This window comes from Thalassovita mediterranea (genome assembly GCF_001458435.1).
Lineage (GTDB): Bacteria > Pseudomonadota > Alphaproteobacteria > Rhodobacterales > Rhodobacteraceae > Thalassobius > Thalassobius mediterraneus.
Window position 1 is genome coordinate 113696 of sequence record NZ_CYSF01000009.1, and the last position, 57671, is coordinate 171366.

At 58.7% G+C, this 57671-nt stretch carries 43 protein-coding genes, 2 tRNA genes and 1 pseudogene (2 of these 46 running past the window's edge); 28 read left to right on the forward strand and 18 right to left on the reverse strand.

The genetic code is table 11. The annotated features are described in order from the left end of the window. Positions 1-3096, reverse strand: the 5' portion of a protein-coding gene (gene metH, locus TM5383_RS10465) for a methionine synthase (protein WP_058318987.1). Its footprint begins 663 nt before the window's first position; 3096 of the gene's 3759 nt are visible here — the first part of the coding sequence; the start codon lies at positions 3094-3096; its stop codon lies off the left edge, out of view. 226 nt (positions 3097-3322) lie between these two features. On the opposite strand from metH, the gene TM5383_RS10470 reads away from it, so the two are divergent. From TM5383_RS10470 to TM5383_RS10490, 5 genes are all read left to right on the forward strand, one after another. Further along, the gene (locus TM5383_RS10470) at positions 3323-4213 is read left to right on the forward strand and encodes a metal ABC transporter substrate-binding protein (protein ID WP_058318988.1); all 891 of its coding nucleotides are present in this window, start codon (positions 3323-3325) and stop codon (positions 4211-4213) included. 30 nt (positions 4214-4243) lie between these two features. After that, positions 4244-5158 (forward strand): manganese/iron ABC transporter ATP-binding protein, encoded by a 915-nt coding sequence (locus TM5383_RS10475; protein WP_269431435.1) that lies wholly within the window; start codon positions 4244-4246, stop codon positions 5156-5158. Beyond that, positions 5155-6024: a metal ABC transporter permease gene (locus TM5383_RS10480; protein WP_058318989.1), complete on the forward strand. Its 870-nt coding sequence runs from the start codon at positions 5155-5157 to the stop codon at positions 6022-6024. Before TM5383_RS10475 ends, TM5383_RS10480 begins: the two co-directional genes overlap by 4 nt. Further along, positions 6021-6854 (forward strand): metal ABC transporter permease, encoded by an 834-nt coding sequence (locus tag TM5383_RS10485; protein WP_058318990.1) that lies wholly within the window; start codon positions 6021-6023, stop codon positions 6852-6854. The genes TM5383_RS10480 and TM5383_RS10485 overlap by 4 nt, the downstream gene beginning before the upstream one ends. Before the next feature lie 254 nt (positions 6855-7108). Beyond that, positions 7109-9616, forward strand: coding sequence for an ATP-binding response regulator (locus TM5383_RS10490; RefSeq protein WP_156415727.1), 2508 nt, complete (start codon positions 7109-7111; stop codon positions 9614-9616). Between the two features lie 85 nt (positions 9617-9701). Here the strand turns inward: TM5383_RS10490 and TM5383_RS10495 are convergent, their stop codons facing one another. Continuing rightward, positions 9702-11939, reverse strand: coding sequence for an ATP-binding protein (locus TM5383_RS10495; protein WP_058318992.1), 2238 nt, complete (start codon positions 11937-11939; stop codon positions 9702-9704). A 13-nt stretch (positions 11940-11952) separates the two neighbouring features. Then, positions 11953-13278: a response regulator gene (locus TM5383_RS16885; protein WP_197407397.1), complete on the reverse strand. Its 1326-nt coding sequence runs from the start codon at positions 13276-13278 to the stop codon at positions 11953-11955. A gap of 328 nt (positions 13279-13606) precedes the next feature. Between TM5383_RS16885 and TM5383_RS10505 the strand changes: the two genes are divergently transcribed. The 10 genes from TM5383_RS10505 to TM5383_RS10550 all read left to right on the forward strand — a co-directional run bounded on the left by TM5383_RS10505 (position 13607) and on the right by TM5383_RS10550 (position 23147). Continuing rightward, a complete protein-coding gene (locus TM5383_RS10505) occupies positions 13607-15133 on the forward strand; it encodes a TadA family conjugal transfer-associated ATPase (RefSeq protein WP_058318993.1) in 1527 nt (508 codons plus the stop codon). Beyond that, complete coding sequence (locus TM5383_RS10510) at positions 15126-16121, forward strand: type II secretion system F family protein (RefSeq protein WP_058318994.1); 996 nt, start codon at positions 15126-15128, stop codon at positions 16119-16121. Before TM5383_RS10505 ends, TM5383_RS10510 begins: the two co-directional genes overlap by 8 nt. Positions 16122-16133: 12 nt before the next feature. Continuing rightward, positions 16134-17087 (forward strand): type II secretion system F family protein, encoded by a 954-nt coding sequence (locus TM5383_RS10515; RefSeq protein ID WP_058318995.1) that lies wholly within the window; start codon positions 16134-16136, stop codon positions 17085-17087. Between the two features lie 598 nt (positions 17088-17685). Beyond that, on the forward strand, positions 17686-17868 hold the full coding sequence (locus tag TM5383_RS10520; protein WP_058318996.1) for a Flp family type IVb pilin: 183 nt from the start codon (positions 17686-17688) through the stop codon (positions 17866-17868). A gap of 67 nt (positions 17869-17935) precedes the next feature. After that, positions 17936-18451 (forward strand): prepilin peptidase, encoded by a 516-nt coding sequence (locus TM5383_RS10525; RefSeq protein ID WP_058318997.1) that lies wholly within the window; start codon positions 17936-17938, stop codon positions 18449-18451. A gap of 46 nt (positions 18452-18497) precedes the next feature. Continuing rightward, positions 18498-19319, forward strand: coding sequence for a Flp pilus assembly protein CpaB (cpaB, locus tag TM5383_RS10530; RefSeq protein WP_058318998.1), 822 nt, complete (start codon positions 18498-18500; stop codon positions 19317-19319). Positions 19320-19402: 83 nt separating this feature from the next. Next, positions 19403-20671: a CpaE/TadZ family protein gene (locus TM5383_RS10535; protein ID WP_058318999.1), complete on the forward strand. Its 1269-nt coding sequence runs from the start codon at positions 19403-19405 to the stop codon at positions 20669-20671. Between the two features lie 184 nt (positions 20672-20855). After that, positions 20856-21524 carry a DUF938 domain-containing protein gene (locus TM5383_RS10540; protein WP_306345455.1) on the forward strand — a complete coding sequence of 223 codons (669 nt, stop codon included), beginning with the start codon at positions 20856-20858 and terminating at the stop codon, positions 21522-21524. 96 nt (positions 21525-21620) lie between these two features. Continuing rightward, on the forward strand, positions 21621-21959 hold the full coding sequence (locus TM5383_RS10545; RefSeq protein ID WP_058319000.1) for a carboxymuconolactone decarboxylase family protein: 339 nt from the start codon (positions 21621-21623) through the stop codon (positions 21957-21959). A 99-nt stretch (positions 21960-22058) separates the two neighbouring features. Then, positions 22059-23147 carry a M24 family metallopeptidase gene (locus TM5383_RS10550; protein ID WP_058319001.1) on the forward strand — a complete coding sequence of 363 codons (1089 nt, stop codon included), beginning with the start codon at positions 22059-22061 and terminating at the stop codon, positions 23145-23147. 83 nt (positions 23148-23230) lie between these two features. Here the strand turns inward: TM5383_RS10550 and TM5383_RS10555 are convergent, their stop codons facing one another. Beyond that, positions 23231-23479: a glutaredoxin family protein gene (locus tag TM5383_RS10555; RefSeq protein WP_058319002.1), complete on the reverse strand. Its 249-nt coding sequence runs from the start codon at positions 23477-23479 to the stop codon at positions 23231-23233. Between the two features lie 242 nt (positions 23480-23721). Here TM5383_RS10555 and TM5383_RS10560 point away from each other — a divergent pair, with 242 nt between their 5' ends. Continuing rightward, on the forward strand, positions 23722-24207 hold the full coding sequence (locus tag TM5383_RS10560) for a hypothetical protein (protein ID WP_058319003.1): 486 nt from the start codon (positions 23722-23724) through the stop codon (positions 24205-24207). Between the two features lie 99 nt (positions 24208-24306). Here TM5383_RS10560 and TM5383_RS10565 read toward each other — a convergent pair whose 3' ends face one another. After that, positions 24307-26817, reverse strand: coding sequence for a GcvT family protein (locus TM5383_RS10565; protein WP_058319004.1), 2511 nt, complete (start codon positions 26815-26817; stop codon positions 24307-24309). Positions 26818-27069: 252 nt separating this feature from the next. On the opposite strand from TM5383_RS10565, the gene panC reads away from it, so the two are divergent. From panC to TM5383_RS10585, 4 genes are all read left to right on the forward strand, one after another. Beyond that, entirely contained in the window at positions 27070-27915 is an 846-nt protein-coding gene (gene panC / locus TM5383_RS10570; protein WP_058319005.1) for a pantoate--beta-alanine ligase, read from the forward strand. Beyond that, positions 27912-28718, forward strand: a complete 807-nt coding sequence (gene panB, locus TM5383_RS10575; RefSeq protein ID WP_058319006.1) for a 3-methyl-2-oxobutanoate hydroxymethyltransferase — start codon at positions 27912-27914, stop codon at positions 28716-28718. Before panC ends, panB begins: the two co-directional genes overlap by 4 nt. A gap of 126 nt (positions 28719-28844) precedes the next feature. Next, complete coding sequence (locus tag TM5383_RS10580) at positions 28845-29762, forward strand: pirin family protein (RefSeq protein WP_058319007.1); 918 nt, start codon at positions 28845-28847, stop codon at positions 29760-29762. Between the two features lie 122 nt (positions 29763-29884). After that, positions 29885-30589, forward strand: a complete 705-nt coding sequence (locus tag TM5383_RS10585; RefSeq protein WP_058319008.1) for an NAD(P)H-dependent oxidoreductase — start codon at positions 29885-29887, stop codon at positions 30587-30589. Positions 30590-30639: 50 nt separating this feature from the next. On the opposite strand, the gene TM5383_RS10590 is transcribed toward TM5383_RS10585, so the two are convergent. Together TM5383_RS10590 and TM5383_RS10595 are read right to left on the reverse strand one after the other, a co-directional pair. Next, positions 30640-31563, reverse strand: a complete 924-nt coding sequence (locus TM5383_RS10590) for a LysR family transcriptional regulator (RefSeq protein ID WP_058319009.1) — start codon at positions 31561-31563, stop codon at positions 30640-30642. A gap of 139 nt (positions 31564-31702) precedes the next feature. Beyond that, the gene (locus TM5383_RS10595; protein WP_058319010.1) at positions 31703-32689 is read right to left on the reverse strand and encodes a 2-hydroxyacid dehydrogenase; all 987 of its coding nucleotides are present in this window, start codon (positions 32687-32689) and stop codon (positions 31703-31705) included. A 150-nt stretch (positions 32690-32839) separates the two neighbouring features. Here TM5383_RS10595 and TM5383_RS10600 point away from each other — a divergent pair, with 150 nt between their 5' ends. Together TM5383_RS10600 and TM5383_RS10605 are read left to right on the forward strand one after the other, a co-directional pair. Continuing rightward, a complete protein-coding gene (locus TM5383_RS10600; RefSeq protein ID WP_058319011.1) occupies positions 32840-33370 on the forward strand; it encodes an SH3 domain-containing protein in 531 nt (176 codons plus the stop codon). 396 nt (positions 33371-33766) lie between these two features. Further along, positions 33767-33841, forward strand: a tRNA-Gln gene (locus tag TM5383_RS10605). 301 nt (positions 33842-34142) lie between these two features. Here TM5383_RS10605 and TM5383_RS10610 read toward each other — a convergent pair. The 7 genes from TM5383_RS10610 to TM5383_RS10640 all read right to left on the reverse strand — a co-directional run bounded on the left by TM5383_RS10610 (position 34143) and on the right by TM5383_RS10640 (position 46076). Beyond that, positions 34143-36932 (reverse strand): bifunctional aconitate hydratase 2/2-methylisocitrate dehydratase, encoded by a 2790-nt coding sequence (locus TM5383_RS10610; protein WP_058319012.1) that lies wholly within the window; start codon positions 36930-36932, stop codon positions 34143-34145. Positions 36933-37236: 304 nt separating this feature from the next. Beyond that, positions 37237-37518, reverse strand: coding sequence for a helix-turn-helix domain-containing protein (locus tag TM5383_RS10615; RefSeq protein ID WP_058319013.1), 282 nt, complete (start codon positions 37516-37518; stop codon positions 37237-37239). Between the two features lie 85 nt (positions 37519-37603). Beyond that, positions 37604-38908 carry a Hint domain-containing protein gene (locus TM5383_RS10620; protein ID WP_058319014.1) on the reverse strand — a complete coding sequence of 435 codons (1305 nt, stop codon included), beginning with the start codon at positions 38906-38908 and terminating at the stop codon, positions 37604-37606. Between the two features lie 360 nt (positions 38909-39268). Beyond that, positions 39269-41485 (reverse strand): NADP-dependent isocitrate dehydrogenase, encoded by a 2217-nt coding sequence (locus TM5383_RS10625; protein ID WP_058319015.1) that lies wholly within the window; start codon positions 41483-41485, stop codon positions 39269-39271. 301 nt (positions 41486-41786) lie between these two features. Beyond that, positions 41787-43592: a methyl-accepting chemotaxis protein gene (locus tag TM5383_RS10630; RefSeq protein ID WP_082645457.1), complete on the reverse strand. Its 1806-nt coding sequence runs from the start codon at positions 43590-43592 to the stop codon at positions 41787-41789. A 159-nt stretch (positions 43593-43751) separates the two neighbouring features. Next, positions 43752-45545 (reverse strand): methyl-accepting chemotaxis protein, encoded by a 1794-nt coding sequence (locus TM5383_RS10635; RefSeq protein ID WP_058319017.1) that lies wholly within the window; start codon positions 45543-45545, stop codon positions 43752-43754. Positions 45546-46000: 455 nt separating this feature from the next. Beyond that, positions 46001-46076: transfer RNA gene (locus TM5383_RS10640), tRNA-Ile, on the reverse strand. Between the two features lie 309 nt (positions 46077-46385). On the opposite strand from TM5383_RS10640, the gene TM5383_RS10645 reads away from it, so the two are divergent. From TM5383_RS10645 to TM5383_RS16980, 3 genes and pseudogenes are all read left to right on the forward strand, one after another. Next, positions 46386-48008, forward strand: coding sequence for a long-chain-fatty-acid--CoA ligase (locus tag TM5383_RS10645; RefSeq protein WP_058319018.1), 1623 nt, complete (start codon positions 46386-46388; stop codon positions 48006-48008). A 252-nt stretch (positions 48009-48260) separates the two neighbouring features. After that, positions 48261-48389, forward strand: coding sequence for a hypothetical protein (locus TM5383_RS17090; protein WP_268807755.1), 129 nt, complete (start codon positions 48261-48263; stop codon positions 48387-48389). A 48-nt stretch (positions 48390-48437) separates the two neighbouring features. Then, positions 48438-48704 (forward strand): annotated as a pseudogene (locus TM5383_RS16980) (TfoX/Sxy family protein); the annotation flags it as partial. A gap of 87 nt (positions 48705-48791) precedes the next feature. Here TM5383_RS16980 and TM5383_RS16985 read toward each other — a convergent pair. From TM5383_RS16985 to TM5383_RS10665, 4 genes are all read right to left on the reverse strand, one after another. Next, positions 48792-49859, reverse strand: a complete 1068-nt coding sequence (locus TM5383_RS16985) for a winged helix-turn-helix domain-containing protein (RefSeq protein WP_306345457.1) — start codon at positions 49857-49859, stop codon at positions 48792-48794. Positions 49860-49960: 101 nt separating this feature from the next. Continuing rightward, positions 49961-50713, reverse strand: coding sequence for an SDR family NAD(P)-dependent oxidoreductase (locus tag TM5383_RS10655; RefSeq protein ID WP_058319020.1), 753 nt, complete (start codon positions 50711-50713; stop codon positions 49961-49963). Between the two features lie 229 nt (positions 50714-50942). Then, positions 50943-51365, reverse strand: a complete 423-nt coding sequence (ndk, locus tag TM5383_RS10660; RefSeq protein WP_058319021.1) for a nucleoside-diphosphate kinase — start codon at positions 51363-51365, stop codon at positions 50943-50945. A 157-nt stretch (positions 51366-51522) separates the two neighbouring features. Further along, entirely contained in the window at positions 51523-52704 is a 1182-nt protein-coding gene (locus TM5383_RS10665) for a multidrug effflux MFS transporter (protein WP_058319022.1), read from the reverse strand. A 281-nt stretch (positions 52705-52985) separates the two neighbouring features. On the opposite strand from TM5383_RS10665, the gene TM5383_RS10670 reads away from it, so the two are divergent. The 3 genes from TM5383_RS10670 to gyrA form a co-directional block, all read left to right on the forward strand. Then, positions 52986-54839, forward strand: a complete 1854-nt coding sequence (locus TM5383_RS10670) for an ABC-F family ATP-binding cassette domain-containing protein (RefSeq protein ID WP_058319023.1) — start codon at positions 52986-52988, stop codon at positions 54837-54839. A 96-nt stretch (positions 54840-54935) separates the two neighbouring features. Then, a complete protein-coding gene (locus TM5383_RS10675; RefSeq protein WP_058319024.1) occupies positions 54936-55565 on the forward strand; it encodes a MarC family protein in 630 nt (209 codons plus the stop codon). Between the two features lie 124 nt (positions 55566-55689). Further along, positions 55690-57671: the 5' portion of a DNA gyrase subunit A gene (gene gyrA, locus TM5383_RS10680; RefSeq protein ID WP_058319025.1), read on the forward strand. The gene runs 769 nt beyond the window's last position; the window shows 1982 of its 2751 coding nt (coding positions 1-1982); it begins with the start codon at positions 55690-55692; its stop codon lies beyond the right edge, outside the window.

Genomic DNA, 57671 nt, shown 5'->3' on the forward strand with positions numbered 1-57671 from the left:
GAACAGCTGAATATCATCGCCCAGCGCATTGGCGGGCCAGAAACCAACGACGGCCTTGGGCGTCAGCCACTTTTCATCCACCATACGGGTCAGCATGGTTTGCGCATCGGCAAAGAGTTGACGCGCGGCTTCCCCCTGTTTTTCATCCTCCAGGATCTTTGGGTAGACCCCGCGCATTTCCCACGTCTGGAAAAACGGCGTCCAGTCGATATAGCGCGCCAGCTCGCTGAGATCCCAATCGTCAAACGTACGGGTGCCAAGGAAAGAAGGCGGCGTGGGCTGATAGCTGCCCCAGTCACAGCGATAGGCGTTATCACGCGCTGTCTCTACGCTGATCCGCTTCTTGGCCAGTTCGGCACGGGCGTGTTTTTGGGCGACCTCGGCGTATTCCTTGCGGACGTCTTCGATATAGCCCCCCTTCTGCGTCTCACTCAGCAGGTTAGACACCACCCCTACGGCGCGGGAGGCATCAGTGACATAGATCGCCTGCGCACTCTCCAGACTAGGATGGATTTTCACCGCTGTATGCACCTTGGAGGTGGTGGCGCCGCCGATCAGCAACGGCTGGGTCATGCCTGCGCGCTGCATCTCACTGGCGACATGTACCATTTCATCCAGTGACGGCGTAATCAGACCAGAGAGGCCGATGATATCCACCCCCTCATCCCGTGCGACCTGTAGGATCTTCTCCGCCGGGACCATCACGCCAAGGTCGATGATTTCATAGTTGTTACAGGCCAGCACCACACCGACGATGTTCTTACCAATATCGTGCACGTCGCCTTTGACCGTCGCCATCAGCACCTTACCCGCACTTTCGGCCGCGCCGTCCTTTTCCGCATCCATATAGGGCAGCAGCACAGCCACCGCCTGTTTCATCACCCGTGCGGATTTCACCACTTGGGGCAGGAACATCTTTCCGGCGCCAAACAGATCACCCACCACATTCATCCCCGCCATCAGCGGTCCTTCGATCACATGCAGGGGACGCTCGGCACTTTGACGGGCCTCTTCGGTATCTTCCTCAATGAAATCGGTGATCCCGTTGACCAGCGCATGTTCCAGACGTTTGGCAACATCCCATGTGCGCCATGTCATATCCTTTGCGGCGCCTTTACTGCCCCCCTGCCCTTTGAACCGCTCTGCCAGTTCCAACAGGCGTTCGGTGGCATCACGACGACGGTTCATCACCACATCCTCGCAGGCATCGCGCAGCTCGGGATCAATCTGATCATAGACCGCCAGCTGACCGGCGTTGACGATCCCCATATCCACGCCCGCCTGAATACCGTGGAAGAGAAAGACAGAGTGCATCGCCTCGCGCACTGCCTCATTCCCACGGAAACTGAACGACAGGTTAGAGATCCCCCCAGACACATGCACATGCGGCACATCGCGGGTGATGCGGCGCGTGGCTTCGATGAAGTCGACGCCGTAATTGTCATGCTCCTCTATCCCCGTGGCCACGGCAAAGACGTTGGGATCAAAGATGATGTCTTCGGGCGCGAAGCCCACCTGCCCCGTGAGGATGTTATAGGCCCGCGTACAAATTTCGACCTTGCGGTCCGCTGTGTCGGCCTGTCCCGTTTCATCAAAGGCCATCACAACCACAGCCGCGCCGTAACGGTGGCACAGACGCGCCTGATGCAGAAATGCCTGCTCTCCTTCCTTGAGCGAGATGGAGTTTACAATCGCCTTGCCCTGCACACACTGCAGGCCTGCCTCGATCACCTCCCACTTGGAGCTGTCGATCATAAGGGGCACACGGGCAATATCGGGTTCCGAGGCGATGAGGTTCAGGAATTCCACCATCGCGGCCTGACTGTCGATCAGCCCTTCATCCATGTTCACATCAATGATCTGCGCGCCGTTTTCCACCTGTTGGCGCGCGACCTCGAGCGCGGTGGCATAATCACCATTGGTGATCAGCTTGCGGAAGCGGGCGGAGCCGGTGACGTTTGTACGTTCGCCGACATTGACGAAGGGGATGTCTTTGCTAAGCGTGAACGGTTCCAACCCCGACAGGCGCATCAATGGCGCGGGGGTTGGCAGGGTGCGGGGCGCAATGCCCTCAACGGCCTGAGCGATTGCGCGGATATGGTCATAGGTCGATCCACAGCAGCCCCCCACCACGTTGACCAGCCCCTCACGGGCAAATCCGGCGATCTGACGCGCCATCTCTTCGGGGCTTTCGTCATATTCGCCCATCTCATTGGGCAGGCCCGCATTCGGGTAGGCGCATGTGAGGGTATCCGCGACACCCGCAATCTCTGCCATATGGGCGCGCATGGCATCGGCCCCCAGCGCACAGTTCAGCCCAACGGTCAGCGGCGCCGCATGGCGGATCGAATGCCAGAAGGCGGTGGGCGTCTGCCCCGACAGGGTGCGCCCCGACAGATCGGTGATGGTGCCAGAGATCATCACCGGATAGCGCAGCCCGCGCTCTTCAAACACCTCCTCACAGGCGAAAATCGCTGCCTTGGCGTTCAGCGTGTCAAAGATGGTTTCGATCAGCAACAGATCGGAGCCCCCCTCTAACAACCCACGCACCTGTTGAGCATAGGCCACGCGCAGCTGGTCGAATGTCACTGCGCGGTAGCCGGGGTTATTCACATCAGGGCTGATTGAGGCCGTGCGATTGGTCGGCCCGATGGCGCCCGCCACATAGCGTTTGCGCCCATCCTCCGCCTCTGCACGGTCCATCGCACGGCGCGCCAGACGGGCGCCTTCGATGTTGATCGCGTCTACCAGCGCCTCTTGGCCATAATCGGCCTGCGCAATGGTGGTGGCGGAAAACGTGTTGGTTTCGACGATATCAGCACCGGCAAGGGCGTATTGGTAATGGATATCCTCAACCACATCCGGCCGCGTTAGGTTCAAGAGGTCGTTGTTACCGATCAAGGGCGTGTCGCTGTGGATATGCGCGTGACAGGCACAGCCTGCACCATGTCCCGCGTGATCACCGTTAAAGTCACCTTCCACCAGACCCAGTTTCTGGATCTGCGTGCCCATCGCCCCATCCATCACCAGAATACGGCGGGCGGCAGCGCCTAAAATTTCATCGAAGGTGGCAGAGCGGGGCAATTGAGCGGACATCGGACGGGCCTTGGCTAGGAAAATAACAGTTCCGCCTGTCTATTCGCCGCCCATCCCCAAACATACCTCATAATAATAAACTCAAACATGAGGATAACTCACATTAAATCCCCGTATGATCCACATTTTGAGAACCATTCGCAAAAACGCGCCACGTCACTCTTGAGAATGGTTCGCAATTGCACTACTTGGCCTTTAACGCCCCCTCTCTGACCGGAGACCTGCAATGACCAAGTCCCTTTTCACCTCTGTCGCACTTGCCGCGCTGATCGCCAGCCCTGCGATGGCTGACAAGATGAAGGTTGTGACCACCTTCACCGTTCTGTCTGACATGGCTCAAAACGTCGCCGGTGACGCGGCAGAGGTGGTTTCGATCACAAAACCGGGGGCAGAAATCCACGGCTATCAGCCCACCCCCCAAGATATCGTGCATGCCTATGACGCGGATCTGGTGCTGTGGAACGGCCTCAATCTGGAACTGTGGTTTGAACAGTTCATCGCCAATCTGGGCGAAAAGCCGTCGGTGACGCTGACCGATGGGATCGACCCGATTTCCATCGCTAGCGGGTCCTATGAAGGCAAGGCAAACCCTCATGCCTGGATGGGGCTGGATAATGCGCTTGTCTATATCGACAACATCGCCGCCGCCTTCGCGGAACATGATGCAGCCAATGCTGAGGTCTACAAGGCCAATGCCGAGGCCTACAAAACTCAGCTGCGCGCCACCATTGAGCCGCTGAAAGACCAGATCGCCGAAGTGCCAGAGGATAAACGCTGGCTGGTGTCCTGCGAAGGCGCGTTCAGCTATCTGGCCAAGGATCTGGGTCTGAAAGAACTATACCTCTGGCCGATGAACGCCGATCAGACCGGCACGCCGCAACAGGTGCGCAAGGTGATTGATGGCGTACGGGACAACAATATCACCGCCGTATTCTGTGAGAGCACCGTCAACACGGACCCAGCGAAACAGGTAGCGCGGGAAACCGGCGCCAGCTACGGTGGGGTGCTGTATGTCGACAGCCTCAGCACCGCGGATGGTCCGGTGCCCACCTATCTGGATCTGTTGCGCGTCACCTCTGAAACCATTGCATCTGGCCTGACCGCTGACATCAACTGAGCCGGACAGTAGATTGATATGAAAGACGATATGCCCCTGACGCACGCCGCCGAGATGAAGGATTTCACAGGTTCCGCAGATGTCGGCGGGGGCATTTTTGCCCGTGACGTCACCGTCACCTATCGCAACGGCCACACCGCCCTGCATGACGCCACATTTGCCATCCCGCGCGGCACGGTGACCGCGCTGGTCGGTGTGAACGGCGCGGGTAAATCCACGCTCTTTAAGGCGATCATGGGCTTTGTCCCTGCCGCCAAGGGTGAAATCCGCCTGCTGGATCGCAGCGTCAAACAGGCGTTGAAGGAAAATCTGGTCGCCTATGTTCCCCAGTCCGAAGAGGTCGACTGGGCCTTCCCCGTGCTGGTGGAGGATGTGGTGATGATGGGGCGCTATGGCCATATGGGCCTGCTGCGCCTTCCCCGCGCCGCCGATCATGCCGCTGTTAATCAGGCGCTGGAGCGCGTCAATATGCAGGATTTCCGCAAGCGCCAGATTGGCGAGTTGTCCGGCGGGCAGCGCAAACGGGTGTTTCTGGCCCGCGCGCTCGCACAGGACGGTCAAGTGATCCTGCTGGATGAGCCGTTCACCGGCGTGGATGTGAAGACCGAAGATCAAATCATCGCCCTGTTGCGTGAGCTGCGCGATGAGGGGCGGGTGATGTTGGTATCGACCCACAACCTCGGCTCTGTCCCCGAATTCTGCGACCGTACCGTGCTGGTCAAAGGCACCGTGCTGGATTACGGCCCAACCGAGACCACCTTTACCCGTGACAACCTGAAACGCGCCTTTGGTGGTGTGCTGCGCCAGTTCACGCTGGGCGGCCAAGAGTTGCACGATGATGACGATCCGCGCCAGATCTCGATCCTGACCGATGATGAGCGTCCCTTTGTGCAATATGGCGAGCGTACGCACAAATCGGCAGACACAGCGGACACCAAAGAATGAACGTCCTGCTGGAACCTTTCACCTACGGCTATATGGTCAATGCGATGTGGGTGTCCGCCCTAGTCGGCGGGGTCTGCGCCTTTCTGTCCAGCTACCTGATGCTGAAAGGCTGGTCGCTGATCGGCGACGCGCTGTCCCATTCGGTTGTACCCGGTGTCGTCGGTGCCTATGCGCTGGGTCTGCCCTTTGCCCTTGGCGCGTTTATTTCGGGCGGATTGGCGGCGGGGGCGATGCTGTTTCTGTCGGATCGGTCGGGGCTGAAAATTGACGTGATCATCGGCCTCATCTTCACCAGTTTCTTTGGCCTTGGCCTGTTTCTGGTGTCGCTCAATCCCGCATCGATCAATGTGCAGACGATCACCATGGGCAACATTCTGGCGATCACGCCAGAGGATACGTTGCAACTGGCGATCATCGGTTTTGTCAGCCTCGCCGTTTTGTTGGCGAAGTGGAAAGACCTGATGGTCACGTTTTTCGACGAAAGCCATGCACGTTCTATCGGGTTGAACCCTGACCTGCTGAAACTGGTGTTCTTCGCCCTGCTCTCTGCCTCTATCGTGGCGGCAATGCAGACGGTGGGGGCGTTTTTGGTGATTGCCATGGTGGTGACACCGGGGGCGACGGCCTACCTGCTGTGCGATCGCTTCCCACGGTTGATCATGACGTCGGTGGCGATTGGTGTGCTGTCCAGTTTCATCGGGGCCTATGCCAGCTATTTCCTTGATGGCGCGACGGGCGCGGTGATTGTGACGCTGCAAACGCTGGTCTTCCTTGCTGCCTTTATCTGGGCGCCCAAGCACGGCCTTCTGGCCGCACGGGCCAAGGCCCGTGCCGCGCTGAACCGCCCGGCGGAGGAGGCTGCGTGATGGATCAGCTGCTGTTTCCCTTCATGTTTCCGTTCATGCAGAACGCCTTCTGGATCTGTGCGATTGTGGCGGTGCCGACGGCGCTTCTGAGCTGTTTTCTGGTCCTCAAAGGCTGGGCGCTGATGGGCGATGCAATCAGCCATGCGGTGCTGCCGGGCATCGTGCTGGCCTATATCCTTGGCCTGCCCTTAATCCTTGGCGCATTTGTGGCAGGCATGGGCTGTGCGGTGGCGACGGGTTATCTGGCGGAAAACAGTCGGGTGAAACAGGACACGGTGATGGGCGTGGTCTTTTCCGGCATGTTTGGGGTTGGCCTGCTGCTGTACACGTCAATTGAGACCAACGCGCATCTGGATCACATCCTGTTTGGCAACATCCTAGGCGTGGGCACGCAGGATCTGTGGACCGCTGGCATTATCGCGGTGCTGACCAGCGTGGCGATGGTGGTGAAGTGGAAAGATCTGATGCTACACGCCTTTGATCCCGCCCAAGCGCGGGCGGCGGGGCTGAACGTGAACGTGCTGCATTACGGGTTGCTGACAGTGCTCAGCCTTGTCATCGTTGCGACGCTCAGCGCCACCGGTCTGATCCTTGCCATCGGGTTGCTGATTGCGCCGGGGGCGATTGCCTTCCTTATCGTGCGTCAATTCGGCTGGATGCTGGTGGTGTCTGTGATCGTCAATATGGCGGCAATGCTGGGGGGCACTTACATCAGCTTCTTCATCGACAGCGCCCCTGCCCCCACAATCGTTCTGGTCCTAACGGCGATGTTCCTGATCGCTCTGATATGGCGACGTTTCAGCGACAAACGTCGCCAGCAGATCGTATAAATCCAAAATGCCAAAGCGACACAACACGAGGAAAGCGTATTTCTCCGTGACCCTAGCGTCAGTTAAATGATCTAGACATGTTGGTTCAGTTCACGCAACAGTGAACTTAGAAGGATTCTCAGTGCAAGTTGATTTCCACGCCTGAGCAGCATTCGTGCGGCCAAGGCTTAACAAAGGCGATTTGAGGCAAGGCATTGCGTCTGCATACAGACATAAATGATACTTTCCCCAATGTCGGCGCCGAAGGCGATCGGGTGCTGATACGTGCGATGCTGCAAGAGCCGCAGGTGTCTGTGACAAGGGAACGGCTTGACCGTCAGTTTCCCGCCCTGTTTCCACTGATTGTCACGATTGTCGCGATCCTATGCTTTATCGCGGGGGATCGCCGCAGCCTGCTGGATGTCGCCGACTACACGCTGGCACGGCATATGCCGCATCCCTCGACTTTGCTTTTGCTGGTTGGCTTTAGCCTGTTCGCCCCGGCCAAGCGTATCTATTTCGCAGTGGCCTTTGTGGCGGTTCACCTCAGCATGACCTACCTCGCCTTTGCCAGAGGCAGCTATCAGGTTACAGACCATATCAGCCAGACCAGTTTCACCTTTTTCAGCCTCTGCCTGAATGCAGCGTTTGGCCTGACACTGGCCTACCCGGCGCGCAAATTGGAACCGCTGCTGTCGCGCGGCCCGTTGAAACCTGCATTGGATGTCTCCTTGTCTGCGACCCTGCTGGTGATTTTGCTAATCGGTGGCCTGATCGCGTCGTCACTTGGCATGTGGGCCGCATCTCAATGGCTGGGCTATGGCACCCGCCTATTTGAAGATGCAATCGTCTTTGCCATGAGCGAAGCCGTGGTCGTGGCCGTGTTCACACCGATGTTGCTGGTGATCGCGGTCTACCCGCCGTCTGCGGCGGAATTAGCAAAACTGGCACCGCTGTTGATTGTCTTCTTGTTGCTGGGAATGCTGGACAAGGCACTGGGTTGGCAGACAGAGCGTGTCTTTACTGTGATGTTCGCCATTCTGCTGCGGTTCCTGCTGCCTGTCGTCAGCGCCTTGCCGGTCACTTTGCTTGGGCTGATGGTGCAGCGGATGGTATTGCCCGACGAAACCCTGAACTGGTCCGAAGACTACCTGATCTTTGCCAGTTTTCTAACGTTGCTGACATTCTTTGATATTGTGTTGCTGAACCAACGCTCCAGGATCCGCCGCAGCACGACCCTGCGCCAGAAACTCTCCAATTCATACGAGTTTTCGAAGTACGGGCATTTCCTGTTCAGCGCGCGTCTCCAACGGTTCTGGATGGATGATATGATCCGTATCGCGGCGCAGCGGACCTTCAACGATACGCTGACCGACACCCTGCGCCGTATGCCGCAAGAGGATGCGCAAACTTTGAACCGCATTCTATCGGGCTATGCCCCCGAACCTCAGGCCGCGATCATCCGAATTGCGGACGGCAATGAATGGGCTGACGATGCGCCCCATCATGTTTACCGTTTGCACAGCGTGTCGGAAATGTCTTGGCAGTATGGGCTGGTTACCATCGGCACACTAACCGACATCACCGAGCTGCACGAAACTTCAACCACTCTGCGCGAAACCCTGCGCCAGCTGGAGTTTAGCAAGGAACGCCAACACCGCCTGTTCGCGCTGATCAGCCATGAATTGCGCACCCCTGCCGCATTGCTGAAAATGCTGGCCGAACAAATGCACGACACACAGGATTGGGACCAGCTGGGGCCGCGTATCGATGGGGTGCTGCAGCAATTCCTTGGTCTGATGGATGACATGGGCAGTGTGGTGCGTGACGAGGATCTGCTGCCCGCTAACGATAGCCGTTTCAATCCAAATGAAATGCTGGCGCATCTGATCAACGTCTATCGCGTTGTGGCAGAAAATGCCGGGATCAGCATCGACCTGCACAGCAGTCCAAAATACGACGCAGACCGCATTCTGGACGTTGGGCGCCTGCATCAGATCCTAGGTAACCTGATCCGCAATGCCATCCTGCATTCACAGGGCACGCATCTGGTGATCAGCTATCGTGAACAACATCAACACGGCCAACTGTGTGGTGTCTGGACTGTAGAAGACAACGGCAAGGGCATCCCGCAGGCCCTGCTTCCCGGTCTATTTAGCCCCTTCAACCGCAAGACCCACGGCGTTCATTCGCAGGCAGACGGCTCTGGCTTGGGCACCTATATCGTTAAACTGTTTGTCGACAAAATGCGGGGCACCGTCGAATACAGGGCCGTCGCCACTGGCGGATCGCTGTTTGAGGTGACACTGCCACTGAAAACCGCCCCGGCTGAGGTGCCCAAAGCGACACCGCTAAACCAGCCCCACAAAGTTAACCGCACCGTCCTCTTGATCGAGGATAACCCCCTTGTCGCGGAGATCACCCAATCCCAACTGCTGCGCCGGTTTGATGATGTCGTACAGGTCGCCAGCGGCGAAGACGCGCTGGACTATATGCGCGACATGACACCGGATCTTGTTTTGACCGATGTGGAACTGCCCGGCATGAACGGGGTAGAGGTCTGCAAAGCACTGCGCGCACTAGGGTTCGAAGGCGCGATTTTCGGACTGACAGCAGGTGCCACCAGTGCCGAGGAAATCCTGGCGGCAGGGGCGCAGGGCATATTGACCAAACCGCTCTCGATGCGACATTTCCTGCATGATCTGGCAGATTTGGACGGTTGGGAGGACCTCGCGGTTCTGTTGGACGGCGAAGCGATCGCGCCCACGCAGAACGTGGGCTGAGACATCCAAAGCTAAACGCCCCGCCGCTGGGCATTTGACCGACCAGCAACGAGGCGAAACCGATAGTACAGCGCGGACTGCCGGATTACCCGATACGGAAATTCAGTAGCGGCAGTCGCGACAGGAACGCACGGGCCTCATTTCGGAAACGCGCCTCTTCGCGGGAAATGTCGCCGCCGGCGCGCAGCGCTTCTTCCAGCGCGGTGGCCGCCAGCGACAAATCGCGTTCCCCGATCTGCCCCGCCTCAGCGACAACACGGTGCGCCATCGCCATCCGTTCGGTGCGCGACTGTTGACTGTTCAGCCCATCCTCTAGTCGGTCACGCAAACGGCCCAGAAACCGCTGTGCCCAATCCTTGCCCATCAGGTCGACCATTTGTTCCACCTCGGCAAAAGTGCGCGTGGTTTTGCGCGCTGCAGCCCGTTTGGCATGGCGTTCACCCGCCTCTTCGAGGACCGCGCTGATTGCACCGACCAAATCGTTAATCTGGAAAGGCTTTGCAACAAAGGCATTGGCCCCGGCCTGAATCATCTGTTCAATTTCCGACGTCATGCTGGTGGCGGAAAAGGCAACCACAGGAACATCGCAGAACGGTTTAGGCAGCTTGCGGATCTGGCGGGTCAGTTCTACCCCGCTAAGTTCCGGCATCTGCATGTCACACATGATCACGTCAGGGTCGTACTGCATCACCTGCGCCAGCGCATCTAGGGGATTGGTCACGACCTCTACATGTATGCCCTCACGGCCCATGATACGCTGGATCAATTCGCCAGTATCAACACTGTCATCTACCAACATCAGACGTTCCGCGGCCGCGTTCAGAACGGACAGTTCCGGCACCTCGATCGGCAACTCGCTGCGTGCATCAATCACGGGCAGATCCACATAGAACCAGAAGGTCGTGCCCTGCTGTGGCGTGCTGTGCATTTCCAGCTGACTGCCCATCTCATGAACCAGCCCCTGCGCAATCGCCAACCCCAGACCGCTGCCACCGCCCGACTGCGCCTGAAACCCGCCATCGGTCTGCACATAGCGGTCAAACAAACGCTCCTGATCTCCTTCGGCGATACCGATCCCGCTGTCTTGCACTTCGATACGCAGTCGGGCTGTTTCACCGATAACCCGGGCGTCCGCCTTCAGCGTCACCGATCCTTCATGGGTAAACTTGATCGCATTGTTCAAAAGGTTCAGCAGAACCTGTGACAACCGCAGTGGATCACCTTGCAGACTGCGCGGCATGTTGGATGAAATTTCGCTGCTCAGGATCAAACCCTTCGCCTGCGAATGGACAGACACCAGATCTACCGCTTCGCGGAACAGTTCATTGGGTGAAAAATCCTCATCCCGCAGTTCCAGACCGCCTTCTTCGATGCGGGATAGATCCAACACATCATCGACAATCCGGCTCAGCGTGCGCCCCGCATTGTTGAGGCGCGACACCTGCTGTTTTTGATCCGGACTAAGGGGTTCACGGCCCAGCAATTCGGAGAAGCCAAGGATTGCATTGAGCGGCGTGCGGATTTCATGGGTCACGGTGGACAAGAAACGGCTTTTGGCTTTGCTGGCCTGATCCACCTCGGCCATGGCCTCTTTCAGTTCGTCTTCGATTTCCTGCCGGCGGGCCATTTCGCGAAATCCCGTCACCAGAACCGTGGACAACAAAAACACTGTCGCCGCCAGAAAGGCCACCATCAGCGAAATCTTGGCGCGGGTGCGTTGTTCAAGGCCTACGAGGTGTTCCTGAGCCAGACCCAGCTGAGCCTCTTGCATTGCGACTTGCAAATCACCAAAGGCCAATACTTTTGTACGCAGGGCCGCCAGATCTGCCGCTTGCCCTCCTGCCAAAACGACAGTTTTCGCGGCGCTCAGGAGAATTGTCGCCTCTTGCTGCAACAATTCCAGCTGCGCCCCTGCGGGCAAACGATAGGCAAAATCCTGTAGGCTATCTCCGGTCAGTGCCAGCACCTGCTGGCGCTGTTCCAGTGCCAGCAACGCATCTCGGGGCGCCTGATCTGAGATTAGGGAAACGACACCGTCGCCTTGGCGGGCAATAGTGGTAAAAACCTCTGCCCCGCGGGTGGCCAATGCGATTTGCTGCGTTCCATTCGCCACCGTAGACACCAGCGTAAACAGTTGCAGCGTTGCGGCCGTCGCCAGCAAACCGGCGAAGCACAATTTAACAACCGCGCCGCGCAAACGCCCTGTCAGACGCCGCGCAAAACTGCGCGTTTCACCCGCATCGGATGGGGCATGGTCGGTCTGAAAACTCTGACCGTTGTCATCCGCAAGGGATGACGAAGACGCAGAAGCAAAGGAAAACATAACTGTACTCAACTCATAACAGCGGGGCACCAACAGCCACAGCGGAGGTCCGGTTGGATACCCCCAACTTGGTAAACAAGGCGGTGACATGTACCTTGACGGTACCGATCCCCAGGTTCATCTCGCGCGCAATTTCTTTATTGGACATGCCCTTCACCAGCAGTTCCAGCACATGGCGCTGGCGCGGTGATAGATCCGGCAGTGTTTCCAATTCGGCCACATCCCCCTGCGCTTGTGTCGCGTTGGGGGCCGGCGCTGGGGCCGGTTCGGGCACATAACGGGCGGCGGCGGCCAGATCTTCGGCGTCTTCGCCGAACTGGACCTCTTGCCCGTTTGAAAAACTCAGAACGACACCGGCATCAGTAGTGGCACCCGCATCCAGTTCCGGCGGTTCATGCAGCAAGGCAGGCGCATAAATGCGGCCCTGCAAAATCTGCGACAGCGCCAACTTCAATTCGCCGATACCTTCGGCTTTGGACACATAGCCGTAGGTGCCGACGGCCAGCGATTGCAAAACGTCGTTTCGATCCTGCGACGCAGACACCACCGCCATCTTGCGCACACCTGGATGGGTCTGACGCAGCTTACCAAGCGATGCAGCGCCTTCCATCCCCGGCATCCGCAGGTCAAACAGCGCCAGATCGACACGCCCACACGCGGCAATGATCTGTTCGGCCTGATCTAGATTGCTGGCCTCAAACACTTCGGTAAAGCCGAACTTGTCTTCCAGAATGGTTGTCAGCGCCATGCGGAAATATTCGTCATCGTCGGCCACCACGGCCACCGTATCAGTGAGAGAGATCAGGGGCTGTTCTGCCTCACCTGCACCGGCGGCTTGTTCCATCAACACACCAGCAAGAGCGCTGTCGATATACACCTTGCCCTCTGCCACCATCCGAAGCGGTGTATCCAACACCTCATCTGGCGCGGGGTGCAGAATGATCCCATTGGCACCCTGACGCAGCGCCAGACGCGCCAGCACTGGTTCCATGTCTGCGGCTACAAGCGCGATATGCAGATCCGGCGCCTCTCTCAGGGCGCGGGTGATATGATCTGCCTCCAGCGTATCCTCGGTAAAGCTTTCCAGCACCAGAACGTCGATGTGATCGTGTTCCAGCACGTTAAAGACATCAAACCAGCTGTGGGCCAACTGCACCGAAATCGGACCACCCGGTGTCACGTTCAATTCCGCCTCGGCACCATCGCACAGAACCAGCACCCGCAAACCCGCAGTCAGGCTGCGCGACGCATCAAGCGGGCGCGCATTCTGCGCCGTGGACTGGTCCAGAGGCTGATCAAGGTTCGGGTCACGCGTATAATCGCGGGGAATGTCGGTCATCGGTATGTCCGTCGCAGCTATAAGTTCAGTCGGCGCTTTGGCGGCGGGCGGCAGATCGTCCATGCATCAAAGCGCGCGAATCTTCTCCTTTAGCTTAGCGTTTTGCGGTCGCCTACTGGGGGGCGCATAGGTCTGACGGTCGGCTCCATTCGGAAGTGGCCTACATACTTTTTGCCGCCCTCCCCTCCAAATCCGCCAGCAAACCCGCCTTGGCACTTCGGCCATGGGGATGAGTTGTGGCAGCCACGCCTCACGGTGCAATCTTGCGGCAGCGCATTCTCTGTGCGCCGTTTCATTGCGTGTTGTCCCTATCGTTTCGAGGTTACCCATGTTTGGCAAAAGAACCGGCTCCGCCCCCAAGAAAACCGGCCGTCCCGCTCAGAGCGTCCTGTCCAGTGCCAAACCCGCGACAGAGCCGCAGCGCCCTGCCCCCGGCGCCGAGGCAACCTCAGCCCCCGCGCCCAAGGCACCCATCGCTCAGAAACCCGACACCAAGGTCATCCCCAAGGGCAAGGCAGAGGCACGATCCCCTCAACCGACCGAGGCGGACAGCGCGCGCTACAAGCTCAAGGCCGAGATCATGGAAACCCTGATCTCGATGCTGGACATCAACCAGCTGGCACAAATGGGCGAAGGCGAGGAACGGCGCGAGATTGCGAATTACGTCACCGACATTCTGGCGGTGAAGAAAGAGGTGATTTCTGAAAGCGAACAGAAACATCTCATCGCTGACATCACCAACGACATTCTGGGCTATGGCCCGCTCGAACCGCTGCTGGCGCGTGATGACATTGCCGATATCATGGTGAATGGCACTGACCCGATCTACATCGAGGTCAGCGGTAAAATGGAACGCACGCAAATCCGTTTTCAGGACAACCGACAACTGTTGAACGTTTGTCAGCGCATCGTATCGCAGGTGGGTCGTCGCGTGGATGAAAGCAGCCCGATCTGTGACGCCCGCCTGCCCGACGGTAGCCGCGTGAACGTCATCGCCGGCCCACTGGCCGTAGATGGAACCGCCCTCACCATTCGTAAATTCCGCAAAGATTCCCTGACTCTAGAGGATCTTGTTAACTTCGGTTCCATCACCCCCGAAGGCGCCGAAATCCTGAAAATCATCGGTCGCGTCCGCTGCAACATCCTTGTGTCCGGCGGTACAGGTTCGGGCAAGACGACACTGCTGAACTGTCTGGCGGGGTTCATTGAAACCACTGAGCGTATCGTTACCTGCGAGGATGCGGCGGAACTGCAATTGCAACAGCCTCATGTTGTGCGTCTGGAAACCCGCCCGCCTTCGCTGGAGGGCACGGGTGAAGTGACCATGCGCGATCTGGTAAAGAACTGTCTGCGGATGCGTCCTGAACGGATCATCGTGGGCGAGGTACGTGGACCAGAGGCCTTTGACCTGTTGCAGGCGATGAACACCGGCCACGACGGTTCCATGGGTACGGTCCACGCCAACACCCCCCGGGATGCCATGTCACGGATGGAGGCAATGATCACCATGGGCGGATCGCGCCTGCCAGTACGCACCCTGCGCGAGATTATCGCGTCGTCTGTGGATGTGATCGTGCAGGCCCAGCGTCTACGCGATGGTTCCCGTCGTATCACCCACATCACCGAAGTGCTGGGGATGGAGGGCGATGTGCTGACCACGCAGGATCTGTTCCTCTACAAAATTCTGGGCGAGGACGAAAACGGCAAGATCATCGGTCAGCACCAAAGCTGCGGCATCAGCCGCCCCAAATGCTGGGAACGCGCGCGCTACTTCGGCTGTGCGGATGATCTGACCAACGCCCTGCGCGCCGCCGAGGCGAAAGAAGACGGGATGGAGGGCATGCACCATGTTTGATTTTGTCCAATCCAATCAAGCTGTCCTGCTGCAGGCTGCGATTTTCCTGTCGGTTTTTGTGCTGGTCGTCGCCTTGATGTTGGGATCATCGGAAACCGCGAATGAAAGCCGCCTGAAAAAACGCATGAACCGCGTCAGCGGCAGTGGTGGTGGCCGAGTGGTCCCGGGTGCGGATGCTATTGATGCCGAACTCCGCCGCCGCCAAATCCGATCCGCAATGAAGGACGGCAAAAAGGGCAAAAACACCAATTTCCAGACCCAGTTGAAACAGGCCGGCCTCAGCTGGTCTAAAAAAACATTTGTGCTGGTATGCCTCGGCACTGCGCTCAGCGCATTTTTCGGTCTGGCGATTGTGGCGCAGATCAACCCGATCATCGCAGCCCCCATCGCCGCGGTTTTGGGATTGGCCTTGCCCTACTTCTATGTGGTGCGCGCCACCAAGCGGCGGTTGAAGAAGTTTTCCGATGAGTTTCCCGCCGCACTGGACATCATTGTGCGCGGCGTTAGCGCCGGTTTGCCGCTAAGCGAATGCCTGAAGACCATCGCGAACGAAACCAAGGAACCCGTGTGCAGCGAATTCCAGATGCTGCTCAACGACCAGTCTGTTGGGATGCCGCTGGAAAAGGCGGCCCATCGTCTGGCACTGCGGGTGCCGTTGGCGGAAACCTCGTTCTTTGCGATTGTTCTCGCCGTGCAAAGCCGCTCTGGTGGGTCGCTCAGCGAAATTCTGAACAACCTTTCGCTGGTGGTTCGGGGTCGCAAAATGCTGGATGCGCAGATCAAAACCATGTCGTCCGAGGCTAAAATGTCCGGTCAGATGATCGGCGCGATGCCGATGCTGGTGGCAGCCGCACTGTTCTACCTCAGCCCTGAATACATCAACGTGCTGTTGGGCACGCGCATGGGACAGGTCATCCTTGGTGGCTGCGCTTTGTGGATGTTCACCGGCATCATGGTGATGAAGAAAATGATCAACTTCGACGTCTAAAGGGGGAAGAACATGCTGAACCTCTCTGCCCTCTCGCCGCAGATGATGGCCATTATCCTGTTGTCCGTCGCCGGTTTTCTGGTGGTTCTAGGACTGGCCATGCCACTGTTGAAAAAGGAAAACCTGCAACGCCGTCTGGCAAAGGTCGCAATCGAACACGGCGGCACCCAGACAATGCAGCAGAAGAAGTCATTGATGACCCTACTGGGGTTAGGCGGCGGTAAGCGTGCAACACAACAGGCCAATGTCTTTGCCAAATTGGCGGGCACACAATCCACTGCGATCCTAAAGAAACTACGCATGGCGGGCCTACGCAGCAGCAATGCGCTGGGGGTCTATGTGATGATCTCCATCCTGATGCCGATAGCGATGGCGGCCGTGGTACTGTTTTACGGTGTGGTGATTTTTGAAAAGGAATGGACCCTACAAAACATCGCCATGCTGGGCGGCGGCGGTTTGGGCCTGGGGCTGTTGTTGCCACGGATGTACATCAGCAACCGCATCACCAAACGCCAGGAATCGATCCAACGCGCCTGGCCTGATGCGCTGGACCTTTTGCTGATCTGTGTGGAATCCGGTTACGGCATCGACGCCGCGCTGATCCGCTTGAGCGAGGAAATCGGCATGCAGTCCAAAGAACTGGCCGAAGAAATATCGCTGACATCGTTGGAACTCTCCTACTTGCAGGACAGAACGCAAGCCCTTGATAATCTTGTGGAACGCACAGGAATGGATCCGGTGCGGCAGGTGGTCGGTTCATTGAAACAGACCGAAAAGTACGGCACCGACCTGGGCCGCGCCCTGCGGGTTCACGCCCAAGAAAGCCGGGATCTGCGACTGGAGAGGGCCAAGGAAAAAGCCGCCGCCTTGCCGCCGAAACTAACCGTGCCGATGATCGTGTTTTTCCTGCCGATCCTGTTCGTCATCATCATCGCGCCTGCGATCATCCAGATCATTCAGGGCTAGCCCCACAGCCCCGCTATACCCCATCGCAGGCCCGGCACATGCCGGGCCTTTCCATGTGTCTGGGACCGCCACACAGACGCGCAATGCGCCGCTCGGCATCGCGAAAACTCAGACGCTCAGCCCAACCAACGGCGCGACTTTAACGGGCTGCCAAGCTGGCGCTGAAACCGGCCCAGACCGCCCATCACACACATCGTGCCGCGAGTGATTCTGCGGGTGATTCATGTCGATCAGGACCAGCATTTCACCACATAGCCTAGTGTTTCCCTGAGTCGCCCAACGACTTAATCCAGATCAGTTTTCATATTGAAAACAGTCGATTATCCGCCCCTTCGCAGGCAACGCATCCACCAAAGTATAGGGGCTTAACGACTTTGGCATCTCAGCCACCTGACCAATTTCTGCGACTGTCCTAGGGTATCCGGCTGAATTTCGCGGGGCGTTTTTTTACTGCATTCTCTTCCTCAACGGACGGTCACTCGAGCAGTCTCGGACCTACCCAGTCTGAGGACCGCCCGTCACAAACAAACGCCAATGCGCGACATCATATTCTGTCCCCCCGGTTACGAGTTACCGGAAACCTTGAAAGGAAAGTCCCATGAAAAAGTTCCTGACCAAATTCGCCAAAGGTGAATCCGGCGCGACTGCAATCGAGTACGCCCTGATCGCTGGCCTGATTTCCGTGGTTGCCATTACCGCCCTGACCACCCTGGGGGGAAACTTGGATTCCACTTTCACGACCATCTCCGACTCGCTGTCGGCGGATGACTCCAGCACCTAATAGTTGCTGACACGGTTTCTGATGTCCCGGACCATCCGGTCCCCCCAAACCCAGTAAGGAGGCGAAAATGTACCTTTCTACACTTTCCCTCCTTTCCTTGGCCGGTTTTGCACTGCTTTCGGGTGCTGCAGCGGTCCGGGATATCAGAACGACGACCATTCCGAACGGGGTGATCCTGATGTTGCTGGCTGGCTACCTGTTGGTAGCCGCCGCTTCAGGCTGGACCCGCGACGAGATCACCAACAGCCTGATTGCTGCCGCAATGGTGTTTTTCACCGGGCTGATGCTGAACGCGATGGGATGGTTGCCCTGGCAACGCGGAACACAGTTGGTCAAGTTTGCCGCTGTGTGCTGTCTGTGGCTGGGGGCACCTTTGGCGGTGACGCTCATGGGCCTATCGGCTCTGATCGCAGTCACCTCTGCAATTCTGCTGCTGTGCCTGCCTCAAATTCCGGCCCAGCGCACCAACAATCAACGCGCCTGGCCCGACACGGCCCGACGCCAGATCCCTGCAGGCTTTGCTGTTGCCGCCGCTGCGGTTTTGCTACTGCCTGCGTCCCCTTGGGTCATGTCTGTTTCCTGACCCACGCCTCTACAACCTGTCTTTCCTCTAGCGTGAGGGTGTACCCATGTTTCGTTCGTTAATCATTGTGACAGCGCTTGTCTGCGGTGGCTCGGCCACCCTCCTGGTCAATATGTCCACCCCACAAGGCAGCGAAACCGCAAACGCTCCGCAGGTGGTTGAAGAGGCCCCTACCCTGAAAGTTCTGGCCGCTGTGCGCCCAATCACCCAAGGTGTCGAACTGACCGAAGGCGATCTGGGCTGGATTGAATGGCCACGCAACGCCGTGCATTCCAGCATGGTGTCTGACACCGACTCTCCTGATGCACTGAAAAACACGCTGGGCAACATTGCCCGTATGGATATGTTCGCAGGCCAGCCGATCCTGCCTGACAGCTTCGCCAACACCCGTCAGGGCTATTTGTCTTCGCTGTTGTCGCCGGGCATGCGCGCCGTTGCGATCAAAATCAGCGCGGCCAAGACCGCAGGCGGTTTTATCCTACCGAACAACCGTGTCGATATTCTGCTGACCCAACGCTGTGATGACGAAATCCGGTGCCGCACCAAGATGAGCACCGACACCATCCTGCAGAATGTCCGCGTTCTGGCGATCGACCAATCGGGCAGCAATGCCGATGCCGACGGCGCTGTGCTGCTTGGCAAGACCGCCACCCTCGAACTTTCGCCCGATGATGCCGAGCAGATCATCGCGGCGGAAGCCAGCGGCAACCTTTCGCTGCTGCTGCGCTCTATCGACGACAACGAGATCTTTGAGCCGAAAAAACAAGAAGTGGCCAATCTCACCCCCGAGGTTCAAGAGGTCGCAGAACCTCCGCGCACGGTGAAAGTGACCCGTGGCGGTGTCTCGGAAATCGTCGTGTTGAACTAATCGACGTGCTGAACTGACAACATCCCCCACCGGCGTATGCTGCCTCTCCCCCCTGGTATGCGCTGCCCCCCGAGGTATACAGTATGAAGATCTTTACGAAATTCACCGCGGATCCTGCCGATCCCGATAATGTCGGCGGTATGCGACCGGCCATTGGCCGCCTACCCGCCATGACCTGCGACGCCTTTGCCGCGACACCGCAGACCCGCAATGCGCTGCAACAGATGCAGGCCAGCCGCCATCTTTCCCGCGTGCGCTGCCAGTTGATGAGTGGCGGCATGGAGCAAGCGATCGCCGCCTATCAGGACGCGGACAGCCCGGACCTTTTGGTGGTTGAGGTCGACGATGACCCGACCAAGCTGTTCAATCAGTTAGATGAGCTGGCGCAGCTGTGCCGCGTGGACACCGAACTGGTGCTGATCGGCCCCTCCAATGACATTGCGCTTTACCGTGCGCTGACCCGCCAGGGCGTTGCGGACTACCTGCAAACCCCTGTGACCGCCCCCCTGCTGGTCACAGCCCTGTTTGAGCTGTTCCGCGATCCAGACAAGGTGCATCTAGGCCGCATTCATGCGGTGATCGGCGCCCGTGGTGGTGCGGGATCATCCACGATTGCCCATAACGCCGCGTGGATGCTGGGCGAACAGGCCCGCGCGCAGTCTATCCTTGTGGACCTGGATTTCGAGTTTGGCACCGCTGGCCTGTGCCTGAACCGCAATCCCGAACAGGATCTGATCGGTGCGATCACCAATTCCGAAAAGCTGGACGACCAGAAGCTGGAACGCCTGCTGATCAACTACGACGATCAACTGCGCCTGCTGGCTGGCCCGCAAAATCACCAACAGGACCGCGAACTGGACCCCGAGGCACTGGCCTACGCGATGGATCTGGTCCGCGTTCTGGCGCCCCATGTGGTGCTGGACCTGCCCTCAACTCTTAATCCCCTGACGCGCAAGGCGCTGTATCTGGCGGATGAGGTGGTACTGGTGGCCACGCCTGATTTGGCCAGCCTGCGCAACACCCGTTCGCTGATTGAAATGCTGGCCTCGATCCGTATTGGGGAAAAGAAACCGCATCTGGTTCTGAACCAGATCAAACAGCCCAAACGGCCAGAGATTAAGCCGACCGATTTCGTCAAAGCCTTGGGCGTTGAGGACCATGTGGAACTGATGTTTGACGCCGCCAAATACGGCAGCGCCGACAACAACGGCACACTGGTTGCCCAGCACAAACAAAACCGCACCCAGCGACAGGCCTTTGGCAAGCTGGCAACTGGCCTCAGCGGCCTCAGCAATCCCGGAGACGCAGCTGTTGGCCTGCGCTTCTTCAAGCGGGGCAAGGGCAACAGCTAACACCAACTGAATATTCGCTATTCGCTTTCCTTGGGGGGGACATCACCACGCGCCATGCGTGCGGTGATGCCTGAGGCGTCGGTGTCGGCGGGGCCGTGGGGGCCCTGTCGGCACCGATCCGCGTTTGCGGGTGGTGGTCATTACCTGCGCCCGACGCTAGGCTCCTGCCGAAGAGGAGGCCGCGATGACAACACCCAGCACCAAAAACCTGACCCTGCCCGACAGCCCGCATATGGATGCGCCTGATCCCAAGGGCCGCCTATTCGCCCCCTCTGCCGCGCGCAATATGGCCCCGATTGTGGATCTGGTCAGCACCTATGCCCCTAAACGCGGCAAGGCGCTGGAAATCGCATCCGGCACCGGCGAACACTGCACCGCACTGGCGCGCGCCCTGCCCCAAATCCACTGGCAACCGACAGAGCCTGAAGCAGTGCGCCGAGCGTCGATTGATGGCCATAGTGAGGGTATCAGCAACATGGCCCCAGCCATCCCGTTGGACGCCGCTGCCGTGGACTGGTCAGCGCAGCATGGTGGGCAGGATCTGATCCTGCTGGTGAACCTGCTGCACCTGATCCCTGCCCCGTCAGCGCAGACGATTATTACAGAATCAGCCCGGGCATTGAACGCGGGTGGGCATTTCATCTTCTACGGGCCTTTCCTGCGGGGTGGACAGCCCACATCCGATGGTGACGCGCGGTTCCACGCCAGCCTGCGCGCTCAGGATCCCACTATCGGCTACAAAGACGTAGAAGAGATTGAAAGCTGGATCGCAGAAGCTGGATTGAAACTGATCGCCCGTGTGGACATGCCGGCCAATAACTTGGCCTTTGTAACCAAACGAGAGCATCCCTGAGAAATCCGCACCACCTGACACAGATCAATGTCTAACGGGGACGAACTGTGGTCCATCCGATTACATTCTAAAAACACTATGCGAATAGGAAGACCCATGAGCTGGACCGACAAATTTGCCGACATCAAATCCCAGGTACGCAACCTGAACGGCGCGATCCCCGAAACCACCAAAGCCTTCGGTGCGCTGGGGGCCACGGTCAAAGGTGACGGCGCGCTTGAACATAAGACGAAAGAGTTCGTCGCCCTCGGAATTGCGGTGGCCAGCCGCTGCGAACCCTGCATCATGTTCCACATCGACGCCCTGATCCGCGCTGGCGCCACCCGGGACGAGGTCGGCGAAACACTGGCGATGGCGATCCAGATGGGCGGTGGCCCGTCGATGATGTACGCCAGCAAGGCGCTGGAATGCTTTGACGAGTTGAGCGCGAAGTAACGCCCGGCTACCGCACTGGACAATTGCTGGACAATTCCAGCACAACGCGGCACTCCTTACGGGGCTTCCCTTTCAACGCCCCCGTAAGGACACAAGAACATGTCGCTATATTCCGATCGCCTGACCCGCCTGCGCGCAGCGATGACTGCCACCGAGACTGATCTGGTGGTGCTTGGCCCCTCCAGCCATATGATGTGGCTGTCAGGTGTGAACCCACACGGCGATGAACGCCCCGTGATGTTGTTGGTCAGCCAGAGTCACGCCGGTTTCCTGATGCCCGCGCTCAATGCGGATGCAGCGCGTCAGATGACCGACCTACCCTTTGAAACATGGTCCGATGACACCGGCCCTGCGGCGGCGCTGGATCGCCTGCTGAGCGCCTGCAACACCACCGGCGCGGGCCTTAGCGTGGTGCTGGATGAAACCATGCGTGCGGATTTTGCCCTGCGTCTGCTGGATGCGATGGACGCCCCCAAGCGCCGCTTTACCGAGGATACGGTGGGCCGCCTGCGCGCAATGAAGGATGACGCAGAATACGCCGCGATCAAGGCCGCGCATCTGCTGAATGACGAGGCTGTCAAACTGGCCTTTGCCAGCCTCAAGGCAGGGATGAGCGAGCAGGACGTGCAAAACCTGATCCGCGATCACTACAAGGCCAACGGCGCCACAGCGGCATTCACCATCGTCGGCTTCGGCGCCAATGGTGCCTTCCCGCACCATCACACCAGCGACACTGTGCTGACCGATGGCATGGCAGTGCTGATCGACACAGGCTGCCGCCTCAATGGCTACCCCTCTGACATGACCCGCTGCGGTTTCTTCGGCACCCCAGATGCGGCCTATAAAGAGGTGTTTGAAACGGTCGAAGCCGCCGTTCAAGCTGCGCTAGCCGTCGCCAAACCCGGCGTCACGGCGGGAGAGATCGACAAAGCCGCGCGCGACGTGATCACCGCCGCAGGCTACGGGCCGCAGTTCCTGCACCGCACCGGCCACGGTCTGGGCATCGACGTACACGAACCGCCCTATATCGTCGCCGGATCAGATCATGTGCTAGAGGCAGGCAATGTCTTTTCCATTGAACCCGGCATCTACATCAACGGCAAATTCGGCGTCCGGCTGGAAGAAATCGTGATCCTGCGGGACGGCGGAAATCAGATCTTTTCCGAACTGCCGCGCGATATGCTTTAACCAAAATCGGGCGCAGTTTTCACCACGCCCGATCCGGAACTCCTATTCAGGGTGCCCACCTAGGGCACCCTTTCTTATGACGGTTACTTGCGCTTTGACGCCTTCAGATGCGCCCGCAGTTCCGTGAACCCACCGATCTTTTTACCGTCAATGAAAATCAGCGGCGTCGTGGCGATGTGGTGTTTGTCTTTGAAGTCATCCACCGCGGGGCGGGATCGCAAAATATGCTCTTCGATCTCGAACCCCTCTTTGCGCAACAGATCGCGGGCAGCGATCCCGTAGCTACAGGTGTACTTGGGCAGTTCCATACGGTGCAGGGTGGCTTTGGGCATGTCGTTAACTCCTTTGTTGCAGGCAATAAAGGAACCGCAGCGCCACACCGCAAGGCCGCACGCCTCACGTTCACGCACCGACACGTGAGGCATTGAAACATCCCTGCCATGCGCGATCCGCGAACGGCGGTCGTCATTCACGAAAGGACCCCCGTTACTGGCGCATTGATCCTGTGCGCCGCGCGCGACCTCGGCCAAAACAAGGAAAACACAAGATCAAAGAAGACCTTCAGGACAACTCAATGCACACCCTCACCACCACACTGTCCGCTATTCCCCTCTGGGTATATCCCTTGCTGTTTGCGCTGACCCTACTTGGCCGGCGCGCGCAAAAGGATCGCAGCAGCCCTGTCGCGCTGATTTATGCCTTGCCATTGCTGGGGTTGCTATCACTGAACCGCGCCCTTGATCTGGGCGAAGTGGCGACCACTGCGCTGCTGATGGGCTGGTCCTCCGGTGTTTTCGCGGGCTACATCCTGCAACCCTATTGGACGCTTTCGCGCAGCGGAAATCGCGTCGAGCTGAAAGGTGAAAGCGTCACTATGGTGACTGTTCTGGCCCTGTTTACAACGAATTTTGCCGCTGGCATGGCGCAAGGCATGGCAGCGGACCTAAGCGCGTCTGTCGCTTTCGGTTTGGTCTACGGGGTGTTTAGCGGCGTTCTGTCCGGATCCTTGGCAGGGCGCGCGCTGTTCATCGCACGGATGCCTGTGCTGCGTACTGCATGATCCGCCAGACATACCACACAAAGAAAAACCGGCCGCGCATCGCGCGACCGGTTCAATCGGGCGCCTCTGACAAGAGGCGCCCGTTCTATTTCAAAATCCTTAGCCGTTCACACGGATGGTTTCGTTTTTCGGATCGTAGGGGCTGTCGCAGGTGACGACGGCGTCCCACAGGTTGTCCATGATCTTTACCTTCACTTTGGTGCCTTCTACGGCCATTTCTGGCGGCAGATAGCCCATGCCGATCGACTTCTCGAACGCAACCGAGTAGCCGCCCGAGGTCAGACGACCCACGCGGGTTTGACCGTCTTCGGTGAACAGAGCCTCACGGCCCCAGGGATCCGCGTCATCCGGACCGTCGATCAGCAGCGTGCAGCACTTGAAGCGGACACCGGTTTCCAGCATCGCCTCTTTACCGTGGAAGTCTTTCTCCAGGTCGATGAAGCGCGGCAGGTCTGCCTCTTGCGGGGTCGCGTCGCGGCCCAGCTCGGTGCCGAAGGCACGGTAGGATTTCTCCTGACGCAGCCAGTTCTGGGCGCGAGCGCCGACCAGCTTCATACCGTGTTTCTCACCAGCTTTTTCCAGCAGGTCGAACAGGTAGTTCTGCATTTCGATCGGGTGGTGCAGTTCCCAACCCAGTTCACCGGTGTAGGCCACACGGATCGCGTTCACAGGGCACATGCCCAGTTCGATCTGACGGGCCGACAGCCAGGGGAAACGCTTGTTCGACAGGGCGGTTTCGGGATCTGCATCCACGATCACCTCTTTCAGAACGTCGCGTGCCTTGGGGCCTGCGATGGCGAAGACGCCCAACTGGGTGGTGACATCCTGGATCTCGATGTAACCGAACTCTTCCATCTTGTCTTCGGCCGCCTTGCGCAGGAAGTCGGCGTCATACTCGGTCCAGGCGCCTGCCGAAACCAGATAGTAGTTGTTCTCACCGTTGCGCACGATGGTGTATTCGGTGCGGGTGGTGCCTGCGGAGGTCAGCGCATAGGTCAGGTTGATGCGGCCAACTTTGGGCAGTTTGTTACAGGTGAACCAGTCGAGGAACTGGGTCGCACCGGGGCCTTTGACCACGTGTTTGGTGAAGGCGGTTGCGTCGATCAGGCCAACGCCTTCACGGATCGCTTTTGCTTCATCAACAGCGTGCTGCCACCATTTGCCACGACGGAACGAACGGCTTTCTTCGTCGAAGTTGTCCGCAGCGTCGAGCGGGCCGTAGTAGTTCGGGCGTTCCCAGCCGTTGACCCAACCGAATTGCGCGCCGCGCTCTTTCTGGCGGTCAAACGCGGGCGAGGTACGCAGCGGACGTGCTGCAGGGCGTTCTTCGTCGGGGTGGTGCAGGATGTAGACGTGCTCGTAGCACTCTTCGTTTTTGCGCGCGGCAAATTCGGTGGTCATCCAGTTGGACGAGTAACGTTTGGGGTCAAGCGACGCCATGTCGATCTCGGCTTCGCCGTCGACCATCATCTGTGCCAGATAGTAGCCGGTGCCGCCTGCGGCGGTGATGCCGAAGGAGAAGCCTTCTGCCAGCCACATGTTGCGCAGACCCGGTGCCGGACCCACCAGTGGGTTGCCGTCGGGGGTGTAGCAGATCGGACCGTTGAAGTCGTCTTTCAGACCGGATTCAGCGCAGGACGGCACACGTTCGGCCATCGCCATGTACTGATCGGCAATACGGTCCAGATCCAGCGGGAACAGGTCCGCACGGAAGCTGTCAGGCACACCATGCTCAAAACGTGCAGGCGCGTCTTTTTCGTAGATGCCCAGAATCCAGCCGCCGCGCTCTTCACGGGCGTAGGATTCGTTGTCGGCGTCGCGCACAACAGGGTGCTCGGGGTTGCCCGCTTCGCGCCATTTGACCAGCTCAGGGTCTTGGTCCATGACGATGAAGGTGTGCTCAACCGGGATGGCCGGCATTTTGATGCCCAGCATTTTCGCGGTGCGCTGTGCGTGGTTGCCGGATGCGGTGACGACGTGTTCTGCGGTGATGACCACTTTCTCGTCGGACTCGATCAGGTTGCCGCCCTTTTCCACCATCTTGGTGCAGGTCACTTCCCAATGGGTGCCGGTCCAGTGGAATGCGTCCGCTTGCAGTTTGCGGTGGATTTCCACGCCGCGCTGACGGGCGCCTTTGGCCATCGCCTGGGTCACGTCTGCGGGGTTAATGTAACCATCTTCGGTGTGGTAGATCGCACCTTTCAGATCGCCGGTTTCGATCAGCGGCCAACGCTCTTTGATCTGCTCCGGGGTCAGCCATTCGTATTTCACGTCACAGGTGTCTGCGATCGACGCGTAGAGGCGGTATTCGTCCATACGCTCTTCGGTCTGCGCCATACGCAGGTTGCCCACAACAGCGAAACCTGCGTTCAGGCCGGTCTCTTCTTCCAGCTGTTTGTAGAAGTCGACCGAATATTTGTGGATGTGGGTCGTTGCGTAGGACATGTTGAACAGCGGCAGCAGACCGGCGGCGTGCCAGGTCGAGCCGGAGGTCAGTTCGTCACGCTCGATCAGCATCACGTCATCCCACCCTGCTTTGGCAAGGTGATAGGCGATCGAGGTCCCGACGGCACCGCCGCCAACAACCAGTGCTTTCACTTGGGTTTTCATTTAAGGTCTCTCCGATGGACGCAAGTAGTGTGTGATTGAGAAGCATCATGCAGATTCCCAAAGCCTGCGCCACCTGCCCAGCCGACCTCTAATCGTGGGAAAACGACACCCTGTCGCAAAACATCCGACGTTACGTCCTGCCCTCTTGCTGAGGAGGCGTTTACACCGTAATTATACGGTGTCCGAGCAGTCGATTTGGACACAGAACATGACGGGCAGGTCCAACTTCGACCTGTAAGGGGGAGAGGTGGCATGAAGATCTGCCGCACAGTAAACGACATGCGCGCCGCAACACGGGCCGCCAAACAAGATGGCCGCACGCTGGGATTTGTGCCCACAATGGGGGCGTTGCACGATGGGCATATGTCACTGGTCGCGCAGGCGCAGCAGGCTGCCGACGTGGTCGTAGTGTCGATTTTCGTCAATCCGACGCAGTTCAACCGAGCCACGGATCTGGACAGCTACCCCCGCGATGATGCGCGCGATCTGGCGCTGCTAGAAGCCGCGGGCGTTGATCTGGTGTTTCTGCCGGATGTGGAAACGATCTACCCCCCCGGTCATGAAACCATCGTGGAAACAACCCGCCTTGCCAACATCCTGCATGGCGCGGTGCGTCCGGGCCATTTTCGCGGCGTAACCTCTGTGGTCACCCGCCTGTTCAACATCGTGCAACCCGATGTCGCGGTTTTTGGCGAAAAGGATTACCAGCAGCTACAGGTGATCAAACGCATGGTTTCCGATCTGCATATGCCGGTCGACATCCTCTCTGGCCCCACCTGCCGTGAGGCAGACGGGCTGGCCATGTCATCGCGCAACCAACGGCTGTCGCCTGAGGATCGCGCCGCTGCGGTGGTGCTGTCGCAAACCCTCAACGCCGCAGCCGCGCTGGTCAAATCCGGCACCACGGTTGAGGCGCTGCGCGACATGATCGCCAACGCCATCGACGCCGAGCCGCGCGCCAACCTGCAGGGGCTGGACACCGTGACACCAGACACACTGGAAAACCTGCACGGCCCCATCACCGGCCCCATCGCCATCATGCTGTCGGTGCAATTCTCTGACGTCCTGCTTCTTGATCAAAAGGTTCTTACCCCATGAGCGCACAAACCCAGATCCGCCGCACAACCGTTCCGGAAATCCGCGCCCGCAAGGGGGGCGAGCCGATCGTTTCGCTCACCTCATACCACGCGCACACGGCAGCAATCGTGGATAAATACGCAGACTTCATTCTGGTGGGTGACAGTCTGGGCATGGTGATGCACGGCATGGACAGCACGCTGGGTGTGCCGCTGGATCTGATGATCATGCACGGCAAGGCGGTGGTGCGCGGCACCCAATCCACGTTGGTGGTCGTCGATATGCCCTTTGGCACTTATGAGGAAAGCCCAGCCATCGCCTTTCGCAACGCCGCCCGCATCATGAAGGAAACCGGCTGCGGCGCGGTCAAACTGGAAGGCGGGGCGCGCATGGCGGACACCATCCGGTTTCTGACCGAACGCGGTATTCCGGTGATGGCGCATATCGGCCTGACACCGCAGTCCACCAATGTGATGGGCGGCTTCAAAACCCAAGGTCGCAATGAGGACAGCTGGCCCCAGCACGAAGCCGACGCACAGGCCGTGGCGGATGCAGGCGCTTTTGCACTGGTGTTGGAGGGTATGGTCGAACCATTGGCCGCCAAAATCACCAAACAGATCGACATCCCCACCATCGGCATCGGTGCATCGGTGGAATGCGACGGCCAAATTCTGGTGCTGGAGGATATGCTGGGCCTGAACGCCTGGACGCCAAAGTTTGTGAAAAAATACGGCGACCTTGGCCCCGCCATTGAACGGGCGGTATCGGACTACGCCGAAGAGGTCAAAACCCGCGCCTTCCCCACCAAAGACCACACCTACTGAACAGGCACAGGCACAGGCAGTGCAACACTTGCCTGCGCATTTTTGCACAATAGTGGTGAGGCCACAGGGATTTCCCCGCGCCAGTCAAACGCCATATCCTAGCCACACAGCCAAGGAGACCGCGCCATGACATTCCGCCCCGTTGTTGCCACCAGCCAATCCCAACCCGCCATTGAGGGCGCAGGCGTGCATCTGCGCCGGGTTTTCGGGTTTGATGATCCCAGCCTCACCGATCCGTTCCTGATGATGGATGACTTCCGCAATGATGACCCGCGGATGTATGCCAAAGGATTTCCGTGGCACCCCCACCGCGGGATTGAGACGATCACCTATGTCCTTGAGGGCGAGGTGGAACATGCCGACAGCCTCGGCAACAAAGGGCTGTTGAGTGCGGGATCGCTGCAATGGATGACGGCAGGGTCCGGCATCCTGCATCAGGAAATGCCGCAGGGCGACGCACAGGGGCGAATGCACGGTTTTCAGCTATGGGCGAACCTGCCGCGAGATCTAAAGATGACCGCGCCGCGCTATCAGGACATCGCCGCCGCTGACCTGCCGATCGAGGGGGATGAGGATGGCACGCTGGTCAAGGTGTTGATCGGCTCTTTCTGGGGCAAAAAGAGCCCGGTAGATGGCATCGCCGCTGATCCCATGCTGCTGGACATTTCTGTGCCCGCAGGGCGGCGTAAAACCTTCCACGTCGATACCCGCGCCAATGCGCTGGCCTATGTTTTTGCCGGATCGGGCCGGTTCCGCGATGCGTCTGATCCCATCGGCATTCAAGTAGAGAAAGAGTATCAGGGCCAAGAACTGGCTCTACGTGATTATAGCGGCAACCGCACTTTGGTACGCTTTGGCGCAGGCGATGAAATCACGGTGGAGGCAGGCGAGGATGGCCTGCGGTTCCTGCTGATGACCGGTCAGCCCATTCAGGAACCGGTGGCGTGGCACGGACCTATCGTGATGAACACCCGCGATGAATTGGTGCAGGCCTTTGATGAATTGAACAACGGCACCTTCATCAAACAAAGCGCAGGAGGCTAAGCACAGAAGTGCTTAGCGCCGATTATCTGCCAAAACGGAATTCTGTTTTGGCAGATGCCTTTCTACCGCTCTGGCGGCACGCCCATTAGGTCCACTGCAACGATTTTAGTGGAGTAGACCCAATGAAAGACATCCAAGATACCGCTGCCGTTCAGACCCAAATTCTGGACGCCTTCAACTTTCGCCACGCCTGCAAAGTGTTTGATGGTGAACGAAAAATTGACGACGCGACCTTCGCCACCATCCTAGAGGCGGCGCGCCTGTCGCCAACCTCTTTCGGTCATGAACCTTACAAAATCCTGATGATCCAAAACCCCGAAAACCGCGCCCTGCTGCGTGACTTCGCCTGGGGCGCAAATGGTGCGACCAATGGCACTGCGGGTCAACTGGGTACGGCCAGCCACTTTGCCGTGCTGCTAGCGCACACCGGTGAAACCATGACTGCAGGGTCTGACTATCTGCAGAACTTCTACCGCGATGTGAAACAACTGCCCGAAGATGTAATCGCCTTTCTCAACGATGCCTACGGCACCTTCCAATCCCGCGACCACGGCGTCAGCACGCCGCGCGAAATCACAGATTGGTCGGGCAAACAGGCCTATATCGTGCTGGCCAACATGATGACCGCCGGTGCCCTGTTGGGCGTGGACAGCTGCCCGATCGAAGGGTTCGAGATGGACAAAACCGTCGCCGTTCTGGAACAGCACTTTGGCGTTGATCCCAAGCTTTACAAACCTGCTGTCATGGTTGCCTTTGGCTACCGCGCGGATGAACCGGCGTTCGACAAGACCCGCCGCAACATGGACCAGATTGTCGAATGGGCATGACCCGGTGACATTGCCAGCGTCCCCTTTTGCAGGGGGCGCTTTACCCCGTATCAAATGACGCTGCCTAGACCGCGTTGCCAGATAGGGTCGTTGCCGATCTCTTCGATCAGAAAATCCATAAAAACGCGCACCTTGGCAGAAACGGTCGTGCTCTTGGGATAGATCAGCCACAAAACAGTGCCATCAGCCACGTCGTAGTCCGGCAACACCCGCACCAATGCGCCGGACTTCAATTCCTCATGCACACTCCACAGCGCGCAAAAGGCAATCCCCGCACCGGAAGTCGTTGCGATCTTGTGGCTGGTGCCATCGTCGATGGTCAAGCGACTGTGCGCGAGCTGTGGGTCAAACCGGGCCATGGTGCCATCATGGCGGCGCAGTTGTTTTACCTCTTGCCCCGTAAAGGCGATCAGATCGTGGGTGATCAGATCCTCCGGCGTTTGCGGTATGCCTCGCCGTTCCAAATAGGCGGGCGAGGCACATAAAATGCGATAATCATCAGCCAGCTTGCGTCCCTTTAGGCTGGTATCCTCTAGTGCAGAATTGCGGATCGCTAGATCAAAGCTACCCTCGATCAGATCAAACACCTTATCCGATAACCGCATATCCAGCGTGATCCCCGGATAGCGGGCCAGAAACTTGGGCAGGATCGGTGCGATATAGGCTTGGGCAAAGGTGCTGGGCGCGGTGAAGCGCAGCGTTCCCTTGGGCGAGGCTTCGCCCTTGCCCAATGCGGCCAGCCCCTCCTCTTCCTGAGCGATCATTTCACGCGCATAGGGCAGAAAGGCCGCCCCTTCCTGTGACAGCGACACTTTGCGGGTGGAACGGTGCAACAGATCCGCACCCAAGGCATGTTCCAACTTCGCCAGTCGCGCGCTTGCCACGGCTGGTGCCAGCCCCAGCTGACGTCCTGCCGCGGAAATGTTCAGCTTATCCGCCGCCAATACAAACAGGCGCAGGCTATCGGTGTCCATGTCGGGCTCTCCTGTCGGGCGGGGGCGGTGTGACTTAAGTGGTGGGGGGAACTGCAGTAATCAATATGCGCAGGCGGCAGTCGACAAAAAAGGCGACCCTTGGGCCGCCTTTCTGGATGCTGGCATCAAAACCGGCACCTTAATCCAGCGCCTGAAGAACCAGGTCCGGCGGGCGGTGCCCGTCGGCAAAAGTTTTGACGTTCAGCATCACCTTCTGGCCCATTTCAACGCGCCCTTCGACGGTTGCCGATCCCATATGGGGCAACATCACCACGTTCGGCATGCTACGCAGATCTGGATTTGCCTGACTGCCATGTTCGTAAACATCAAGGCCCGCCCCCGCCAGCTGCCCGGCCTTTAGCTGACGCGTCAGAGCGTTTTCATCAATCACTTCCCCACGGGAGGTGTTTACGATCACTGCCGAGGGTTTCATCAACTTCAACCGGCGCGCGTTCATCAGATGGAATGTTGATGGCGTGTGTGGACAGTTGATCGACAAAACGTCCATACGTGCGACCATCTGATCAAGGCTTTCCCAGTAGGTCGCTTCCAGCCCATCCTCGATCTCAGCGCGCAGACGGTTGCGGTTGTGATAATGAACCTGCATCCCAAACGCACGGGCGCGTCGCGCCACAGCTTGTCCAATGCGCCCCATGCCCAGAATGCCCAAGCGGCGCCCCGCAACACGTCCGCCCAGAAATGAAGTCGGTGCCCAACCATCCCAGTTGCCGCCCTGCATCGCAGCCAGACCTTCGGGGATGCGGCGGGTGACAGCCAAAATCAACGCCATTGCCATGTCGGCCGTGTCATCGGTCAAAACACCGGGCGTGTTGGTGACCTGAATGCCGCGTTGGCGTGCAGTTGCCACATCAATATGATCCACCCCTGCCCCGTAGTTGGCAATCAAACGCAACTGTGGCCCCGCCTGACCAATCAACCCGTTGTCGATCCGGTCATTCAAGGTCGGGATCAATACATCGGCCTCGCGCATGGCTTCGGCCAATTCCTCACGGCTCATCGGCGTATCATCACTGCGCAGCTTTACGTCGAACAGCTCCATCAGACGTGTTTCCACCACGTCGGGCAAGCGTCGCGTCACAACAACACTTAGACGTCCTGATGCCATCTTGGCCTTCCCCTTCTTCAAATCTTGGCGCGTTGCTGGCACAGTGCGGGATAAAGCGTCGGGCCACAAGGGGTCCGCAATAATATTTCACGAGCAGCCGGGAACGCCGAAACAAAGCGCCCCCGCCAACCCCGAAGGAGCGTTGTCGTTATGCCTCGACGTCGCCTGTTTTTTGCCCTTGCGGCCGCCTTGTCCCTATCTGTGCCCCTCTCGGTGCCGCTGACAATGCTGCCCCAGACCGCCACCGCCCAAGAGCGCGGCCCGGTCACGAATCTGCCCTTGCCGCGTTTTGTCTCGGTCAAATCGGCAGAGGCCAACGTGCGCCGTGGTCCGTCCCTGACCCATCGAATCGACTGGGTGTTCAAACGCCGCAATATGCCTGTTGAGGTGACAGCAGAATTTGGCCACTGGCGCCGTGTACGCGACCGCGACGGCGCGGGGGGATGGATACACTACGCCCTCTTGTCTGGCGCGCGGCATGTGATCGTGGATAAAGACCTGCTGGCACTGAATATCCGCCCGGATCCGAAATCAGCCGTCACCGCACGACTAGAGCGTGGCGTCATTGCGCGTATGGAAAAATGCACTTTGGACTGGTGCCGCTTGAATGCTGGAGGCTATCGCGGCTGGGCCCCCAAAGAAGCACTGTGGGGCGTCACCCCCGAAGAAATCAAAGACTAGTCCGCCTGTCGTGACGGCCCATCACAGCCCTAGCCAAAGCGCCCTATCAAGACACCCAGCCCGAGTGCGGCACGTTTCACAGCGAAACGAGTCGCAGTGTTCGGCAAATCCTCACGGGATTCGTGATTGAGCGCGTTTTCAATCAAAATATCGGTCGATTCTTGGCGCTCGTCGCATTGCATACAGCGTTTCCCCGCAAGACAGGGGCTGATCTAAGCCTCTGACTTTACAAAAAAGAACATCTCTTTTTTCACACCAACGCCGCAAACCCCAAGATTTATTGGCCCTAAAGCCCCCCTAGAAATCGGTCGGAATTTTTTGCGAAAAAACTGTCACTTTTTCTTAAAAGAGGACTTGCACCCCCCCGCCGCATTACGTAAAAACCGCCACACAAGTTGGGGTGTAGCCAAGTGGTAAGGCACCGGTTTTTGGTACCGCGCACCGTAGGTTCGAATCCTACCACCCCAGCCATTTCTCTCTAAACATCGACAGCCATTGATCAGCCAATAATGCTGAAATGTTTAGCGCTGCATCTACCGCACAGCTTCAGACGCAACCGTTTGGGCCACCTCACCCTGTCATATCCCCCGAACGCCCCACAACACCGCTAGATCGTGGCTAGCGCCCACTGGTGCGCCCGTCTATCCCCACATCGACGCCATTAGGTAACGCGCCTTGGTACGCCCAATCCGCAGCCTCAATGCGCCCGCACTGGTCAAACGAAAGAACCCTCCCCGATTTGGGGAGGGTTTTCTGTTTTAGCTTTAGCGCTTTAGAAGTGGGCCGACTTGGTGGTCGACGGAACCTGCAGCGGCGGCGCGAATTTGGTCAGGTCGATGCCTTCGACAGCCGCTTTGTACTCTTCCAGCGTCGGGGTGCGGCCCAGAATGGCCGACAGAACCACAACCGGGGTCGAGGCCAAGAGGCTCTCACCCTTCTTCTCGGGCAGGTCGCCTACAACGCGACCTTGGAACAGGCGGGTCGAGGTGGCCAGAACGGTGTCACCCTTGGCCGCCTTTTCCTGGTTACCCATGCAGAGGTTACAGCCAGGGCGTTCGAGGTAGAGGATGTTCTCATACTCGGTCCGGGCCTGGGTTTTCGGGAACATGTCATCAAAGGTGAAGCCCGAGTAGCGCTGCAGGATGTCCCAGTCGCCCTCTTCTTTCAGCTCATCAATGATGTTGTAGGTCGGTGCGGCCACAACCAGCGGCGCGTTAAATTCGACCTTGCCGTTCGCCTTTTCCAGGTTCTTCAGCATCTGCGCCACGATCTTCATGTCGCCCTTGTGCACCATGCACGAGCCAACGAAGCCCAGATCAACCTTCTTCTCAGCCTTGTAGTAGGACACGGGACGGATGGTGTCGTGGGTGTAACGCTTGGATACGTCGTCGTTGTTGACGTCGGGGTCTGCGATCATCGGTTCGACGATCTGGTCCAGATCCACCACAACTTCGGCGAAGTACTTAGCGTTGTCATCCGGGGTCAGGGCCGGTTTTTCACCCGACTTGATCTCTGCGATACGCGCATCTGCTTTGTCGATCAGACCCTGCAGCGTGCCAACGGCGTTTTCCATACCCTTGTCGATCATCACCTGAATACGGCCTTTGGCCAGTTCCAGAGAGCCGATCAGGGTTTCATCGTTGGAGATACAGACAGAGGCTTTCGCCTTCATTTCTGCGGTCCAGTCGGTGAAGGTGAACGCTTGGTCCGCCAAGAGCGTGCCAATGTGTACCTCGATGACGCGACCTTGGAAGACGTTGTCGCCGTGCTGGTCCAGCATCTGCGCCTGCGTGGCGTGTACCACATCACGGAAGTCCATGTGCGGGGCCATTTCGCCCTTGAAGGTCACTTTGACCGACTCAGGGATCGGCATTGCCGCTTCGCCGGTGGCCAGCGCCAGCGCAACAGTGCCCGAGTCCGCACCAAAGGCGACGCCTTTGGACATACGGGTGTGGCTGTCGCCGCCAACGATGATGTCCCAGTCATCCACGGTGATGTCGTTCAGCACCTTGTGAATAACGTCGGTCATTGCGTGGTACTGATCTTTCGGGTCGCGCGCGGTAACCAGACCGAAATCGTTCATGAATTTCATCAGCTTGGGGATGTTGACCTGTGCCTTCTTGTCCCAAACGGATGCAGTGTGACAGCCGGACTGGTAGCCCACATCAACCGACGGCGAGATCACGGTGGCGGCCATCGCCTCCAGCTCCTGCGCGGTCATCGGGCCGGTCGTGTCCTGCGACCCAACAACGTTCACCTTGACGCGCACGTCGGAACCAGCGTGCAGGGTGACACCCGGGGTGGTGCCCAGTGCGTTGCGGTTGAAGATCTTTTCAACAGCGGTCAGGCCTTGGCCATCTACAGACACCTCTTTCGACGGTGCATAGGCGGATTTCAACTCCTGACCCAGCGCAGCGGCGGCGAATGTTTGCAGCTTCTTGCCGAAGACAACAGCGTATGAGCCGCCGGCCTTCATGAACTCCACCTTTTGCGGGGTGAAGGCGGCGGCAACGCTTTTCAGCTCTTTGCCGTCTGCGTCATGCAGGGTTTTGGTTTTGGTGTTGATGGTCAGCACGGTGCCGGTTGCGACCGAATAGGCCTCTTCCAGAACCGCTTCGCCGTCTTCGTCCACAACGACGTTGCCGTCAGCGTCGGTTTTCTTGACCCAGTTGTCCAGATCGATGCCGATACCGCCGGTCACGCCAACGGTGGTCAGGAAGATCGGCGAAATGCCGTTGGTGCCGGCCACAACAGGCGCGATGTTGATGAAGGGCACGTAGGGCGATGCCTTCTTGCCGGTCCACAGCGCCACGTTGTTCACGCCCGACATACGGGACGAGCCAACGCCCATGGTGCCTTTTTCAGCGATCAGCATCACGCGGGCATCGGGGTGCTGTTTCTGCAGCGCCTGAATTTCGTCCTGCGCCTCAGGGGTGATCATGCACTTGCCGTGCAGTTCACGGTCCGCGCGCGAGTGTGCTTCGGCACCAGGCGACAGAAGGTCGGTGGAAATATCACCGATACCAGCGATATAGGTGACAACCTTAATCTCTTCTTCAACCTCGGGTAGCTTGGTGAAAAACTCGGCCTTGGCGTAGCTTTCCAGCAGTTCTTTGGCGACGGCGTTGCCTGCTTTGAACGCTTCGTCCAGACGGTCGGTGTCGGCCTCGTAGAGGAACACTTGGGTCTTCAGAACCTCAGCCGCCTGTGCGGCGATGGCGGCATCGTCACCCAGCGCCAGATCCAGCAGAACCGCGACAGACGGACCGCCCTTCATGTGCGACAGCAGTTCGAAAGCAAACTCGACCGAAATCTCTGCAACCTCGGCGGTGCCCAGAATGATCTCTTTCAGGAACGCGGCCTTCACACCTGCGGCGCTCGTGGTGCCAGGCAGGGTGTTGTAGATGAAGAAGTTCAGCGAGTCTTCGCGGTGCTCATTGCCCTGATCTTTGATCTGTTCGATCAGTTCTGCAACCAGATCACCACCATCGATGGGTTTCGGGTTCAGACCTTCCTCTTTACGAGTGGCAATCTCATTCAGGTAGTCGGTGTACAAGCTCATGACATTCCTAGCGATTTGGTGTTTCGAAAGCCCTATCCACATTCACGATGCGGGATGTGGCAAGCTGGGGGCAGGCTCATTTGTATGCGGTCGTATACCATTCTGGACAGAAGTGCAATCACTTCCCGCCCAGATCACGCAACCGCGATATGCGACGTCAGCTTGGAAACCATAGCCGCAAGGTGTGCAATCAAGGCGGGGCAACGCGCAACCGCTATGCACGCGCTCTTAGCGCAGAATGAGAATGAGCCAAAGAAAAAACGTGACGCGTAGACCTCTGTTTAGCGCGCCGCGTCCAAAAGGATTAGCCGCAACAACCACTGGTGCAGGTCGATTGCACCTGCTGCAGGTCTTCTTCAATCAGTGCTAGCTCACCAGTAAGCACCAGCGTCGGGATATGCAGTGCGGCGGCAAGGCGGTCTGCCGCAGGTTCTGCCATCGCGGTTGCGGGACCTGCTGCGGCGGTTTCCAGTTTGGTGATCTGGCGTTCGGTCATGCCCACCAGCTTCGCCAGCTTAGGGCGTCCCATTTTGCGCGCCTTGCGCAGGGTTTTCAGACGCTGGGGATCAATGGTGAGGGTGGTCATAAGGCAGGCCTTGGATCTGGATCAACAGTTGGCCCCATAGAAAGAGCCACAGGCCATCTGTCAAGCAACCTGTCCAGTCATCCGCTTAGGCCGCGAAGGCCAGCAGCGCCTTGTTGTTTTTCAGATGACGGGCAACGATCCGTTTCTGATGGCGTGGTTCAGGGATCGGGAATGCAGGACGCCAGTTGCCGCCGATGATGCGCAGATCCGGGAAAATCGCGTGGATTTCCTCGCGCTGTTCTGCACTCATCACCTTCAATGCCTCCGCCCCCGGCAGCAGGGTTTCCGTGGGTGCGGCATCGGCAAAAATCACTTCATGATTGTCGCACAGAACGTGGTAATAGCTGACGCCGTCCACATCAGTGGCCACCTCAATACCCGGCAGCCCAACCAGACGAAATGCGGGGATCAGCACATCCGCTGAATCAACCACCCGTTGGCTGATTTTGGACGATACTTTCATACGGTGCTGGCGCGACACCAACAGATCGCGCACCGGCAACCCCTGCCCCAATGCACCAGCCTTGATGCGCACAGGGAATAGTTTCGGGTTTGCCAGCATGTCCGCGCGGGTCAACTGACGCGACCCAATCCAACGGATCGCCTCATGTGTGCCGCGATCTGTTCGCACATAGTCACCGATCTGCAGCTCTTTCATCAACACATCACCCTGATCCGTTTCGATCAGCGCTTCGCCGTGAATACAGACAAAACCGCCGGTCAGCGTGACGTCCTTCAGCTGCGCATCACCATCAAGGAAGTTGCCGGAGGTCACCCCAACGTAGACGGAACGATCAGCTGTCAGGTATTGATCCAGCTCCGCCTCGGTAAAGGTTTGCGATCCGATTTGCTGCCCGTCAATTGTCCAGGTCAGCGTCCGTGTGCTGGCATCCCAATCAATCTGGTAGCTGTGCGGGGCGCCATCGTTCAGATCAACGGGCAGGTTGTTGTTGGGGTTGGAAATATTGGCCGAGGAATTGTAAATCGCCCCGTCAGTGTCCACGATGTTGCTGTGATTATCGTTGGCCTCGTCCCCGCCCGTCCGTGGACGATTTCGATACGTGTCGAACTCGACCCCGATCCCATCGTCGATGCCCCCTGCCCCGATGTCACGGCCGATGCCGCCAAGCGCACCGGCGCCATCCGCATCGTTGTGCAAAACCACAACGAAACCGTCCACACCAGTGACGGTCGCCGTGAAGGTCATGGTGAAATCCGAGTTGAGTGTGATTTCCTGATTGTAGAACGCCGAACCGCTGGAGGGATTGGTCCGCCCGTCAGCGCCCGCAACCTCTGTTGAACCGTCGAGCAGATTGACCTCATTCCCAGACGAGGTTGCATCCCTGTTAAAGGTACCACTGGTCGCGTTCAATATAACTGTCTGCACCATAGCAATGCCCAATCCCGGAAGCGTCTAAGCGCCCAATTCAAAGTCTTGTTTCGATGCCGCCTCTCAATGCTATTGCATCGACGGATTTTTCACACCGAAGTCTAAATATATGACTAACTATGGCACACTTGAGGCAGGGCTGGGGCAACCAAGAGGAGATCGCGCACACGCACAAGCATAGCGCCTACGCCTTTAGGATAATTGATACAGAGGGTTGCACCCCCTTACGGGCGCAGGGCCATTCAGAATAGGCCCGGTCATAATTAAAACAGCGGTTTTAAATAAAAAGCCGCCCACGAACGCGGGCGGCTTCATAACTTAGGGTGCATGGTCCCAGATCAGATCCGGAACAGCACAGATTTAGTCGATGATCGCGTTCAGCGTGGCCGAGGGGCGCATCACTTTGGCTTTCAGCTCAACCGACGGGCGGAAGTAGCCGCCGATGTCCGCTGCCGGACCCTGTGCTGCGGCCAGTTCGGCCAGGATGGCTGCTTCGCCTTCGGCCAGCGCTTTGGCAACGCCTGCAAACTCTGCAGCTAGATCAGCGTCATCGGACTGCGCGGCCAGTGCTTCGGCCCAGTAGCGGGCGAACCAGTAGTGGCTGTCACGGTTGTCTGGCTGACCTACCTTGCGCGAAGGCGAACGGTTGTCGTCCAGAATGCCTTGGGTCGCTGCCTCTGCTGCGACGCCCAGCACGCCTGCTTTGGCGTTACCTTTGACGTCGGCGAGGAAGTTCAGGCTTTCACTCAATGCGCAAAACTCACCCATCGAGTCCCAGCGCAGGTGGTTTTCTTCGACCAGCTGTTGAACGTGTTTCGGGGCCGACCCGCCAGCGCCGGTTTCAAACAGACCACCGCCCTGCATCAGCTTCACAATCGACAGCATCTTGGCCGAGGTGCCCAGTTCCAGAATGGGGAACAGGTCGGTCAGGTAGTCACGCAGCACGTTGCCGGTGATGGCGATGCTGTCGTTGCCTGCGGTGATGGTTTTCAGCGACTGTGCGGTGGCTTCACGCGGGGCCATGATCTGGAACAGGTCCGCTTTGCCAGCGGCTTCCAGTGCGGGCTGAACGTATTTGATCAGCTCTGCGTCGTGGGCGCGGTTTGCGTCCAGCCAGAAGATCGCCTCAGAACCGGTCAGACGCTGACGGTCCAGTGCCAGTTCGATCCAGTTTTCAATCGGCGCTTTCTTCACGGTGCAGGAACGCCAGATGTCACCGGCCTCTACCTCGTGGCTGTGCAGGGTTTCACCGTTCGCCAGAACGATGCGAATGGTACCTGCGGCAGGCGCTTCGAAGGTGGTGGGGTGCGAACCGTACTCTTCAGCCTTCTGGGCCATCAGACCGACGTTGGCAACCGACCCAGCGGTGGTCACGTCCAGCGCGCCGTTGGCTTTGAAGAAGTTGATGGTTTCGTCGTAGACGGTGGCGTAGCAACGATCCGGGATCACACAGTTGGTGTCACCTTTGTTGCCAGCCTCGTCCCAGCCCTTACCACCGGCGCGGATCACGGCGGGCATGGAGGCGTCGATGATCACGTCCGACGGTACGTGCAGGTTGGTGATGCCTTTGTCGCTGTCGACCATATACATGGACGGACGATCCAGCGCGGCAATCTCTGCCTTGATTTCATCGGCGTTGGCCAGCATGTCGATCGCCGCCAGAACAGCGCCCAGACCCGAGTTGGCCGCGCCACCGGCAGCCGCGATTGCGTCGCCGTGTTTGTCCCAAACCGGACCCAGCCATGCCTTGACCGCGTGACCGAAGATGATCGGGTCGGACACCTTCATCATCGTCGCTTTCATGTGCAGCGAGAACATGGTGCCGTCTGCTTTGGTGTCTTCAATCGCTTCGGCGAGGAAGGAACCCAGTGCAGCAGCGGACATGAAAGTCGCGTCCGCAACGGTGCCTTCGGCCAGCGGGTAGCTGTCCTTCAGAACGGCGACGGAACCGTCAGCAGCAACGAATTCGATCTTCGCATCACCGGCCTGCGCGGCAGAGATGGTGGCGGAAACTTCGTTTGCGTAGAAGTCGTTGCCAGGCATGGAGGACACTTTGGTCTTGCTGTCGGCAACCCATGCGCCCATCGAATGCGGGTTGTTCTGGGCGAAGTTCTTTACTGCCTTTGCCGAACGACGGTCAGAGTTACCTTCGCGCAGAACCGGGTTCACGGCGGAACCTTTGATGCCGTCGTAACGGGCGCGGATCTCTTTTTCGGCGTCTGTTGCAGGCGCTTCGGGGTAGGACGGGATGTTGTAGCCCTGACCCTGCAATTCCTCAATCGCGGCAACCAGCTGCGGTACCGAGGCCGAGATGTTGGGTAGCTTGATCACGTTGGCATCGGGGGTCTTTACCAGCTCACCCAGTGCGGCCAAATCATCGGACTGACGCTGATCATCGGTCAGGTTTTCCGGGAAGGTCGCGATGATGCGGCCGGCCAGCGAAATGTCAGGGGTACCCACAGTGATTCCGGCGCTCGATACAAACTTGCGAATGATCGGCAGGAAGGAGGCGGAGGCCAGCTCGGGCGCTTCGTCTACAATTGTATACAGAATGTCGGGCGTCTTGTTTTCAGCCATGTTTCTACCTTTCGTTTTTTTACAGGGTAGCTGGTTGACGAACAGCAGCGGCGCTGCACTGGCGGATGCAAAGGCACAGTCCAAAAATCATGGACCAGCCTGCAAGGTTCCCGTTCCCCTTAGAGTAAGGCGCGCAAAAGATCAATTCGCATTCCGCGCTTTCCCGCAGCATGCGGCACTGCCAGCGACCAAAAGGACAAAAAACCGCAGCCTGAGCGCATGAGCATGAGATGGCAATCAGGCAGACGGTAGAACGCCAAGGGCCGCCCAGTGGGCGGCCCCGGCAGGTTATCGTAAAAGGTTACGCAGCCTTTGATTTGCTCGGGGTGAAATCAACATCGTCTTCTTCACCATCGAAATCATCCAGCGACAGATCAATATCTGCACCACCCTCGGCAACGGCGAAGGGATCTTCACCCGCATCCTCGCCCATATCGAAGGTGGCGGCGTCCTCGCCCACGGCTACCTCCTCGGCGTCATCTGGCAGTTCGGACAGATCTACGGCGGTAGACACGTCGCCATCTTCCAGTTGGAAATAACGCACGCTGTCACGCAGTGTTTGTGCCTGTGCAGCCAGTTCTTCGGCGGTTGCGGACATCTCTTCGGAGGCGGCGTTGTTTTCCTGCGTCACATCATCAAGGCTAGTGATCGCATGGTTAATCTGCGTCATGCCCTGCGAAATCTCACCGTTGGCGTTCGAAATATTCGAAACCAGTTCAGCAGTGCGCTCGATGTTGGGCACCAGACCGTCCAGCATTTTCATCGCCTTTTCGGCAGCGCCCTGCGTGCCGGACGACAGCGCCGAAATCTCACCAGCCGCTTCCTGGCTGCGCTCCGCCAGCTTGCGCACCTCGGCGGCCACAACCGCAAAGCCGCGGCCATGTTCACCTGCGCGCGCGGCCTCAACAGCGGCATTCAGCGCCAACAGGTCGGTCTGACGGGCGATTTCCTGCACCACGTTAATGCGGTCGATGATGGTGTTGAGGCTGTCCATCGCCTCTTTCACCGCGGCACCACTGTCACGCGCTTCGGCGGCAGAGGCCAGAGCCATCTGTTCAGTTTCCTGCGCGTTTTCGGCCGTCTGGCTGATATTTGCGGTCATTTCTTCGACGGAGGCAGACACATCTTCGGTCGCACCCGCCTGTTTTGAGCCACCGTCGGCAATCCCAACCGAAGCTTCCGCCATTTGATTGGCGCCGGTCGCAACATAGCGCGACCCTTCGGATACGTTGGTGACCACACCACGCAGGTTCGTGACCATTTCGTTGAGATTGTTCAGCAGGTCTCCCAGCTCATTGCGCTGTTTGTGGGTGATTGTTTTGCTCAGATCGCCACCCGCAACATCGCTGGACAATTCGATCGCCTGCTTCATCCCACGCGCCAGGGCGGTAACAATGCCCTGCCCCATCACAATGGCAATCGCAACGCCACCGATCACGGCGCCGATCAACAGCTGCATCACGCTTTCAAAAGACGCGACATTTTCTGCCAGCGCCTTGTCCAGCAGGGCGTTTTCCTTATCCAGCGTGTCATCCACCAGCGCGCTCATGCGCTCGTAGTTCTTCTTGTTGTCCTCGCGCAGCAGGTTGGCCGCAATCGTAGCGCCACCGACCCCCAGCATCTGCATAACATTGCGGTTCACCCGATCGATCTTTTTCGAGATCGCCTGATATTCCTCCAGAAACGCCAGCATAGCCAATTCATGCTGCGCCGACACATCCCCGTGCGCATCCGCAGTGCCGACTTTTTCCAGCGCTTCTTCGCTGACGCCGTCCGCAATTGCGAAGCCGCTATGCAGTTCCACCGCTGCGGCGACCTGATCTTTGCGCGATTCCGTCAGCTCTTTGATCTGGTTTTTCATTTCCTTGCGCTCTTTGCGGCTGTCAGCCAGCAAATAGTCGCGGATCCGCGTCTGGATACGTTCATGCACGTTCGCCAGCTCTTCGACCTCTTTCAAGGCCGCAAAATTGCGTGCGACAATCTTGTCGCTGGCTTTGTTCATCGCGCGCATTTCATAGATTGCCAAACCACCGATCCCGGCGATCACTAGCGTCAAAGCCATCAATGTCAGCGACAGGCGCGTCTTAATCGTTACTCTCATAGTCATACACTCTCTACTAGACAGACGCAGCGCGGGACGAAGGCGCGTCAGTTTTAGTCGTTGTTTTAACAAACGTCATTTGGTGCGTTCGTTTTACAATTGCCGTCGCGGGGCCATCGACGAAAGGAGGCTGGCGACGCAGGTTCCGCCGCCAGCCAGCTTAGGTTATGCCGCTTTTGTTTTGGCGGGCGTGAAGTCGATTTCTTCGCCGTCGTCGAAATCATCCATCGACAGGTCAATCACCGGATCAGCCTCAGCAGTGGCAGCAACTGTGGTGGCGGCGGCCTGCTGCGGTGCGGGCGCGGTTTCCGCGTCACCGGCCAAATTACGGGCCGCTTCCTGACACTCGATGTCGCCACCATCGCAATCCAGACGGAATGCACCAACCGTGTCACGCAGAGTTTGTGCCTGTGCAGCCAGTTCTTCGGCGGTTGCGGACATCTCTTCGGAGGCGGCGTTGTTTTCCTGCGTCACATCATCAAGGCTGGTGATCGCATGGTTGATCTGCGTCATGCCCTGCGAAATCTCACCGTTGGCGTTCGAAATATTCGAAACCAGTTCAGCAGTGCGTTCGATGTTGGGCACCAGACCGTCCAGCATTTTCATCGCCTTTTCGGCAGCGCCCTGCGTGCCGGACGACAGCGCCGAAATCTCACCAGCCGCTTCCTGGCTGCGCTCTGCCAACTTGCGCACCTCGGCGGCCACAACCGCAAAGCCGCGGCCATGTTCACCTGCGCGCGCGGCCTCAACAGCGGCATTCAGCGCCAACAGGTCGGTCTGGCGGGCGATTTCCTGCACCACGTTAATGCGGTCGATGATAGTGTTGAGGCTGTCCACCGCCTCTTTCACCGCGGCGCCACTGTCACGCGCTTCGGCGGCAGAGGCCAGCGCCATCTGTTCAGTTTCCTGCGCGTTTTCGGCCGTCTGGCTGATGTTTGCAGTCATTTCTTCGACGGAGGCAGACACATCTTCGGTCGCGCCCGCCTGCTTTGAGCCACCGTCAGCAATCCCAACCGAAGCTTCCGCCATCTGATTGGCGCCGGTCGCAACATAGCGTGCGCCCTCGGACACGTTGGTAACGACATCGCGCAGGTTCGTGACCATATCGTTGAGATTGTTCAACAGATCGGCCAATTCACCTTTTTCCTTGTGCTCTACGGTACGCGACAGAACGCCCTGCGCCACGTCTTTGCTCAGCCCGATGGCCAATGCAAATCCACGGCTCATCGAGCGCACAATGGTTACTGCGCTAATCAAACCGGTCAGAACCGCGATGGCGACCAGCGTCACCACCTGCATAAAGGCGGCGTCATAGATACCCTGCGATTCCGCGACCGAGGCCTGCATCGCCGCATTCTTTTGCGCGAACACCTCTGTCAGCAGCTGTTCCATCGCGGCATCAGTTTTGGTCGCCTCTTGCACCAGAATTGTGCCCGCCATGTCCTTGCTGCCGAATACCAGCACGTTCTGCACCTTTTTGTTGATGCGTTCTGTCTGTGTTTTCAGCTCGGAGTAGCGCGTTAAAAACTCCGCCATGACAGGGTCAACCGGCACCCGTTTGGATGTCGCTGCCTCTGCGGCGGCAAATTCCGCGGCGGCGGCATTTTCGGCGGCGTCAACAGCGGCTGCTTCGGCTGCAGCATCCGCAGGGCCATAAGCCAGCAGTTCCGCTTCGGCCAGCAGCACCTCTTGTTTTTCCTTCAATTCTGCAAGGTTGGCTTTCAGTCCTTTGCGCAGGTCGCGATCTTCGATCAGCATATAATTGCGGATACTGGTTTCGATCTTGGCCTGCACAGCTGCGAGGTCGTCAATTTTCTGCAACGCGACCACATCGTTTGCGACGATATGTTCACCGCGTTGCTGGACCTGACGCAGTTCGTAAAGAGACAGCGCACCGATACCGATGAACAGCGCTGACATCAGAACAAAAGTCAGAGAAAGACGGGTTTTGATGGTCATACTCTTGGCCTTTACTGATTAATTATCTGTGGCAAACGCAATGCGTGATGCCGGGTTGGGGGGAACGGATCGCATTGCCGACAGGCAGGACAGCGACCACCGCAATGTCCGATCTACAGCAGATTTGCTGCAGCGCGCGTGGAGGGTTCGCGCGGAAAACACGTGGCTGGCTTTGGGTTGGGAACTTGGGGTCAGCACCAGATACATTTTCACTCGGACACAGTTTTAGACCTACTAAACAACGACGCCTTCCCCGACGGTTTGAGGCGACAGCAGGTAAAACTGCACCGAAAATGCAGGTTCAAAGGTATGGGAATGCCATCTTTTGCAGGGTTTGTCGCCCGCAGCGGTTGCGCGGCGCGCTAAAATGCAAATTTAGGCATTAAATATGATGAAAAACGAATATTTTCGACATACACGAAACCACACCTGATCAGGCACATTACGTGGAAAACTGGTAGGCCCGGAGGGATTTGAACCCCCAACCAAAGCGTTATGAGCGCTCTGCTCTAACCGTTGAGCTACAGGCCCCCAGTGGTCTTTGCTTAGGACGCGGTCGCGCGATGGTCAAGCAGATAGATCGCACACCCTATGCGTTAAATGTGACCCATTCAATTTCGCTCAAAAGGTGGATAGCATCAACAACCCCAGCGATGCGGCGCACTATGTTGCGGCGCAACTTGCGACTTCTACGGCATTGATATTTGCCCCAACAGGCAACACGCGGCAGCGCGGCGGAAATGACGCGGCGTTTTGATCAAAATCAATGGACACCGCACCTCAACTTCTCAACACAGCGGACACGCAAAAAATTACATGTGTGATCTTGAGGAGGATTTCATGTTTGGTTCGATGATGCATCAGCAGCTGACCGTCAGCTCGCAGTTGGCACATGCCGCCCGCTACCACGCAGACACAGAGGTCGTTTCGGTTGAAACCACCGGCGGTGTCGAGCGCACAAACTGGGGTCAGGTAGAACAGAACGCTCGCCAGCTGGCCTCGGCACTGGAAAGCCTGGGGCTGGAAAAAGGCGCCCGCTGTGCCACCATCGCCTGGAACAACCGCCGCCACCTTGAGATCTACTTCGGCGTCGCAGGTGCGGGCATGATCTGCCACACCATCAACCCGCGTCTGTTCCCCGAACAGCTGATCTACATCATCAACCACGCCAAAGATCAGGTCCTGTTTCTGGATGCCACCTTCCTGCCGGTTGCGGCGAAACTGGGTGAGCATCTGAAAACCGTTAAACATGTGGTTCTGATGGGCCCGCGCAACGAAGAGTTTGCCGCGCAGGTTCCAAACCTGAAATTCTACGATGAACTGGTCGCGTCGGGCGATGCGGATTATGTCTGGCCCGAGATCGACGAAAACACGCCGTCGTCGCTGTGCTACACCTCCGGCACCACCGGCAACCCCAAGGGCGTTCTGTATTCGCATCGTTCGACCGTTCTGCACTCGCTGGCGGGCAACCAGCCTGACGGTCTGGCCATCTCGGCGCGTGACACCGTGATGCCCGTTGTGCCGATGTTCCACGTCAACGCATGGGGTGTGCCCTATATCGCCGCCGCCAACGGCTGTAAGCTGGTCATGCCAGGCCCGAACATGGATGGTGCCAGCCTGGCCAATCTGATCGACGACGAAAAGATCACGCTGGCACTGGGTGTTCCAACCATCTGGCTGGGCCTGTTGGCCGCACTGGAAGAAAAGGGGTCGACCGCGCCGTCGCTGGAACGCACCGTGATCGGTGGCTCTGCCTGCCCGCCGTCGATGATCGAAACCTTCCGCGACAAATACGACTGCACCGTGATCCACGCATGGGGCATGACCGAAACCAGCCCGCTAGGGACCGTCAACAACCTGCTGCAGAAACACGATGCCCTCAGCGTCGAGGAGCAGAACAAAATCCGCGAAGGTCAGGGCCGCCCACCGTTCGGCGTCGAGCTGCGTCTGGTCGATGACGAAGGCCACATCCTGCCCCATGATGGCGTCACCCAGGGTGAATTGCAGATCCGCGGCCACTGGATCGTGGAAAACTACTTCATGGTTGAGGAAAGCGCGCTGACCATCGATGGCTGGTTCGACACGGGCGATGTCGCCACTGTGGATCCCGATGGCTACATGATCATCCGCGACCGTTCCAAGGACATCATCAAATCCGGTGGTGAATGGATTTCGACCGTAGAGCTGGAAAACATCGCCGTTGGCCACCCCGCCATCGCCAACGCCGCTGCCATCGCTGCGCGTCATGAGAAATGGGACGAACGCCCGGTCATCATCGCCCTCTTGGCCGAAGGTCAATCGGTGAGCGAAGAAGAACTGCTGGCCTACTACGATGGCAAAATCGCCAAATGGCAAATCCCTGACAAGGTGATCTTTACCGACGCCCTGCCCATCGGCGGCACAGGCAAGGTTTTGAAAAACAAACTGCGTGAACAATACGGTGAGTGCCTGATCGAAGGCTAAATTTTCATCAAAACACACAAACAAAGGCCGGGGGCGCAATCCTCCGGCCTTTTCTTGTCGGTGACTGGACTAACCTTTTGCCCACCCACTCACCCTTTGGGCATTTCGCCTAGGCCTCTGCACGCCTGAATGTCGCCATAGTTTTTGGCTACCTTGAACCTAACGGGATCGCGCCGTCCCGGGTTAGGCCCCTGCAAGGTGAGGCCGCCAAGTTGGTCAGATTGGCGCTCTGTAGCAAGGAAAGGACATTCCATGTCTCAAGATGCTCAAAAACCGCAAAAATCCCCGCATCAACGCGCGGTGGCGACGCCGCAGGAACCGAAACAGGGCAAACGCGGCGCACCGCAGCCTTTTGTCTTCACGGATTTCGCGATGATCTAGGCCACACTGACGGGTGACGCCCCTCGCAGCATGGGTTACAAAAACCGCATGTCCGATCCCGTCAGCACCATTCGCAACCTTGGTCCCAAAAGCGATGCCAGCTTTGCCCGCGCCGGTATTATGAATGCCGACCAGCTGCGCGATCTGGGCGCGGATGAGGCCTACAAACGCCTGCTGCTCAGCGGATCAAAGCCCCACTTCATCGGGTATTACGCTATGGTCATGGGGCTGCAGGGCCGTCCGTGGAACGATTGTCAGGGTGACGAGAAGAAGGCGCTGCGCAAACGCTTTGACACGATCAAGGCCGCGGCTGCCAAGGTACCTGCAACCGCGCCCGCTGGTGAATTGCCACACACAGTCGAAAAAAATCCTGAACGAAATCGGCGTACGTCCCTTGGCAGACTAGGCGCTGGCCGCGTCATAGCGACAGCCCGCCAGTCGCGCAAACCGGCCCAGTTCTGCCTCAAGCCGCGCCTGCCGCCCCCTGCCCCAGCGCACACCGGGCTCAGGCCAGATCTGCCTCAGTGTCAACTGCCCAGCCTTGCGATCTGCGGTCACCTCAACACGGCCGACAAACTGCGTGCCCTCCAGCAGCGGGTAGACATAATACCCATAGCGCCGCTTGGCCGCGGGCACGAACATTTCGACCCGATATTCCATGCCAAACAGCCGTTCAAGTCGGTCGCGGTCCCGAATGGCCGGATCAAACGGGTTGAGGATCCGCATCCGCTGCACCGGCGCGCGCAGCGCTTCGATCCGCGCCTCAATATCCGGTGCGGCCCAGGCCTGCCAACGCTGGCCCGCAGCGCCCTCGACCTCCACCGGCACCAGATCCTGCGCTGCTGCGTCAAGCCATGCCTTGCACTCTGCCGCGCTCATCGCGTCCCAGAATTTCTGAATCTCGCCTGCCGTGGCAAACCCCAGCCGATCCAGTGCGGCGCGACACAGCCAATCTACCTGATCCCCATCCGTCACCTGCCGCTGGCGCAGCGCATCAGGGAAGACACGTTCGGGCAGATTATAATACTTGGTAAAGTTCTGCCGATAACAGGTCGCCAATTCGCCCGCATACCACATGTAATCCAACGCCATCTTATGCGGTTTCTTGGCCCATGCGTGGTCTTTGGATTTGGGACCGGACTGAAACGCATGGGTCGACAGCGCGCCCTCTGCGGCAATGCGCGCCTTGATCTCAGCGCGCGCCTCTTCACCGGGCAGGCCCTTCCACCAGCCCGCTTTGCCCATCTGTTCCGCCTTACGACGGAACTGGCGCTGCCAATAGGGCAGAAACTGCATCGGCAGGACCGAGGCGTCATGGGTGAAGTGTTCAAACACCGCGCGGTCACGCGCCAACAGCGGATCAAACATCGCCTCACGGTAGGACGGATGGCGCGACCACAGGATATGATGATGCGCGCGCGACACCACCTGCACCGTGTCCAGCTGCACAAACCCCAAACGGGTAATCATCTGTGGCAGATCAAGCGGCCCCGTCGGTGGTGCCAACAACAGGTGACTGTCAAGCCACAACTGCCGCGCCACCGCGTTGGGAATATGCAGCCGCGCGCCCATCAATCACGCAGCGCCGGCAGGCCCACACCGGTAGAGTCAAACCCGCCATCTGCGGCGATCACCTGACCGGTCACGTAACTGGCCGCATCACTGCATAGGAATGTAATCACACCAGCAATCTCCGCCTCGCTGCCATAACGGTTGAGGGGGATGGCGTCATGATAGGCCGCAATGATTTCGGGGCTATGCACGGCCATCGCCAGCTTGGTGCGCACCGGCCCGGGACAAACGCAATTGGCGCGAATGCCATATTCGCCCAGCTCTGCCGCCTGCTGTTTGGTCATATGAATAACCGCCGCCTTGGAGGTGCCATAAGCCACCCTGAGCGTGGAGGCCCGCAAGCCCGAGATCGAGCCGATATTCACCACTGCCCCGCGCGTTTCCTTCAGCGCAGGAACCGCCGCCTGCGTACATAGGAACACCCCATCAAGGTTGGTCGCCATCACCCGTTTCCACATGGCGTAATCACAGTCTTCGATCGGACCAAACTCTGCCACACCAGCGTTATTGACCAAAGCGTCCAAACGCCCGAACCGCGCCAGCACCTCGGCAACCATCGCCGTTACAGCCTCTGGATCGCTTACATCACAGACGAACCCTGCCGCCTGCGCGCCCAGATCCGCCGTTGCGGCCGCCAGCTCATCTGCATCCCAGTCGATCAACGCCACCGACCAACCGCTTGCCAAAAACTGCTTCGCCGTCTCCAACCCAATCCCGCGCGCCGCGCCGGTTACCAATGCGACTTTCACCATCGCCCCCTCCTTCAAAACTCCCCAAAGGCTAGCCGCCACAAAACCACAATGAAAGACCGGACAACTCCCCCCTATCTTTCAATGTTCCCAAAATACTCTGGGTGAATGCGGTCAAAATCCCATTTTGAACACAGAGGGCAAAGCCCTACCAGAACGCCGCATAAGAAAAACGCCCGTAACCATCAGGTCACGGGCGTTCTTAATCTCATCAACCGTTAGGGCGGGTGGCTTAGCCTACCAGCTCCAGACCGGAGAAGAAGTATGCGATTTCAACCGCTGCGGTTTCAGCTGCGTCGGAACCGTGAACCGAGTTTTCGCCGATCGACAGAGCGAACTCTTTACGGATGGTGCCTTCGGCAGCTTCGGCAGGGTTGGTTGCGCCCATAACTTCGCGGTTTTTCGCGATGGCGTCTTCGCCTTCCAGAACCTGAACAACGATCGGCTCGGACGCCATGAATTCGCACAGTTCGTCGTAGAAGGGACGCTCAGCGTGCACAGCGTAGAAAACGCCAGCTTGGGCTTTGGTCAGGTGGATGCGCTTTTGTGCAACGATGCGCAGGCCAGCGGCTTCCAGTTTGGCGTTGATGGCGCCGGTCAGGTTGCGTTTGGTTGCGTCGGGTTTGATGATCGAGAAAGTGCGCTGTACAGCCATCGGAGTATCCTCAAAGGTCAAAGACCAGGCACCACGCCCGGCCAATTCAATTCTGGCGCCTGCTAGCACGGGAAATGGCGTTTGAAAAGCCTGTTGATAGGCTTCGCGATCACCTTCTTTGGCGCGCCGTTTCGGAACGCAGGATTTGGCGCTGGCTTTATGGGCGCTCCAGCCGCGGGATAAGCAGCGCGCAGATCAGTGCCAGCGCACCACAGGTGGCCATCGACAGCATCAAGATCGCAGCCCCGTTCTGGCCATCCACGATTGAGGAGACGAGCGGCGTCAGGATCGCGCCGACCACCACCCCCAGCGCGCCAGAGAGGCCAGAGGCAGAGCCCGCCAGATGCGGTGCCACATTCATCACCCCGACATTCGCGCCCGGCAGGGTCAAACCGTTGCCAAATCCCAAAAAGACCGCCCCGACAAAAATCACAAACGGGTTGACCAGTCCTATGGCCAGCACCACCGCTGCGCCCAGACACCCCAGCATCGACACCCAGCGCCCATAGATGATCATCCGCAACACGCCCGTGCGCACCGCCAGACGGGTGTTGATCAGGTTGCCCGCCATGAACCCAACGGCTGTAGCCCCCATCAGCATCCCGACCATCGGGGTCGACAGGCCCAGGATATCCTCGCCAACCAGCGGCGCACCAGCGAGGTAGGCGTAAAACCCACCAAGCGAGAAGACCAGAATGCCGCTATAGGCCCAGAACAACCCCGACCGCAGAACCAGCGGGTATGCCCGGAACTGCGCGGCAAAACTGGCCTGACGGTTGGTGTTGGTTTCTGACAGATCAAACCAGCACAGGATAAACACCCCCAGCCCCGACAGCGCCAACAGACCAAAGACGGATCGCCAGCCAAAGAGGCTATCCAAAATGCCCCCCAACGCGGGTCCCAATAGCGGTGCCAATGCCATCGCCGCGCCGATCTGGGCAATGCGTTTGGCCGCATCTTGGGGGTCATAGACATCGCGCACCACCGCACGGCTCAGGACCATACCCGATACGATCCCGCCCTGCCCCAGTCGAAACAGCAAAAACGTCCAGATGTCGCCTGCCAATGCACAGCCGAGAGAGGCCAGCGTAAACACCGCGACACCCCACAGAACCACCGGACGGCGCCCATAGCGATCAGACAGCGGCCCCATCAGCATCTGCAACACTGCCGAGATCAGCAAAAACCCCGAGATTGACAGCGCCGCCATGGTGAAGCTGACGCCAAAATCTGCCGCGATCCCCCCAAGCGAGGGCAGGAAGATATTCAGCGACATCACCGCAACGGATGTCAGCAGGATCAGCGTCAACAGATGCGGTTTGCGCGCGCCGGCTGTCATTGGTGATCCTTTCAAACGTGCTGCATGCGGGGGGACAGTCACCTTAGATAAGTCGCAGCTGCGCTTTGACCACAAAGATGCACCCGCCTGTGCTACGCCGCCGTTGCACACTCTGCAAGGGTTTTACACCCGTCAGTTGCGCACAATAACTATACGTGATCTAGACACAGGCGCGATTAGGAGTGTGATAAAGAGCGCGGTTTCGCAACCGTCACAGGCTTCGGTCCTATTGGGTGTACCGCAGATTGACTTGCCCGCCTCTCTCTGGCACTCCGCCCTTTATGCTACGGATCCAAGACATCAGCTATTCCATCGAAGGCCGCCCCCTGTTTGAAGGGGCCAGCGCCACCATTCCCACCGGCCACAAGGTCGGCCTGATCGGCCGCAATGGTGCGGGAAAAACCACGTTATTCAAGCTGATACGCGGCGACCTACATTTGGATGGCGGCTCTATCGACCTGCCCTCGCGCGCCCGCATTGGCGGTGTTGCGCAGGAAGTGCCGGGCAATGAGGTGTCGCTGATTGACACGGTTCTGGCCGCCGACACCGAACGCGCCGCCCTGATGGCCGAGGCAGAGAGCGCAACCGATCCCGCCCGCATCGCTGAGGTGCAGACGCGACTGGCCGATATCGACGCCTGGTCGGCAGAGGCGCGCGCCAGCAACATCCTGCGCGGCCTTGGCTTTGATGCCGAAGAACAGCGCATGCCCTGTTCGGCCTTCTCTGGTGGCTGGCGGATGCGCGTGGCGCTGGCGGCGGTGCTGTTTGCCGAACCTGACCTACTGCTGCTGGATGAACCGACCAACTACCTCGACCTCGAAGGTGCGTTGTGGCTGGAAAACTACCTGACGAAATACCCCCACACGGTGCTGATCATCAGCCACGACCGCGATCTGCTGAACCGCGCTGTCGGGTCGATCCTGCACCTGGAGGGGCGGCAGCTGACCTATTACACTGGCCCCTATGACCAATTCGCCGCGCAGCGTGCGGCGCAACGGGCTGTGCAATCGGCAGCGGCGAAGAAGCAAGAGGCGCAGCGTGCGCATTTGCAGAGCTTCGTTGATCGCTTCAAGGCCAAGGCCAGCAAGGCCAAACAGGCGCAAAGCCGTGTGAAGATGCTGGAAAAGATGGAAACCATCCGCGCCCCCGAAGATGCGGCGCGCACCGTCTTTACCTTCCCTGAACCAGAAACCCTGTCACCGCCGATCATTTCCACACAGGATGCCAGCGTCGGCTATGACGGCACGCCTGTGCTGCGGCGGCTGAACCTGCGCATTGATCAGGACGACCGCATCGCGCTGCTGGGTAAAAACGGTCAGGGCAAATCCACGCTGGCCAAACTGCTGTCTGACCGGCTGGAGGTGCTGGAAGGCGGCATCAACCGATCCGGCAAGCTGCGCATCGGCTTCTTTGCCCAGCATCAGGTGGATGAGCTACACGTCGATGAAACCCCGCTGCAGCACCTGCAACGGGAACTGCCCGATCAACACCCCAGCAAACTGCGGGCGAAACTGGCGGGCTTTGGCCTGATGGCGGAACAGGCGGAAACAGAGGTGGGGCGTCTGTCTGGCGGCCAAAAGGCGCGGCTGTCGCTGCTGCTGGCCACCCTGCCCGCGCCGCAGCTGTTGATCCTGGATGAACCGACCAACCACCTAGATATCGAAAGCCGCGAGGCACTGGTAGAGGCGCTCAGCGCCTATGGCGGCGCGGTGGTGCTGGTCAGCCACGATATGCACCTGTTGTCGATGGTCGCGGATCGTTTGTGGCTGGTCAAAGACGGTGCAGTGAAACCCTACGACGAGGATCTGCAGGCCTATCGCCAGATGCTGCTGGCTGCAGATACGCCGCCAAAGGCTGAGAAGCCCAAAGTAGCAGCCCCCAAACGCGCCAGCCGCGATCAGATCCTTGCCCTGCGCGCCGAGGCCCGCAAAGGCGAAGAGCGGATCGAAAAGCTGCAAGCGATGGAAGAAAAGCTGCAGGAACGGCTGGCCGACCCGACGCTGTTTACCGATCGGAAAGACGAAGGCGTCATGCTGCAGAAGAAATACGCCGAGCTGAAGGATGCGGTGGAACGCGCCGAAGAGCTGTGGATGGAGGCGTTGGAACGGCTGGAGGCGGCAGAGGCGCAAGCGTAACACTTGGGGTAGACCGCTAGCGCATTTTGCCTTTGCATCTGCCCCGCCCTTGCGTCATCTTCGCCGAACCCCGCCCAACGGCCTTAGAGGACATCCATGGACAGCGCCTTTTTCATCACCGGTTTTGTCACCCTGTTTGTGATCATGGACCCGATCGGTCTGGCGCCGATCTTTATCGCGCTGACCCACGGCATGCCGCGCGCCAAACGTCGCGCGATTGGCCTGCGCGCCTGCGTGATTGCCGGCACGCTCTTGTCCCTCTTCGCCCTGGGGGGTGAGGCGGTGCTGGGCTTTGTCGGGATTTCCATGCCCGCCTTCCGCATTGCGGGCGGCATCCTGTTGTTCCTGACCGCGCTGGACATGCTATTTCAACGCCGCACCAAACGGCGCGAGGATCAGGCAGAACAGGCCGAAGAGGATGATCATACCGATGACCCCTCGGTCTTCCCCCTGGCCATGCCGCTGATTTCCGGCCCCGGCGCGATTGCCACGGTGATCCTCTTGTCCGGTCAGATCCCAGGCTGGGCCGGTCTGGTGTCGACGCTGACCATCATGTCGCTGGTGCTGATCATCACACTGATCCTGTTCTACAGCGCCGAACTGCTGGAAACCGCATTGGGCAAGACCGGCATCACCGTTGTCACCCGCCTGCTGGGAATGCTGCTGGCGGCGCTGTCGGTGCAGTTTGTGCTGGATGGGCTGAAGGATTTCGGCTTCGTCGGCTAAGGCTGACGACGCCCACAAAACCACACCAATCCGCCACCAAACGACACAAGCATTGCAGGCCACATCCTGCCTCTGCTATAGTCGTGACAACAAAATATAGACCAAGCAAGCGAGTGGCAGACACGTGAGCGATACGCCTCAAACCCCTGAAAACGAAGAAGAAACCCCACGCGAGCGCATGGCGTTTGACGGCCCCAGCGTGTCCATCACCGATGAGATGCGCAATTCCTACCTCGATTACGCGATGAGCGTGATCGTCAGCCGGGCGATTCCCGATCTGCGCGACGGTCTGAAACCGGTTCACCGCCGCATTTTGTATGCGATGCACGAAACCGGAAACACCCACGAAAAAGCCTATCGCAAATCCGCCCGTCCGGTTGGCGACGTGATGGGTAAATACCACCCCCACGGCGACAGCGCGATCTATGACGCGCTGGTGCGGATGGCGCAGGACTTCTCTATGTCGCTGCCGCTGCTGGATGGTCAGGGCAACTTCGGCTCGATGGACGGGGATAACCCGGCGGCGATGCGTTACACTGAGGTGCGGATGGACAAACCCGCCGCCTTCGTGCTGGCCGACATCGAAAAAGAAACCGTTGATTTTCAGGACAACTACGATGGCAAGGACCGTGAACCCACGGTTCTGCCCGCCCGCTTCCCCAACATGCTGGTCAACGGCGCAGGCGGTATTGCGGTGGGTATGGCCACCAACATTCCGCCGCACAATCTGGGTGAAGTGATTGATGCCTGTCAGGCCCTGATCGAAGATCCCGACCTCAGCAGTGAACAGCTGATCCAATATGTGCCCGGCCCCGACTTCCCCACGGGCGGCATCATGCTTGGCCGATCCGGTGCGCGCAAAGCCTACCTAGAAGGCCGCGGCAGCGTCATCACCCGCGCCAAAACCCGTGTCGAGGAGATACGCAAGGACCGCTACGCCATTGTGGTGGATGAGATCCCCTATCAGGTGAACAAATCCTCAATGATCGAAAAGATCGCCGAACAGGTGCGCGAAAAGCGGATTGAGGGCGTCGCCCACGTTCAGGATGAATCCGACCGTAACGGTGTGCGCGTGGTGATCGAGCTGAAGCGTGACGCCACACCCGATGTGGTGTTGAACCAACTGTTCCGCTTCACCCCGATGCAGACCTCTTTCGGCTGTAACATGCTGGCGCTGAACGGCGGCCGCCCCGAACAGCTGACCCTGCGCCGGTTCCTGACCTGCTTCCTTGATTTCCGCGAAGACGTTGTAGCGCGCCGCACCGCCTATGAGCTGCGCAAGGCCCGCGAACGCAGCCACATCCTGTGTGGTCTGGCGGTGGCTGTGTCCAACGTGGATGAGGTGGTGGCAACCATCCGCTCCTCCGCCGACGCATCTGAAGCACGTGAAAAGCTGATGACCCGTCGCTGGCCCGCCCACGACATTGCGGAATACATCCAGCTGATCGACGATCCGACCCACAAGATGAATGAGGACGGAACGTATAATCTGTCCGAAACCCAGGCCCGCGCCATTCTGGAACTGCGCCTGCAGCGTCTGACCCAGATCGGCGTGAAGGAAGTCACGGATGAGCTGCAACAGCTGGCCGAAAAGATCCGCGAATGCCTGGAAATTCTGGCATCCCGCGAACGCATCCTGTCGATCATCAACGCCGAACTGGCTGAGGTGAAAGAACAATTCGCCGTGCCGCGCCGGACCGAGATCGTTGATTGGTCCGGTGACATGGACGACGAAGACCTGATCGAACGTGAAGATATGGTCGTCACCGTCACCTCTGGCGGGTATATCAAACGCACGCCGCTGGCCGATTTCCGCGCCCAGAAACGCGGCGGCAAGGGGCTGTCGGGTATGCAAACCAAGGAAGAGGATGTCGTTACCAACCTCTTCGTGGCGAACACCCATACGCAGCTGTTGTTCTTCACCACCGATGGCATGGCCTACAAGCTGAAGACATGGCGTCTGCCGCTGGGTGGCCGCACCGCCAAGGGCAAGGCGATTGTGAACATCCTGCCGATCCCAACCGGTGTGTCGATTGCCGCGATCATGCCTGTGGATCGGGCCGAGGATGAGTGGAACGACCTGCAGGTGGTTTTCGCCACCTCTGC

Coding starts and splice junctions, on each gene's coding strand:
- TM5383_RS10470 (WP_058318988.1), top strand. CDS start 3,323: ATGACCAAGTCCCTTTTCACCTCTGTCGCACTTGCCGCGCTGATCGCC.
- TM5383_RS10475 (WP_269431435.1), top strand. CDS start 4,244: ATGCCCCTGACGCACGCCGCCGAGATGAAGGATTTCACAGGTTCCGCA.
- TM5383_RS10480 (WP_058318989.1), top strand. CDS start 5,155: ATGAACGTCCTGCTGGAACCTTTCACCTACGGCTATATGGTCAATGCG.
- TM5383_RS10495 (WP_058318992.1), bottom strand. CDS start 11,939: ATGTTTTCCTTTGCTTCTGCGTCTTCGTCATCCCTTGCGGATGACAAC.
- TM5383_RS16885 (WP_197407397.1), bottom strand. CDS start 13,278: ATGACCGACATTCCCCGCGATTATACGCGTGACCCGAACCTTGATCAG.
- TM5383_RS10505 (WP_058318993.1), top strand. CDS start 13,607: ATGTTTGGCAAAAGAACCGGCTCCGCCCCCAAGAAAACCGGCCGTCCC.
- TM5383_RS10510 (WP_058318994.1), top strand. CDS start 15,126: ATGTTTGATTTTGTCCAATCCAATCAAGCTGTCCTGCTGCAGGCTGCG.
- TM5383_RS10515 (WP_058318995.1), top strand. CDS start 16,134: ATGCTGAACCTCTCTGCCCTCTCGCCGCAGATGATGGCCATTATCCTG.
- TM5383_RS10520 (WP_058318996.1), top strand. CDS start 17,686: ATGAAAAAGTTCCTGACCAAATTCGCCAAAGGTGAATCCGGCGCGACT.
- TM5383_RS10525 (WP_058318997.1), top strand. CDS start 17,936: ATGTACCTTTCTACACTTTCCCTCCTTTCCTTGGCCGGTTTTGCACTG.
- cpaB (WP_058318998.1), top strand. CDS start 18,498: ATGTTTCGTTCGTTAATCATTGTGACAGCGCTTGTCTGCGGTGGCTCG.
- TM5383_RS10535 (WP_058318999.1), top strand. CDS start 19,403: ATGAAGATCTTTACGAAATTCACCGCGGATCCTGCCGATCCCGATAAT.
- TM5383_RS10540 (WP_306345455.1), top strand. CDS start 20,856: ATGACAACACCCAGCACCAAAAACCTGACCCTGCCCGACAGCCCGCAT.
- TM5383_RS10545 (WP_058319000.1), top strand. CDS start 21,621: ATGAGCTGGACCGACAAATTTGCCGACATCAAATCCCAGGTACGCAAC.
- TM5383_RS10550 (WP_058319001.1), top strand. CDS start 22,059: ATGTCGCTATATTCCGATCGCCTGACCCGCCTGCGCGCAGCGATGACT.
- TM5383_RS10555 (WP_058319002.1), bottom strand. CDS start 23,479: ATGCCCAAAGCCACCCTGCACCGTATGGAACTGCCCAAGTACACCTGT.
- TM5383_RS10560 (WP_058319003.1), top strand. CDS start 23,722: ATGCACACCCTCACCACCACACTGTCCGCTATTCCCCTCTGGGTATAT.
- TM5383_RS10565 (WP_058319004.1), bottom strand. CDS start 26,817: ATGAAAACCCAAGTGAAAGCACTGGTTGTTGGCGGCGGTGCCGTCGGG.
- panC (WP_058319005.1), top strand. CDS start 27,070: ATGAAGATCTGCCGCACAGTAAACGACATGCGCGCCGCAACACGGGCC.
- panB (WP_058319006.1), top strand. CDS start 27,912: ATGAGCGCACAAACCCAGATCCGCCGCACAACCGTTCCGGAAATCCGC.
- TM5383_RS10580 (WP_058319007.1), top strand. CDS start 28,845: ATGACATTCCGCCCCGTTGTTGCCACCAGCCAATCCCAACCCGCCATT.
- TM5383_RS10585 (WP_058319008.1), top strand. CDS start 29,885: ATGAAAGACATCCAAGATACCGCTGCCGTTCAGACCCAAATTCTGGAC.
- TM5383_RS10590 (WP_058319009.1), bottom strand. CDS start 31,563: ATGGACACCGATAGCCTGCGCCTGTTTGTATTGGCGGCGGATAAGCTG.
- TM5383_RS10595 (WP_058319010.1), bottom strand. CDS start 32,689: ATGGCATCAGGACGTCTAAGTGTTGTTGTGACGCGACGCTTGCCCGAC.
- TM5383_RS10600 (WP_058319011.1), top strand. CDS start 32,840: ATGCCTCGACGTCGCCTGTTTTTTGCCCTTGCGGCCGCCTTGTCCCTA.
- TM5383_RS10610 (WP_058319012.1), bottom strand. CDS start 36,932: ATGAGCTTGTACACCGACTACCTGAATGAGATTGCCACTCGTAAAGAG.
- TM5383_RS10615 (WP_058319013.1), bottom strand. CDS start 37,518: ATGACCACCCTCACCATTGATCCCCAGCGTCTGAAAACCCTGCGCAAG.
- TM5383_RS10620 (WP_058319014.1), bottom strand. CDS start 38,908: ATGGTGCAGACAGTTATATTGAACGCGACCAGTGGTACCTTTAACAGG.
- TM5383_RS10625 (WP_058319015.1), bottom strand. CDS start 41,485: ATGGCTGAAAACAAGACGCCCGACATTCTGTATACAATTGTAGACGAA.
- TM5383_RS10630 (WP_082645457.1), bottom strand. CDS start 43,592: ATGACTATGAGAGTAACGATTAAGACGCGCCTGTCGCTGACATTGATG.
- TM5383_RS10635 (WP_058319017.1), bottom strand. CDS start 45,545: ATGACCATCAAAACCCGTCTTTCTCTGACTTTTGTTCTGATGTCAGCG.
- TM5383_RS10645 (WP_058319018.1), top strand. CDS start 46,386: ATGTTTGGTTCGATGATGCATCAGCAGCTGACCGTCAGCTCGCAGTTG.
- TM5383_RS17090 (WP_268807755.1), top strand. CDS start 48,261: ATGTCTCAAGATGCTCAAAAACCGCAAAAATCCCCGCATCAACGCGCG.
- TM5383_RS16985 (WP_306345457.1), bottom strand. CDS start 49,859: ATGATTACCCGTTTGGGGTTTGTGCAGCTGGACACGGTGCAGGTGGTG.
- TM5383_RS10655 (WP_058319020.1), bottom strand. CDS start 50,713: ATGGTGAAAGTCGCATTGGTAACCGGCGCGGCGCGCGGGATTGGGTTG.
- ndk (WP_058319021.1), bottom strand. CDS start 51,365: ATGGCTGTACAGCGCACTTTCTCGATCATCAAACCCGACGCAACCAAA.
- TM5383_RS10665 (WP_058319022.1), bottom strand. CDS start 52,704: ATGACAGCCGGCGCGCGCAAACCGCATCTGTTGACGCTGATCCTGCTG.
- TM5383_RS10670 (WP_058319023.1), top strand. CDS start 52,986: ATGCTACGGATCCAAGACATCAGCTATTCCATCGAAGGCCGCCCCCTG.
- TM5383_RS10675 (WP_058319024.1), top strand. CDS start 54,936: ATGGACAGCGCCTTTTTCATCACCGGTTTTGTCACCCTGTTTGTGATC.